Origin of the sequence: Mycobacterium aquaticum (assembly GCF_002086485.1) — a bacterium.
In the GTDB taxonomy this organism is placed as follows: domain Bacteria; phylum Actinomycetota; class Actinomycetes; order Mycobacteriales; family Mycobacteriaceae; genus Mycobacterium; species Mycobacterium aquaticum.
Genome location: NZ_MVHF01000034.1, coordinates 1 through 56,562 on the forward strand (window position 1 = coordinate 1; position 56,562 = coordinate 56,562).

Consider the following 56,562-nt stretch of genomic DNA (forward strand, 5'->3'; position numbering starts at 1 on the left):
GTTGCCCCGCAGACCTATTCGCGGCGCTGTTAGCCTCCAGTGGTCCGCCGTTGTTGCGACGTTGACTAGAACTCACCGGAACCTCAGCGGTCTACTTTTCAGGAACCTGCGACACCGCTGCAACGGCGAGGCACCCGCCGGAATGGCCTGGTTTGCCGCGAAGTTTCTCTAGCGCTGCTCGCCGGTAGGTCTCGCTACGGTCATGGGCCTACCCAGTCGGATCGTCCCACCATCTCGCGATAGGTAGGGCCTCCCAGGTGTCACATCATCGTCGAGCATCTGCCTGTCTGGATCTCGACGTGGACCGGCGAGCTTCTGACGCATAGCACCTGCCCGCTGACCTTCAGTTGGGTATGGCGCATGAACGCGCCTCTCACACAAGGGATGCGGTGGCCGGTAGTGGGTGGGTGGTGGTGTCGTTGATGCCGAAGAGCTTGACGGTGCGCTCGGCGATTCCGTTGCGGCGGGTGACTATGCCCCCGGTGATGGCCGCGGCGAACAAGATGGTGGGTATCCAACCAAGAAGGTGCACAAGGAGTCCCGTGGTCAGCGCAGCCGCCAGGGTAACGATCATGGTGGTTGCCCACAGTCCGAGCGCCACCAGAGGGCGTGGGCCGAGGCGTCCGGTGAGGCGTAGCCCGTCAGCGTGCCAGCGTCCCATAATGAACAGCATCACTACGACGAGCATCCCGAGTAACGCGTAGAGCGTCAATGCCACTGGGGAGGTGGCCCACGCCCGAATGTTCTGGGATGCAGGAGCGTCAGTCCAGTGCGCGAATGTGGTGGCATCGGCGGAGAAGAAGCGTTGGTAGCCGGTGCCGTTCCAGCCGTAGCTAAGGATGAAGAACAGCGCGAAGTAGCCGGCCACCATCTGCATGAAGGCCCACTGCATGTGGCCGCGGGTGATGAGCCATCGAGTCACCAGGTATCCCAGTACGCCTTGGGTGGTGTTGGTGGCGGCGAACACGGCGACCAGCCAGACCGGCAGAGCGTCATGGGTGGGTGCGGCGTGCATGGTTTCCCAGCTGGTGAAGCCCCACAGCAGCCATGCCCCGCTGGGGGCGAACAGGCCGGCACAAAACAACATGGTGGCGGTCAGGTAGGGGTCGGTCAACGCTGACTGCCATCGCGGCCGATCGATGGGTGTGTGCCGGGGGGCGCGGGCGGCGGATCGGAGTTGGTGGGTGGCCGACAGTGCGAGGCTGGCACCGATACTGTACGACCAGAACACATCAAGTTGCACCATTGCGATGTTTCTCCCTTGGGGCTCAACGGAATATGGGGCTGGGGGCTTGGCGCGGCAGTTGCGCGACGGGGCGGGGTTTTACTGCGACGCGGCGGTGTTCTCGGTTGGTGGGATCGGCTGGAAATTGTGGGGCCGGTTGCGGTACTGCGGTGGCGGGGCGTAGCGGGGCGGTGCTGTCAGCAGTGGTGCGTCGGCGGGCAGATCGCCGCGGACGCGAAGCCACCCTTGCCGTGCTCGCGGGTGCATGCGGGCCCGCTCGGGCAGTACCCGCCACACCAGCCGCAGCACGAGGTTGATGGCATCGAAAATCCGTTGGTGAGTGCGGGTCCATTTCAGCCCGGCGAGCCGACGCACCGGCCCGGGATACATCCCGGTCGCATACAGGCGGAAGATCGGCATCCCGATTCCGTTGAGGACGCCTCGGTACAGCGGTGCGGGGATCCAGCGCGGTGGCGTGTTGTGCACGCCGAATCGGTAGTAGAACAGATCCTTGAATGCCTGGGTCATCACCAGTTCGTGGCTGACCATGTGGTCCCAGTAGACCCAGAACGTGTCCAGGGTGTCTGGTTCGTCTCGGTACTTGATGCCGTACTGGCGCCAGATCACCTTGAACTCTTCGAACAGCTGCTCCTGTTGCCCCTTGGTGAATCCACCGTAGAAGTTCTCGGCCATCTCCAGGGCTGCGACGATGTAGGTGGCGTGTGCCCAATAGAACGTGTCCGGGCGCAGCGCAGGGGCGCGGCGTCCGGTGCTGTCGGTCGACACCAGCCCGCGGTGATACTGCACCAATTCCTGAGATGTCTGGTGGGCGCGCTCACCGTCGAAAGCGGTGCCCAAGATCGTGTACAGCGATCGCAGCAACCGCTGCATCGGTTCCTGTTTGACCGTGGAGTGTTCCTCCACGACTGCGGCCAACCCGGGATACAGGTTTTGAATCGTGCCGCCCCAGAACACATAGGGCACCACCCGCGAATCAGCGAACAACCGCCAGAACAGCGAATCGGGCCCAAGGGGGGTGATCGGTGTGTCCGGGTCTGCCGGAATGCTCACGCTCATGTTTGACGTCCTCCCATGTGTCATTTGGTGAACATACTCACCAAACCAGCATTTGGTGATACTGTTCACCAAAGGATGTGGGTTCGTCAAGCAGGCATGCCCGATCCCATATCGAGGCGAGGGGTTACCTAGGATCGATTCGACGATGAGGACACCGAACCGATACCGGTACACCGGATTGAGCGTTGCCGAGCGTAAGGAGCGCCGGCGGGTGGCGCTGCTAGAGGCGGCCCTGGATGTGCTGGCCGAGTCCGGTGTCGAAGCGATCACTGTGCGTGGCGTCTGCCGTCGGGCGGAACTCAACGACCGCTACTTCTACGAGCACTTCACGAGCTGTGATGAACTGCTCGGCGCGCTGGCCGACTACGGGCTGCATGCGCGGCTGCTGCCGGACCTAGGAGTCCGGCTGACTGACGCGGGATCAGATCCCGCCAAATGGGCTCGGGCAGCTACCGAGGCCACTCTGTCGATTGTCGATGACGACCCCCGCTGGCGACACCTCATCGTCAACATGACGGCCACCCCGGCCCTGCGAGAACGCCGTGACAACGCTGTCTCGCTGATCGCTCAACTCATGCAAAGTGCGGCCGAGGAACTTCTCGATCAAAACGATCGTCAAGCACAACTTACCTCAATTGTGTTGGCGTCGGGCATCTTCGAAGTCGTGGTGCGTTGGGCTCGCGGTGTTCTCGACATCGATCGCGCCCAGCTCGCCGACTACCTGGTCGACTTGCTCGTCGGTGTCGGGAACATCGCGAACCAGGAACGATAGGGCCCGCCTTAATACGACCCCAGGTAGCGGTCGGCGAGGGTGGAGGCGCAGTCCTCTGCCCGGCCGCGCTTGGCACTGGCAGCCAAACCATCCCGACGCCAGCGCAGAACTCATCGCCGAGGCCTACGACGCCTCAAACAGCTGACACAGCTAGCTCGCCGTCGAGTGCCGACGATCAGGCACGAGCATCGTCGGAGGCGGCGGGGTTGTGTTTTGATCGGGTCTGGGCCAGACGGAAGGAATCAGTTCCAGTTTCGATGATGTTGCCGCCGAAAGTAAGTCGGTCCACGATGGCCGCGCATAGCCGTGGGTCGGTGAATGTCTTGGTCCACCCAGAGAAACTCTCGTTAGACGCAATCGCCACCGAAGCCTTCTCCTCGCGTTCGGTGAGCACCTGAAACAGCAGTTCAGCGCCGCGCCGGTCGAGCTCCATGTAGCCCAGCTCATCGATGCAGAGCAGATCGACCCGGCCGTAGCGAGCGATGGTCTTGGACAGTTGCTTGTCGTCGGCGGCCTCGACGAGTTCGTTGACCAGCTTGGTGGCCAACGTGTACTTCACCCGGTACCCGGCCATCGCCGCCTCGGTGCCCAACGCGATCAGCAGATGGCTCTTACCGGTGCCCGAATCGCCGATCAAGCACAGCGGCAACCCTTTCTTGACCCATTCGCATTTGGCCAGCGTGTGCACCGCGGCCGCGTCAACTTGAGGGTTGGCGTCGAAATCCCACGCCCGCAACGACTTGTCGCGGGGGAAGCCGGCGGCTTTGATCCGCCGCGTAGCACGGCGCCGGGCCCGGTCATCGCATTCGGCCATCAAGAGTTCGGCCAGAAATCCGCGATAGGACATCTGCTCGGCGGCGGCCTCGTCGGCCAGCTCGGCGAAGTTGACGCGAATCGTCGGCAAGCGCAGCATCCGGCAGGCCTGCTCCACAGCAGCGTCAGCAGCTTGCTCGGTCAACCCGCGCCGGTGCGGCAAACCGGTGCTCGCAGAAGTCGTACTCATGAGGTGGCGGTGTCCTTCCTAGGATTGCGCAGCAGAGCGTCGTAGGCCGCCACCGAGGGCAGCGGCCGAGAATCAGTAGGCAGTGCGGCCAGTCGTCGCGCGGTCAGCGACGCCACGGCCTCGGCCTCGTCTGCGGTTTCATGGCGTACGCCCTGGTGTTCAGAAGTGTTGTCCTCAGCCGCCTTTCGCGCCTCTAAGACCACGGAGTCGGCAGTCAGCGCCCCGGCGCCCAGGGCGCGGACCAACCCTATGACCACCAGTTCATGCGGCAGATGCCGGTGCGCCAGCAAGACGGCGATCAGTTCGCGGGTGCCGGTAGCGTCGCCGTGAGTCTTGCGGGCCGCTGCCCACCAGGCGTCGTGCACCGGGGAACCGACGCGGCGATCCAGGTCATCGGCGTCCCATTTGTCGATCATGGCGTTCAGTTCGGCGATCGATTCGATCTGCGGAACCGGAACGAAGTGATTGCGGCGGAACCCAGCCGATCTGGCCTTCCACACCGCCCTTCTCATGGGCACCCTGCACTCCGGGTTGGCAGTAGAACGCCCTCGATCCCGTAGTGGGACCGGAACGCCACCCAACGGTCGTTTTCCACCCGATGCCGCGACAAACCCAACACCGCCGAAACCGCCGATTTCAAGTTGTCGTAACGGATCCGACTGAACGGCACACCGACGAGAACCTCGAAGGCGTGCACATGGCCCTCCAAGAACGCTTCCTGCCCAGCCGACAGGAACACCCTTCTCCGCACTACTGACCAGGTGGTTTGCATTGTCGTGCAATGGCTTTCATCCGAGCGATTCGGTTCCGTATTCACCTGTGCTATCGCGCTGGCGAAGCCGTTCCGCTTGGTCCTTCTTGTTCGCGATGTGCCGCAAGCTCTCTTCGAGTGCGGCGACTTCGCCGAGCCAGCGCATCCGGCGTGCTTCGACGAGGCGTTCGTGGGTGTTGGCCTCAATCTCGAGCAGCCGCGGCGGCTGTTTCAACGACATTCGCAGCATCGGGCAACGGACACAGGAATTTTCGTGCTGGCAGGGCGTCCCGTATGGCCGGTCGCAGCGGCCGAGGGCGACTTGTCGCAGGTTGAAGTGGTCGCGGAACTCGTCCCATTCGGCGTCGGTGGGTTCGCGGTATTCGTCGCTGGGGCAGCGCTCACGCCGTTGGTCGACGAAGTGCCGGTAGTGCTTGATCACTTCCTCGGGATAGACGGCGACATAGCCTTGCGTGGTGTTCAAGTCCAAGTGTCCCAGTACTTTTGCCGCAATGTGAATGGGTAGGCCGCCGTTGACGGTCTCGGTGGAGAAGACTCTTCGGAAATCGTGTGGAGTGAACACCAGCGGCTTGCCGTCGACATCGACGATCTCGGCGCGTTCGGCCAACTTGGCAAGGAGTTCGCGGACCCGGCCTGGGCTCAATACTTCCCGGCGGTGCCGCAACGCGTGCTGGAACAGGTGCGGCAGCGGGGGCCCGAAGGTTCGCTCGTAGATGTCGTAGCGGCTTAGCAGCGGCACTTTGCCGTTGTCGTTCTTGATGCGGCGAATGATGCGGGCGAGCACACCGACCACTTCCGGGTCCGCTGGTAGGACGCGTTCTCGGTCGGTCTTCGATGGGCTGGTCTGCAGCAGCGGCATCATCTCGCCGGTGGGTGTCTGGTATTGCCGGAAGCTGAGGTGAGTCAGTTCGAGCAGTTCCTCGATCCGAATACCGGTGCGGCGCAGGATCTCCACGATCGCCCATGTCCAGAACGCGTTTTCCTCCCGGCGTTCGGCGTCGAACCGGGTTTTGGGGTTGCCGTGCTCATCAAGCGGAACGACGAACAGCGCCGATGGCCGCCAGTTACTGGTTTCGCGTCCAGCACGACGGAACCGTACCTCGTCGACGGTGAATTCGTCGCCCGGTCGGGCCTTGCGGCCGACGCCGAGTAGTCGTTCGGCAACAGCGAGTTCGTTCTCTGCGGCGTGGACGAGTCGGGGCAGCACCGGGATGAGGGTGCGGGTGCGTTCCTGCATCCGCGCTTGACGGCGCCGGGTTTCCTTCCCGTAGCCAGCCACGTCGGTTTCCCGAATTGGGCAGGGCACCGCCCATTGTGCCCAGCGGGCTGGATCTTCGAGTGACCATTGGCGTAGGTCTAGGTAGAACGATCGCACGACCAGGACGACCGTGTGCGCGTTGCGACGGGGGCGGCCGTTGGGCAGCACCCGGATCCGCTGCTTCCATGCTGCGGCGACGTCGCTGGGCAAGTGCAGCGATGCGATGCCGGGATGGTGGCGTTCGAGATCACACCAGAACAAGTCGGTGAGGGCCTGCACCTGGTTGACCAGTGTGCCGTAGTCGATAAGCGCGGAACGCTCCACGAGGTAGTGGATCAGCACGGCACGAATCACGCCGTTGGCGATCGGGTATTTGTCGACCAGCTCAGCCACGCTCAACTGACCGCGATTGCGGGCCTCACGCAGCGTCGGAGGTAGTCCAGTGAGCCCGCCCGCTCCGTGCAGCAGCTCATAGGCCAGTGGCAGCGCAGGTACCTTTCGACTGCTGGCTCGGCGTGCGGCGACGTAATCGTCGAAGTCGTCGAGGTTCAGCGCGAGTAGATCCTTGCCGGTCACGATCACCATGCGGGTCAACAGGTTCAGCGCCTCGTCGGCGTATTCCTTGTAGGTATCTCGCGGCAGCAGCCGTCGTTGGATTTGAGCGAAGGTGGGCGCCTGGTTGTGTCGACGGAAGTCGGCGTAGAGGCCGAGGTTGCGGCTGCCAGACAGCCACGGGTAGCAAGGGCGGACCGCGCGGAAGACGATGAGCATCCGCATCCCTAACGTCAGGTTCTGCCGCTGTGCTGGGTCAAGTCGTCCGGTCCCCAACGTGTTCCCAATTCGTCCGAACCGCTGAGCAACCAGCGATCCTGCCAATCCTCACCGGGGAAGGTCTCCAGCCAGTTCAAGACGCGGTTCATGCCGCGCTCCAGCCGCCACCGCTGTTGATAGCGAGCATCAGGGTTAAACATCAAGGGCACCAGCCGCAGAAGCTCCACACGCGATGCCCGCTCGCGGCCCTCGGGCGTTACAGGTGATGGGACTTTGGCTGCCGGCGCCATCAGGACAGCGGGATCGCGCATGCTGACCGGGGTGCGGGCCAGACGCCCGTGTCGCATGGCCATCAGCTGGGCCCAAACACGTCGGCAAGATCCTGCGGATCGTAGGACCACCCGTCGAGCGGTTGTGGTGTCGGTCGTGGGCGGGTGTAGTGCTCGTGCACCTTCGCGATCACCTCGTCGGGTCTCGGTCGCAGATAATAACCGGTGGTGGTGATCTGACGGTGTCGCATCACCTGCTGCACATCGACGAGGCTGACCTGCGGATCGTCGACCAGCCGCAAGCACAGGGTATGTCTGAGGTCGTGCGCGCTGATGTTGGTGTCGAGCCTCTCGTTGATCCGACGCAGGACTGCTCGCAACGCCGTATAGGTCAACGGACGAAACGGTCTCCTTCGGGTCCACCACAACGCCTCGTGTGTTCCCGGGCGCACACCTTCGTCGGCGAGCTCACCCAGATACAGGGCCAACCAGGAGAACGCTTCTGGGGACGCTGGACACGCCTGCTTTGCCCCGCCCAAACCCTTGCCGCGCACAAAGATTCGACCATCACCAGGATGCGCATCCGACACGGTCATGCCGAGCAATTCCCCAGCACGGGCCCCGCTAGACAACAACATGGCGAACAGGGCGCGGTCGCGGTGGCAATCGAGTTCCCCGAACAACTCGTCGAGCACGTCGTCGGGCACCGCCCGCGGGTCTCGGTCCGGCTGTTTCTGCCGGTAGGTGGCGCGCCGATGCAGCGCGAAGGGCTCCAGTGGGTTGTGATGCGCATTCAGTCGGCGGCCGTGGCCGGACTGTGGCGGCACCGGCGACACCACCGGCCCCTCGCCGGTCCTCTGATGGAAGTCGTAAAACGCCGCCAACACCGACAGGGCGTGGTTAATCGTCGCCGGGGCATATCCCGGTGCCAGGTACTGCTTGCCGGTGCGCGGGTTCACCGAACCCGATACCGCTTGCTCTGTGCGGCGCCGCTCCCGAGCGGGGTTGTGGGCGGTGCGCAGCCACAACACGAAATCGCGTACCTCGGAGCGTTGCGCTCGATCCCACGCGACGTCGACCGTCGCAAGAAACCGCCACCATCGCAGTAAGTCGAAGGCATAAGAGCGGCATGAGGAGGCGCTGTTCCCGCAGGCAACGAAGTCTTGCAAGAAGTCGCTGATCGCCGCGAGCGGCTCCTGGGCTGCATCGGTCACCACCCAGGGCAACGCCGCCTTACCGGTCGCGCACACCCCGCCGATCCGGGTGACAGTCTTCGGCAACTCTGCGCCCGATCGCTGCTCCATGAACCCATCCCGTCGTCGATCTGTGTCACTGGATCGACAGAGTTCTCGGCCTCGCGCGCAGTTGGTCGTCGGACACGCCGCATTAGGTCGATGCACCGCGCGACCCGAAAACGACAACCGCAACGAGAACAACGTGCACGTCACCGGCTGACCGCGCAGCTCGACGACCACATCACCGAAGTCGACCTCGGCTTCCTCCCCGGGCCTGTGCGACTGCGGCACGAACACCTCGATCGGGGCCCGGCCGGATTCGGCGAGAATCTCCGCGCGGCGCATCGACACATACGCGCGCACCCGCGAATACGACAATTCGGCCTGATGCTCCTCGCGCAGCCGATCGAAGATCCGCTTAGCCGTATGACGCTGTTTGCGCGGGGCGGTCAGATCTGTCCGCAGCCAACTGTCGATGACCTCGCGGTAACCGTCGATCTTGCTGCCCCGGTTCGGATAGTGCTTTCGTTCCGAAGGCCAGGCCGACCCCAAGGCCTTGTGCACCGTTGTCCACGACACCCGGTACTCACGCTGAATCGCCCGCGCCGACTTCCCAGCGCGAGCATCCCGGCGGATCGCCGCGTACAGCTCCAACTTCGACCCCGAAGGCCGCACACAGACATCCAAGCCACGCCACATGGACAGCCGGTGACTCCCGAATTCACAGTCAACAACACATTCGCCACAACACCGACTCCGAAATTCGTGATCAAACGACTCCCGAATCGGCGGTCAGAATCACCGACGCGGCCGCTGCGGCGTTGGATGCGTTCGAGGCCGAATGGGGCAATCGATATCCGGCGGCAATTCGGTTGTGGCGCAACGCTTGGAGTCAATTCGTCCCGTTCCTGGACTACGACACCGAAATAACGAAGGTGATCTGCTCGACTGATGAAATTGTCAAGGTGAGCGGGGAGTGGTGGCGGGTTTGCGGGGTTGCCAGTGAGCCACGAGGACTTCGTAGGCCCGTTCGGCCTGTTCGACGATCGCGTTCTCCTCGTGGCGGCGGTGCTTGCTGTTGTCGGCCGCCGCGGGTTGGCGATGGTTCCCACGCCGCGACGGTGCCCCTGCGGCCAGCTCGAACGGCATTGCTGCACAAGACAAATGGACTTCGACACCGGCACATCGCGGTTGCTATCGATCGGCCCGTGTCCACGGTGCTGCGCTGGCTGCGCCGCCCTACCAGGGCATACCTGGAACGCATCTACCGAGGCGGCACCCGACAGCTACTGGCACTGGACCCTGACGTTCACCGCGCTGGGCAACACCGCAACCTGCTGCATCACGCGTTGTCGATCCTGTCGGCAGCCGCCTACTGTGAACGCCACCGATACGGCATCGACGACCCGCCCTGGACCCTGATCGGGCCCTACACCGCGGTCGCCTCTTTGCCGCCACCGGCCTAGCCTCATCATGGCCCCGCGAGCCATCGGGGGCGCCGTTCGGCACGCCCGCCGGCGCCCGTCACCACGACGACCAGCACGTCGCCGCGCCGACCAACCCGTCACTTTGCAGACCAACTCCCGAAATCACGTCCGCACCGACAGTGACGGCATCATCTGCATACTCAGCGACGGCCAACAGTGCGCAACGCCCGACGCTAACAGCATCACTTCGCCGGTGGAGGTACGCGTCCGCGCGTCCGGGTCAACAACGTGGTCACCGGGCTTCCGGGTTCGCCGCGGCGATGTTGCCGAGGTAGTAGTCCCGTTCGGTGCTGCCAGGCGCCATCGGGTGCGGCGGGGCCGCCATACCGGGCTGCAGTGGCGCCAGCAGCTGGTCCTTGCCGTAGATCAGGTCGGCGCGGTTGTCGTCGGCCATTTCGTAGTCGTTGATCATCGTCAGCGCTCGCGTCGGGCAAGCCTCGATGCAGAACCCGCAGCCGATGCAGCGCAGGTAATTAATCTGATACACCCGCCCGTAGCGCTCGCCCGGCGAAAAGCGTTCGGCCTCGGTGTTATCGGCGCCCTCCACGAAAATCGCGTCGGCCGGGCAGGCCCACGCGCACAGCTCACACCCGATGCACTTCTCCAACCCGTCGGGCCATCGGTTGAGCTGATGGCGGCCGTGATAGCGCGGCGCCACCGGGCCCGGCTTCTCCGGATACCCCTCGGTGACTGGCTTCTTGAACATCGCCGAAAACGTCACGCGAAAACCCGCGATGGGTTTGAGGAATGTAAACATGTGTGCCCTCCTGGGTCGCGCCGACTTCGAGTGCGCCGGGCCTCCTGCACTGCCTGCCCCGAGCTTGGCCACGTACACATGAACCTGAGACCCTAGACTAGGCCGTGTCATCAACCGGCATTCCTCGAAACAGCCCTGTCACGTCACCTCAGCGGGAACATCAAGATACACCCGAATCCCAGGGGTGTCGCTAGCTCCTCTGTCAAGCGGCGGCCAGAGTGGTCTGGGTCTAAGAGTAACGGTGGATCTGGTCTTGGTCTGACACGCCGGGCGTGAGCTTGGCGGGAAGGACAGATGATGTCCGAAACACCATCAGCATGATCCTGCGTCCTATCCGCTGTGCTGGACACTACGAAGATCATCTCAATTTGCCGAAACGAGGAGCAGATCAGTGCCTGATGATCGCTGCAGCGATCTTCGCGCCCCGACTTCCTCGACCGCGCCTTGGGAATCGTCGAATCAATCCGGATCTCGGTGCAGCGACGCCAGGAGGCTGCGCGCGATGTCGTACAGCTTGACGTTGCGGTGTTGGGATTCTTCGACGAGGAGCCGGAACGCTTCGTCGGCCGTGCATCCGCGGTCGGACATCAACGCCCCTTTGGCTTGGTCGATTTCGGCCCGCGACGTCAGGGCGCGTTCGAGCTGGGCGATGGTGTCCCTGCTCTGTTGCCATAGGCGGGCGTTGGTGATGGCTGCGCTGGCTGCGACGGTGTAAAGCCGCATCAGCCCTTCATCGAAAGGGTCGAACGCCGACACGGTGTAGCTGTAGACGTTCAAGGATCCGAGCAGTTCGACGTCGTCATCGCCAATCAACAGCGGCACCGACAATATCGCCTGAATACGGAGTTGCTCGGCGGCCTCGGAGAATTCCGGCCACCGGGTGTCACCGCTGATCTCCATCCGCACCGGGATCCTACGTTGGGCCGCCTCGACGCACGGTCCGCGGCCTGACTCTTGCTGAAGGTGGTCAAGCCCGATGATCCGTTCGTCGGTGCACACCGGAGTGCGACGAGTGTCGCCATTGAACACCGTGATGCTCACGGCGTCGGCATCGGGGATCGCTCGTGCCGCGGTCTGGGCCACTCGGGCCAAGACGTCATCAAGCGGCTCTTCCCCAGCGAGAATGCCGCGAAGGTCGGCGATCGCCTCCGAGGTTGCATCCAGGCGCCGCAAGGGATCCGGGCGATCGTTGCCTGTCATTGCCTCGCCGTCCTCCAGCCTGGCTCATCGTCACCAGCCGTGTCGGCACTGGCTCAACGGAATCGTAACGGCGTAAACGCGCCAAGCACCGTAGAACGGGCGCCGCTCAACCGGAAATCCCATGACGATGACGCGTGCAACACCTCAGCGGTGCCGCGGTTCTTGATCTCGGCGGTGCGCACCGACAGCCGGAACTTCACCAAAGGGGCACGGGTGCCTGCGAAGGCGTGCGAGGTGGCGCCTGCATCGTCAGGAGTTTTGCAATCGTGCGCCGTCGACGTGGTCGACGAAATGGGCGATGACGGCCTCACTGCGCATGCGCTCGGCCGGCGGCCAGTTTTGCGCATGCCGTGCCGACGAGGTCAACCAGACGGGTGAAACGCGGGATCGCAGGTTTGAATGCCGACTTCGCGCACGTGTTCTTGACGTAGCTGTCGGATGACGCGGCATGGCCTTGGCCTGCAGGGTGATCCGCCGGGAGCTGCCGTTGCCGCGGGGCGCCGGTCCAGATTTCCGTATTGGGCGCGGCGATCCGAGAGATCCAGGGCGTTTCGGCGTGGGCATCAGCCGGGGACCGGCGCCAGCTTTGCCGGAGCTGTTGTGCCCCCTTCCGATTCCCAGCGCTCTTGAGCAATGGACGCCTGGATGCGCCTGTCGCGATCTCGGGGGCTGATCATCAGGAGACTGTCGGTGGTGGCGGCGTTGCCGGGTTGGGCTGCGGTCATCATGATGGTATGGGCGTTGTCAGCGTCGGTATTTGGCGCAATCACCAGCAGCACAAGCCGGTCCCGGTCACCGTCGAGCCCGAGAACTTCAATGGTGTTGATCGCTTGGAGTCGGTATCCGTCCAGACGTACCGCACGGCCGCCGGTGACGAGCTTCCGTGGCGCTTTGTCCCATGTGTTGAGCTTGTACAGCACCCGGTCAATGCGGCCCAGCCGTTCCGAGAGCACCGCCAACAGGTCTGGCAACTCTGCGCTGAGATCATCGGTGTGCGGCCACCACGCCCCGTCGACGTATCCGCTATGCGGTGCCGTGGGTTTCAACCGCAACCGCGGAGTGCGAGCCGGCGCGGTGGCGTTCTGAGAGGTTGTGCGAGTCTGCTGTTGCGTCATGGCGACGCTCCCGTCCCGGCCGCGAATCGGCCATATTCTTGGAATCGACGATTGACACGCGTGGTTTGCGTATACGAAGTTGCGCCGACGTCTGTGAAAATTACGCCGCTCCCGCGTGATGGGCGGTTGCGGCCTCTTTGATTGTTTAAGTTGTTGCGCTTGTGTCGATTTGCGGTCCACGTCGAGGCTCCTCGACGCGTGCACGGTGTGTGCTTTGCTCTGTTGGCCGTGAGCTTTCTTTGGGGTCGGCGGTTCTGCGTGCTTGGGATGTAAGCGAAGCCGGCAACATCGTGTCCGCGCGGTCCCATTGGGTCGTGGCGCTGTTCGGAGGACGTCGCTGCCACACTGTCGTGGACGTCGGCGAGTCCGTGCCGACCGGCTCGGGACGCAATGCTGCCGGCTTTTGTCGGTGCAACTCCGCGTTGGCGGCGGCGTCGGCGGACCACGCCTCGCACTGTCCAAATGGTGCCGGCTCCTCGTTGGCGGCCACGCCGATCTTGCCATCCTTCGCGGGGTTGCGTTTGTTGTGTTTGTTGCCCGCCATCCACGCGAAGACAGCAACCGGCATCACCACCGCGAACACCACGAGGGAAGTGAAAACAATATTGCTGGTAGCCATATCGGCTCCTCGGGGGCTGGATGAAACGTGAGCAAAGCATGTAATCGGTTGCACCCCAGGTACTTCATCGCGCGGTTAGCGATATGAGCGAGCTTCACCTGCAGAGTGCCCAAGCTTCCCACTGCGGGAATGGTGTAGCCGATGGGTATGGTCGCGGCTCGAGTCGGCTCGGCAAGTGAGTCGGCGTTGACACTGTCGTCCGCTGCGCCGCTCAGTAATAGTGTCGGCGGCCGCCGACGGCGTGGCCCATCCGTCCCATGAGCATCAGGAGTAGACCGACGACGAGCAGTATGACTCCGATGACCAAGACGACATGCGCGAACGCGAACGTCGGGACCAGGCTGGGGAGCAGGAGCCCCAGGACGATGAGGATGATTCCGAAAACAATCATGGCACTTGCCTTAATTCTGTGTAGAGGTGACCGAGCACGGTGTGGGCCGGGTCAGTGTTTAAAGGCGTCTTTGACCTTGGCGCCTGCCTGTTTGGCGTTGCCCTTGAATTGATCGGCACGCCCTTCAGCACGCAGGCGCGTATTGCCGGTGGCGCGGCCGATGAGTTTTTTTACCGCACCCTTGGCGGCTTCGGCTTTGTGGGCGATCTTTTTACCGACGCTCATTGCGGACTCCTTGATCTTCGGTGTCGATGGCCCGCGAGCGCGGGCTCAGAGGGTCGGCCGGAGCTGGCCTACCGGCGACGGTGTCGAGGCCTGCGGTGCGAATCGGTTGCCGACCATGCCACCACCGGCCGAAGCGGGATGTCTCTCTCGCCGCAAGCGGGCCGCTGGGGGCCACGCCCGCACGTATGACTGCGTCGTCGTGGTCGTGTTCGATCCGCCGGTCGTGTTCCTCGTTGAGAAACGCCGTCTCACGTCGGGACTTGGCGAGGTCACGGCGGGCAGCTCGCCCGCGTCGGGCGGTGCGCCGGGCACCGGCGAGCAACACATTTAGTCCCTGCATCGCGACCGCGCCGACGGCGATCCCAAAAACGAACAGAGTGCCGGTCGACCCGGTGAGGTGATAGCCCAACGCATCGAAGTTCTCCGTCAACGGATGCGCGGGTCCCGCGTTCGCCAGAACCCCGGTGAACCCCACGACCACCGCGACGAGCAGAACAACCAATCCGATGACGAGGACCATGATCACGCTTCAATCTTGTGCTAGAAGTCCAGTACACGCCCTTTCAACGTCATTTGTCAACGGTATATGTCTACGGAATAGAACTACGTTGAAAACCGGATGGCGCGCTCGGCCCGGGAGGATCGCACAGAGGGCCGTGCCGGGCGCCGGGCTCCTCGCCGTTGCCATCTCTACGGCGTATGTCTACAGTGAAGATATCCACGGAGTTACGCAGTCGGAAGGGGTGCTTGGTCCATGGTTCAATCGCCAGCCGGTCCGTCAGGCGCGCAGGGCAACGCCCCGAGTACCGACCTCACCGTGAACGGCCAGAACGGGCCGATCACTCGCGCAGCGGTCCTGGCCGGCGCGTTGGACATCATTGACCGACATGGCGTTGACGCGCTGTCGATGCGCCGCCTCGGGCAGGCGGTGGGACGTGATCCGATGGCGATCTACAGGCACGTCCCGAACAAGGCGGCCGTCCTCGACGGGGTGGTCGAGATAGTCTTCGAACAACTCTGCGTGGACACCACAACGGCGGACTGGGTCGCCGCCTTGCGCCGACTGGGCCACGATTTCCGCGACCTGGCACGCGCGCACCCCCACGTGGTTCCGCTGCTGGTCACCCGCCCCCTGTCGACACCGCTGGGGATGCGCCCGCCCGGAATACTGCGGCATCTCGAAGAGGTTCTCGCACTGTTGACCCGGTGCGGCTTCACCGGCCGCGACGCACTGCGCGTCTATCGGGCGTTGTTTGGGTTTTTGTACGGCCATGTGCTCACCGAGCTGCAGGAGATCGTCGAGCGCCCCGAGGAAATCGATCACGTGTTGCGGCTCGGGCTGCACCGGTTGCCGATCGGCGAATTCCCGCACGTGCGTGACCTCGCACCGGACTGGGCCGCCTACGACGGGCGGGCCGAACTCGACCGCGGACTCGACATTCTGCTCAGCGGACTGGCCACCCGACTCGGCGTGCCCGACGCACCGTCCGTGCCCGCACCAGAACCGCCATAAGCGAAACCACCACGAACGGCCGTGACCACCATGGCGCACCCGAAATTCCCTGTCTTGTTGCCACTCCGGCGACTTCGACTGGCGGTCAGACGCCGATGGCAATAACAGACGTAGCCGAATACGCCCACCTCAGCGAGGCAGACCTGCACGCGCTCGGGGCGTCTCTGGACGCCATCCGGCGCGACACCGAGAATTCACGCGGCGCCCGCGACAGGGCATACATCCTGCGCGCCATCGCCCTTCAGCGGTGCCTGGAGGTCGCCGCACGGCTGATCATCGCCGCCAGCCGCAGCAAGACGGGCTGTGCACTGGGCACCGCGGCGCTTGCCACCGCCAAGAGCATCGAGAACATGGAACTCGGCCACAACATCTGCCACGGTCAATGGGATTGGATGAACGACCCCGAGATCCACTCCAGCACCTGGGAGTGGGACATGGCCGGCGTGTCCTCGCAGTGGCGCTACGCCCACAATTACCGCCACCACGTCTTCACCAACATCATCGGCATCGACGACGACCTCGGATACGGCATCATGCGGGTCACCCCCGACCAACAGTGGCGGGTGAGCAATCTGTTGCAGCCGCTACGAAACATCGTGCTGGCCCTCATGTTCGAATGGGGTATCGCACTGCAGGGCTGGGAGTCTCAGACCAGACACGCGGCCACCGATACCGACAAGAGCGCCCTCACCCGAGCACTGGCCACCAAGATCGCCCGCCAAGCCAGCAAGGACTATCTGATCTTTCCTGCACTGAGTCTTCGCCGATGGCGCCGCACCCTCGCCGCGAACACGGTCGCCAACCTGCTCCGCAACGTGTGGGCCTACGTGGCCATCTGCTGCGGGCACTTCGCCGACGGCACACAGAAATTCACTCCTACCGCCCTGAAGAACGAGACCAAACCCGAATGGTATCTACGACAAATGCTGGGCACCGCGAACTTCCGCGCCGGACCGGTACTGGCATTCCTCAGCGGCAACCTCTGCTACCAGATCGAGCACCACCTGTTCCCCGACCTTCCCAGCAACCGCTACGCCCAGATCGCCCCACAAATTCGGGCCCTGTGCGCACGCTTCAACATCCCTTACACCACCGGTCCCCTTACCCGCCAGTACCTCCGCACCCTACGCACCATCACCACGCTCGCACTCCCGAATCGCGTTCCCGCGCAACCGATTGCGAAACTGTCCGAACTCACCTATGGGTGTGACCCGCTTTGGTGGACACAGGGTAAGGCGGCTTGTGCCGTCTGAGTGATCCGGTTTTCGTATTCCACCGGGTGATCATGCCGATCGCTGAGTGGCGTCGGCGGCGGTTGTAGATCCGTTCGATTGTAGATCCGTTCGATCCAGTCGCCGACGGCGAGCTTAGCTTAGCCGCCGACTTAGTCGGCCACAAGTACCGGCCATAGAACTCGACTTTCAGTGTGGCCCAGAAGGATTCAGTCGCAGCGTTATCCCAGCACACCCGGTCCGCCCGACTAAGCGGACCAGGCTGTGGGTGCGGGCAACCCGAGCCATCTGCGCGCTGGTGTATGACAACCCCGATCGGCGTGCAACACCACCCGCTCGGGCAGATCCGTACGCAGTGCCACGGCCATCGCGACCGTGGCCTCGACCAGGTCGGTATGGAGGTGGTCCTCAATCGCCCAGCCGAGCGCCCGCCGGGACTGCCCATCACACACCGCGCACAGGTACAGCCAGCCTTCCCCGGTGCGCAAGTAGGTGATGTCGCTGGTCCACACCGCGTTCAGCGCCCCGGCATCGAAACGGCGTTTCACCGGATCAGGGATGGGTGGCGGCGTCCAGATCGACCACGGTCGTGGCCGGTGCGAAGGAACGCGGACTGATCCCCTGAAGGCCTTGGCGTACCAACGAGGCAGCCACTGTCTTGGGTGACACAGTGCGGCCCTTCTCACGTAAGTCGACCAGGATCCGCGGTGCCCCGTAAACCCGTCAGAAGCGCAGTGAGCGGCCGCGACAGCGGCATCGAGATCGGCACGCCGGACCGCAGCCCCGCTGGGACCGGTCTAGCCGACGATCTTGGCCGCCGTGAGCGCACCGCAGCCAACAAGGGTCAACAGCGACGGCGCAACGATGGCTACACCGCTCAGTGATCTGCGCGGTGAATTCATCGATCTCAGCGGTCAACGTTCGCAGATGTTCGACCAGGCGCAATGCCAACCGGCGCACCACGGCCGTATCATCGCATTCATGCAGGTGGGCCGCCACGGCGTCAAAGGCGCTGGTGCGCTCGATCGTTGTCGGCGCTGTCCATCCGGGGTCGAGTTCATGCAGATGCCAGCGCAGCCGGGGAATGATCCGCGCCCGATCGGCCACCAAGGTATTGGCGATGATCTACTAGCAGCCGCAGCTCGCCCTGCACACCGTCGAGACGGGCGACCGGCAGATCCGGTTGGCGCACCACCGCCCGAACCACTGCCAGGGCATCGATGGGATCAGACTTACCGCCCCAACACCGACGCCCACCGCACCATGATGACCGCGGCACAACCTCGCAACGCCGCGACCCTCGACGGATTGCTCATGATGAGTCAATTAGACAGGGACAGCCGCACCCAGGCTTCCACCGCTTAAGAACGCTGGGAATCAGAAGGCGGAACTACGGCTTCCCCACGGTTGGCGCAGCTCCCCGGCTGAACGCCGGAACCTTCGCCCGCGGCCCCGCATCCGCGGGAAGACATGCCGGGCACTATAAGCGGTGACGAAACAGCCCGTGCCGCTTCCGCTTCTCGTCACCGGCTACCTCGGTCCAGCCGCCCAGCGGATAGGTCACGGGCTGCATTGTTCCAGCACGGACAACCTCCAACGACCCGTCGGCGTGCTTGATGTAGCGGTCACCGAAGCGCGCAAACTCATCAGTGAGGCCGTCGTTGCGGGTTACTTGCACAGTCATGGTCAAATCCGATCCCTGGCGATATCGCCAGCATCCCATTCTTCAGAAGCCTTCGCCGGATGCGAATTCGGGAAAGCAACTGCGTGGTCTAGCACTCGGTCGATTCGGCCCAGGCGCACTGAGAGCACTGCCAACAGGTCTGGCAGCTCTGCGCTGAGGTCATCGCTGCGAGGCCACCAAGCCCCATCCACATAGCCGCTTTGGTGCGCTTTGGGTTTCAACCGCGACCTCGGAGTACGGAGCGGGCCTTGCATTCGTTGCGAATTCCCAACGACTTGTAGCGTCATATGAACGCTCCCATCTATGGTCGAGCCAATCGACCTATTGGATCGATGCTCCAAACCCCATGGGCAATCCGCATGACCGAACACCAACATGTTTAACGATACTCGCAGTCACCCGAAATGGCGACAGGCGAGGACACACATGACGGGTTGCGCGGAGGAACCGTGAAGGGCACCATTCAAATAGCTGTTGGCTCCACGTGGGCTTGACCCCGTCGACTGCCGCGACGCCATCGCCGTGGCAACCACCCCTTCACACCGGGTCGCGCTGGTGCCGGCCGCAGCGGACGCCGACCGACCAGCCGACACCCACTTTGGCGCACGGCAGCTCACCCATCAAAGGCCACGCTACGCCGACGCCGACCGCCGACTCCTCGACAACGGCCCGCCCTGACTGCGTCGCCGCAAGTGCCCAGAGAATTCAGATCACCCATTCACACCGGAGTCCGATGAAGAACGGTGTCGGAGAACACCTTCCGTTAGCACATCCAGACCGGCCGGCGGCAGATCACCGGTTCAGCACACGGACGCCCGACTGGCGTCGCCGCTGCCCGTCCCCTCAACGTCGGGTCCGGTCACCCGGGCATTAACACCGTAGGCCTCACCAAACTTCACTCCGAGAACGACCAGGCGCATCCACACCACCGGCGGATCGGTCTCCTGGCCCTCGACCCGTTTGCCGAACGCGGCACCGGTGAGAGTGAACCGGACGCGATCCTCGCCATCGTCAACCCCAGCCACCAATGTGGACGGCCCCTCAACCGATACGTGGACACGTTCGCGCTCGCCGTCCCGAACGCCCGAACTCGATGAGCCATCAACCGCATAACACACCCGACCAGTTCACCGATCACCGCAGGCAGCGCTGTACTCCACAGTTCCTCAACCGAGATCTTCGACCCTGAGGTCCCCACGCAAATGATGCAAATCATCGATCCGAGCACCTGCTCCACAGTAATGGTGGCCTCTCGTGCCGCTGGCTGCGAACCGCGCCGATAAATGCATCACTCGACGATAGGCGACGCAAACAGCTCCGACTGCACGTTGAACACACTGTCCAAGTTGTTGCCGTCGTCAGCCAACGCCCCAAATCTAGACGCCCAGCAAACTCCCTACTCGTCGACCAATCCCGGCCGCCCAACGTGAAACTGTGCGACATCGCGCGTAGTGTCCGGTTCTCTCTGAAGGAGATGTATTGCGAAGCAACGATTCCCAGCCATCGCCGGTACCATCCCAGGGCTCAGCCAGGCGCAACCAGTCAACCAACGGTCCGGCCCACCTGGGGCCGACTCTTCTGGCACCGGCACCGGTTGACTGACACGTTGTGCGACAGCGACCGCGACATCCAAGCGCGACGCCACAGAACCGCGCTGACTGCTTAACCCGAGGTCGCTTTTCTGTGACGCCTAACGGCGAACTTCGATTACGACCACTCATCCGCCGCTGCATCACGGGTTCCCGCCGACACCGGCCCCAAACCAATCCGTCGTGAGTTCACCGCTGATGACTGGCCGGTTGTTTTCCAGCTACTTCTATCGACGGGCAACTCAGTGGCCAGGCAATGAGGCTGTGGGGCAGTACTGCAAGGGCGCTGCGGACAGCGCTCAGCAACGCAACGCGTCGGATTCTCCTGGCATGTCGACGAATCGCCTAGCGGATCTTCTCAGGAATTGAGTCCAGCGCACGTAGCACCTGGACGGCGAGCTTGCCAGCACTATCGTCGTCGAGTATCGCCGATGTGATCAGTGTTTGTTTGACGAGTTCAACGCGCTTTTCGTAGGGCGTGCGAAAGGTCTTGGGGGCGTTCATGATTTTCCCATTCCGTCAAGCGTGTTCGTCAATGGAGATGCCGCTCAACAACCCTCCACAGTACTCTGTGCGCGCCTCGGAGCGGTGCGGCGAGAGACGACGATCCCGAGGCTGCACGTCGTCTGGACTGTCGGAATAGAGCCATCCGCTTAGGAGGAGGTAGCTGATAATGGGCCGCCTGCCTTGCGCAAGAGCCCCATTCCCGGGGACGAGGCCCAGTCCGTGGCTGCCTTGACATCGCGTCATCACGACTTGCGGCGGGCGACCTCGGCGGCGTAGCGGGGGCGAGTGTTGCCGGCTTCTTCGCTCCAGGTGACGGTGCGTTTGACGCTGAAGCCGAGGAGCTTGGCGAGCACGACAGCGTGCAATTCGCCGGCGAGGTCGATCAAGGCGGTGTTGCGGGCCAGCCGCGGGAAGATTCCAATTCGTTTGAGCCGCAAGCCCACCTGGTTGGCAGACAGGTGCCCACCGGAACGGCCTCCGGGGAACAACCATGGATTGGTGCCCACCGTGACAGCGGCGTATCCGCGGCGCTGCTGCACGATGTCGTCGAGCAGGCGGTCGACCGGGCTGGGCACGGTGAGCGGGACGGCGCCGAGGGCGAGGTGGACGGCGTCGTCGGTGATGGTGACATCGGCAACCTTGAGCGTGACCAGTCGCGTGGCGAGGATGGCTGTAGAGCAGCACCAGCAGCCCGGCGACCCGATCGCGCGTCTCCAGTCCGGGGTCTTCGATCAGATATTGGATCTGGCGCCATCGTTCGTCGTCGCCGGGTAGGGTGTGGCGGGTTTGCGGTACCGGAGCCGCGTCGCAGCACAACTGGGCGACCGAATCATCCTGAACTCAACCGTCACCGGCTTCGAGCAACACTCAGACGGCGTACACATCACCACCTCCTCGGGAACGCTCACCCGCCAACGAGTCATCGTCGCAACTTCTCGTCTTGCCTGCTACCGCTCGCCTGTGAGGTGCCCGCGCTCTTCTACCAGCCGTCCGCGCCCCGTCGCGATCCTCTCGCGTTCCTTTGGGTTGCGAATGACCAGCTCATTCATGCACTCATGAATCGCGGATCTCAGCCACAGCCGCTCAGTGCAATCGGTAAACCCTGCGACCTTGCGTCATCAACCTTGATCGTTGGCGGCGACGGACTCCGCGAGGATCACTTCATCGGACGCCCACGTGACCGATCCTGATCTGGAGCCGGCTACTGAGGCGCTGGTCGGTCGCGAACCTGAGTCGACGCTGAGACCCCTCGGCTGGTGCCAGCTATGCGCACGGTCACGGCGCAGGGCAACGATTCTGCTACGGGCCCTATTTCAGTTCCTGCGCCAATCGCCACCGGTACTCGCCGGCTTGCAGGCGCAATTCGGTTGCGGTGCTGCATAGTTGACGCACTCGGTCGATAACCGCTGCGGTGCGGCTCGGCGGGGCCAAACCACGCCGAGCTGACCACGCCGCGCATGCGCGCGCCAACGCAGCGACACGCTGCTGGCCGTGTATCGCGACGACGCACAAATCGCACGATGGCATTGGATGGTGAACCGTCATGGCTTACGGATTACCCCGGTGCTCGCCGCGTCAATCCCCCTCCGGTGGATCTGACCTGGTGCGCGGTGCTGGGCAGCGAACACGGTTACCCTGCCCGCCGGGTTCTACGCTCACCGTGGAAGTGCTGAGGTGTGCGCCGATGACCGATGTCGGGGGTGCGTCTCGTGCGGTGAGTTCGTGGATGATGCGGGCGTAGACACTGACCTGTTGGCGTAGTTTGCGGTTGTCGGCCCGCAACTCCGCGATGGTCTGCTGGGCGTCTTTGGCCTGGTGTTCCAGATGCGAGAAGGCGACCGGGATAGGGCCCAATGCCCGTGCTCGACACCGGAATTCATCGGCGAGGTCGATGTGCTTATGGGTCAGCACCCATCGCTTGACGTCGGCTTCGGCGGCGAGTTGCAGCACTGATAATGCGCCGGTGGAGCGTTGGGGTGTGCCGTCGAGAAGGCGTGTCATCGCGGCACGGATCGCGGCGCGCTCGGCCTCGGAGTCAGTCATGCGGTGCTGTTCTTCCGTTGTCGTGGTCAAGCACCATGGTGCGCAGGCGCCGCAATTCGTGACGGTCGCGCTGGGTGCGTGGCTCTGGGGCGAGCGGGTCGTCGACGAGTTGGGCGAGGCGTTGGACGTGCTCACGCAGGACGTCGATATCGCCGTCGGTGCGGGCGATGTTGGCGCAGTAGGGCTGGCAGTCGGACAAGTCGGGGGTTCGGCGGCTGTCGGTGTCGTCGCGGCTGAATCGGCACGCCGCCCGTTGTGGGTCGAACACGCATGTCATCCCGACGCCGGGGAAGATCTGCAGATCCGGGTTGGTGTACAGCTTGCGGGCATCGCGGTGCGTGGCCAGCACGTGGCCGGTGAACCGCTGGGCGTTATGAACACGATCACGGTAGAGCTCGGCGGCGGGACCCGACACGTGTTCGCCCGAGGTGAGGCGTTGGTGTGCCTCGGCGAGGTTGTCGAGCCGGGCCAGCAGAGCGTCCAACGAGACCGCCGACGACCGACCCAACACGTCGACGACCTCGATGCGCCGACCCCCAAGTTGCCGCCGCACAACCAACCGATCAGCCACACCGTCATAGCGTCCCACTGCTTGCGCGCGCCGAACCGCCGCAGCACGCTCGCCCTCACCATAGGACAACACCGCACTCAGAGCCGGATACGGCATCCAATACTTGCGCCGCACACCACCTTTCGCACAAGCCGCCGCCAACTGACCTGTCACAAAGGCACGATCTGACGCGTCGAACGGCAATTCCAGCACCAACATGCTGGCCCACTCAGTCAGCCGCAGACCCGTCCCATACAGGCCACCGACGAACGCGCAATCACGCTGCGGACTGCGCCCCCTCCACCACGAAAGCTCCCGCCCCGACAGATCCAACCCGCACAAACCGACATCCCGCCACCTCGTGAAACCTCCCGGATCCAGCCACTTCACGTCGCGATCACGCCCCACCCGCGGAGCTGCACGGTAACTGTCGACCTGACGCCGGCCGCCGGCCACAGGCACCGCAACACGCTCGACCGGATTCATCACCCCATAACGGCGCTCAGCCCACTCGTAGAACGCATTGATCGCCACCAAACCGCCACGGAACGTCCCACCCGTCACTCGACAAGGATTGCGCTCATCGTTGATCCGCCAGAACTTGAACGCGCCAACCTGATCGGCCGTCGCATCTGACCAGCAACACCCCACCGCATCAAGGAAACCCAGCCAAATCGACAACTGAATCGCATACTTGCGCCGAGTACCCTCCGCGCAACCTCGCATCCGCGCAGACGCCAAGAAGGCATTCACCGTAACCGGATACACCCCATCGGACCGCACCAAAAACGGCTGACCAGCACGAGTACCGTTCCGGCGCACCACCTCCGCCAGGCCCGGCACACCCTGCACAACAGGATCAGCGGCGAAATTACCCCACCAACAACCAGATTCGGCCCAAAATACCTGCCACCACGCCTCCCCTGACACCAGCGGACAATAACGCCACAAACCCCGATGCACCGTGTCGTCCAGCTGGAAAACACAACAACAACAGTTGAACCGCTAGAGACCTTCGGCCTTGATCTCGACGAGCACTTCACCGTCAGCCGGAACAGGGCGCGGCACGTCACGAACCTGCAGAACGTCGACCCCGCCGTATTCATCGAATTGGACTGCTCTACTCATCTTCCCTACGACCAGCCGGCGCCCCGAAACATTCCCCACGGGGCCTGCCCTGGCGTCAGTGCGTCGGGGTGCCGCCTGCTGGGCTCGGCCGAGCCGCGGTGAAAAACGCCGCGACCACGGCTATGACGCTGATCATCGCGGCCACCGTGAACGCCGAGTGCACACCGGGCAGATCCGGCGCCCCGCCCGACTGCGACGCCTTGGTCATGACCGTGACGAACAACGCGGTCCCCGCCGCACCCGCGACCTGCTGCAGTGTCGTGAGGATGGCGCTGCCGTGCGAGTAGAACCGGTCGGGCAGCACCCCGAGTGCGTCGGTCATCAGCGGCGTGAACATCATCGAAAGCCCGACCATCATGACTGTTTGCAGGGCGACCAGCTGCCAGACCGGTGATACCGCCGACAACGTGGTGAACCCCCACAACGACGCACTCAGCATCAGCGATCCCGGCACCACGAGCACCCGCGCACCATGGCGGTCGTAGGCCCGGCCCACAAGCGGGCCGGCCAGGCCCATCAGCAACCCGCCCGGCAGTGTCGCCAAGCCGGCCACCAACGCGCTCTGTCGCAACACGTCCTGCACGTAGAGCGGCACCATGATGATCGCGCCGAACAACCCCATGAAGCCGAGGATCACCAGACCCAGCGAAACCGAGAACCGCCGATAGGTGAACGGCCGCAAGTCCAGAAATGCGCGGTCGCGGCGCTGGAGCTGGACCTGCCGGGCACCGAAGAGCACCATCGCCACTGCGCCGACCGTCATCGGCAACCAGGCCGGTACCGCTTGGCGACCGTGCGCGGCTTCACCGAGCAGGGAGAGGCCGAACACCAAGCCCGCGAACGCGATCGCGGACAACGGCACGGAGATGACGTCGATCGGGGTCGGGTCTTGACGCTCGTCGTCGACCCGCAGCCACGCGAGCCCGGCAGCGAGCGCGACCAACGCGATGGGCAGCACGATCCAGAACATCCAGCGCCAGTCGAGCGAGCCCAGGATGAATCCCGACAAGGTTGGCCCGATCGCTGGCGCGACCGCGATGACGATCGAGATGGTGCCCATCATCTGACCGCGCCGGTCAGCGGGAATCAAGGTCATGACCGTCGTCATCAGCAACGGCATCATCACGGCGGTACCGCAGGCCTGCACGATCCGCCCTGCGAGCAGGACGGCGAAACCGGGCGCCAGGGCGGCCACAAGCGTGCCGGTGCAGAACAGCGTCATCGACACCAGGTAGATCCGGCGCACCGGGAATCGCTGCAGCAGCGATCCCGACATGGGAATGACGACGGCCATGGTCAGCAGAAAGCCGCTGGTGAGCCATTGCGCCGTGCTGGCCGCGATGTTCAGGTCGACGATCAGGGCGGGCAGCGCGACGCTCATGATCGTCTCGTTGAGGATCATCACGAACGCCGAGCCGACCAGCAGCCCGATGATGACGTTCGCGCTCGACTGGGCACGCGGCCGCGTCGTGATCGCCCCGGTGCTCGGGCCCGTCGTCATGTCCCTCCCCTGTACTTGGTTTGTGCGGCTAACCAGAGTAGGTGTGACCACCACGCGCAGGGAAACGAGTTTTGCGCCGGAATGCGCCGCGCGCACCGCACGCACTCACATCCCGAAGTGCGCCCGACCTACTGCCGCGACGACCTCCGCAGGCCCGGTCACCTCAACCCGCGCGCAGTCTCGGCGGCCGAACAGATATAGGAGCAGTTCACCCGGCTGCCCGCTGAGTCGTGCGGTCAGGTCCCCGGGGCGCACCACAGCCTGACCGCCCGGGCCCGGCCACACCAGCTGCAACCCGAACCCATCCAACCGGCGGCTCAGGTACCGGCCGCTGCGGCAGGCGTTTCGCCACAACGCGAGCTGCAGTTCCGGCGGCAGGGCGTCACGAGGCTGAAAACCGTTGGCTCTGCGCAGATCCTCGTGGTGGACGAAGAACTCGTTCAGATTGGCTAAAGACCGGACCCATCCGAGGCGGAACACCCCGCGGGGCGGACCTGACCGCAGGCGATGGACAAGCCACCCAAAATCCCGCTCTCGCGCCAACCGCTTCATGCGCCGCTCGGCGAACCCATGAAACGGCCCCGGCAGCACCATGCATGGTCCGGCAAGAGGATCGCGCTCACGGACCAGGAGATGAGCCGTGAGGTCCTTGGCGCTCCAGCCCTCGATCAGCGTGGGTGCGTCGGGCCCCAGAGCGTCGAGAAGATGGCACAGTGCGCGACGTTCCTGCTCGTCAAGCGGACTGTCCGGCATATCGGCCCGACCGCTACGCCTCGCCGGTAATCCATCGTTGCGCTTCTACGACATCACCAGCATGGAACTTGCGGATCTCGGCTGACACGAAGTGCGCTGCCAGATGCTCCGCGAAGTCCCCGAGGCGCGAATCGGTCACCACCGCAATCTTCTTCACGTGCTTGTGATGCTCATGAATGAATCGGATGTGCGTGACCAGCGCGCCGAAACTATCCCAGCCGGGAAACCTGGCCGCATCGATGATCAGGCCCGCCAGATCACCGCCCGCCTCGATCTGGGGGTCCACCAGCTTGCCGAGTTCGACGAAGTCGTTCCGGTCGAGCGGCGACTCCGGACGTACGACGACGATCGCGTTCTCTTTGTCCAATGTGCAGTCGAGCATCTTGCGCTCCTCACCTCGCCCCTACCAATCGCCATCGTCCTGCCAACTGCCCGACCGGGAAAGAGCACAAGGTCCCATGCGAGCATCGCCGCACGCAAAACTCAGCGTTCTCACAGCGAGTCCTTGTCACCCTGATGGGCACCGATTTCTTCAGGGGATCGCCAACCGGCCCTGCAACGGAAAGCCACGGGTATGAAGGTCCTTATCGTCGAGGACGAGCAACGGCTCGCCGGTGCCTTGTGCAGAGGCCTGCAAGCCGAGGGTTACGTCGTGGTTCACGCGAGCACCGGGACCGACGGGATGAGGCAGGCGACGGCCCACGAATACGATGCCATCCTCCTCGACATCATGCTGCCCGGCCTCGACGGCTACGAGATGCTGCGACGAATGCGCGCGCAGCAGGTGTGGACGCCGGTTTTGGTACTGACGGCCAAGGATGAGGACGACGCTCAGGTCAAGGCCTTCGACCTGGGTGCCGACGACTACCTGACAAAGCCGTTCTCATTCACCATTCTGGTGGCGCGACTGCGGGCACTGATCCGTCGTGGTGCGCCACGCCGACCGGTGGTCCTGACCGCGGGCAACCTGTCGCTGGATCCGGCGCGACGAATCGTCGAACGCGAGTCCACGGCGATCGACCTGACGCCCCGCGAATACGGTCTCCTCGAGTTCCTGATGCGCAACAAGGATGCCGTCGTCACCAAATCGGAGATCCGGGAGAACGTCTGGGCCAACCAGACCGGCGGTGACAACACCGTCGAGATCTACATCGGATACCTGCGCCGCAAGATCGACCTTCCGTTCGGCACCAACACGATTCAGACGGTCCGCGGCTTCGGTTACCGCATCAACTCTCCGGCCTCGGCACACAGCGGTTCACCGATGGTCGACGCAGTGCTGTGACCCGAGCCGGCCATACCGCGTCGAGCGTCAGTTGTCATCGCGGATGCGATCGCGGATACACCACCAGTTCCAGTCGCACCCGGCGAACCGGCCCTCGTTGAACTCGGCGGGCGGCGGACCGTCACCGCCCCAACCGACGTCGCCGGCGTGCGCGTTCCATGGGAAGTTCGCGCAGATGTCGGCGGGATAGCCGCCGCAGTCCCACAGGGGATGGTCGGCGTGGGCCGTGGGGCTGCCGACCATCACGGCACCCGAACCCAATGTGCCTGCGACGGCGGCGGCAGCCACGAGATCTCGTAGTTTCACGGCAGACTCCTCATATGCGAGCCCCGACTGACGGTTCTGGCGGGCGAAAGCTAACACGTGACCGAGGCTGTTTGCTGCCTGTTCGCAAAGTCAGCAACAGATTGCCAGGAGAAGCGCTTTTATTAACGGCAGCAACGATTTTAGGTTTTTCGTTGGCACCGGCTCGAGGTTGCTGCATGCTTGTTTAGCTATGGGCGATCTTGGTGTGATCGGAGCGTGGCTGGTGTTGGCCGGCGTCGTCGCTGTTGCCATCGGTGTCGCAGTCGGCAGCGTTCTGCTGGCCCGCCGGGTCACAGACAACGGCCCAGAGCACAACTCGATATTGTCGCCATTCCTCACCGTTGTAGGGCTCGTGTACGGGGCCCTGCTCGGCTTCACCGTCGTCGTCGGGTGGCAGCAGTACCTCACCGCTGAGACCAATGTCTCCAACGAAGCCGCGACATTGACCACGCTGTACCGCCAGACCGTGGCGATGCCGCAGCTCGAGCAATCTCAAGTTCGCGAGCAGTTGCGCAGATACGCCGCCGCGACACAGGGTCCGGAATGGGGCAAGGCGGAATTCGGTGACATCACCAACAACGGCCGGGCCGCCCTGACCCAGCTGTACCGCATCGTCGGCACTCAACCTCCCGGTGCCGCTGCGCCCCCGATCAACCAACAGTTCCTCAGCGAGCTGACCACGCTGGCGTCGGACCGCAGCGCACGCATCTTGGACTCCCAGCGACGCGTTCCACGACTCCTGTGGTGCGCCTTGATCTTCGGCGGGCTCGTCCTGATCACGCTGACCAGCTTCATGCGGCTGGCGAATGACCGGTTCCACATGCTCCTGGTCAGCACTGTCACCGTGCTCCTGGCCCTGTTGCTGTACGTCATCCTGGTGCTCGACCACCCCTTCGGTCCGGCAGGGGTGACCCCGCAACCGTTTTCCCATGCGGTCGAGGTGTTCGACCTCGTCGATCGCGGAAGCTGAAATTTTCCTGTGTATCAATAGCTTTCGCTGATTCGGCGAAGCCCGTTCTGCTGTTGCCCACCCCGCCTCGGGGTTACGATGCGACGCGTCGACCAGTTGCGACACCCAGCTACCGAGGGATTCCTGCGATGACGGACGATGCCTCCCGGTTCGGCAATCCCCGTATACCGGCCGAACTCGACAACACCGCTTCCCACCTGTTCCACCTCAGCGCGGCAGATCCGTTGGTATTCGACGGCGGAACGTTGCGCCAGGCCCATGAAGACAACTTCCCGATACTGCGCGGCCAAGAGGCCAGCCTGGCGTTGCTGAAGCTGCAGCCCGGTGGAATCCGCGAACCCCATTGGCATCCCAGCGCGTGGGAGCTCAACATCGTCACCTCCGGTGTCGCCACCTGGACGCTTCTGGACGTCATGGGACACAGCGAGTCGTTCGACCAACACCCGGGCGACGTCGTCTTCGCACCGCAGGGTTCGTTCCACTACTTCGAGAACAAGGGCGATGTCGACATGGACATCGTCATCATCTTCAACGCCAGCACGCCGGAAGCCAAGGACGACATCGGAATTGGCGCCACCATCAGCGCGCTGCCGCCGGCAGTCCTTGGCGCCGTGTTCGGCGTGCCCGCCGACACCTTCGCCAACTTCAAGAAGATCAACCACTCACTGCTGCTACTCAAACGACCGTCGTCGTGACGACGAAACCCGCGTGTTGCGATAGGCGGTGGGCGTCATGCCGAACCAGCGTCTGCACGACCGGGTCAACACACTCTGCTCGGCGTAGCCCAGCTGCCGGCACAACTGATCGAGACCGAGATCGGTATCGAGCAGCAGACGCTGGGCGGTATCGCGGCGCGTCTGGTCGACCAACTCGCCGAACGTCGCCTGCTCGGCGGCCAGCCGCCGCTGCAGGGTTTTGGGATGGACACCGACATGGCGAGCGATGTCGGCCAACCCGACCGCGCCGGTCGGCAGGAGTTGCCGCACCAGGGTGCGCACCAACTGACTGGTGGCCGGGCCGAACTCGCCGATCACCTGGGCCAGATAGTCGACCGCGGTCTGGTGGGCCACCTGATCGGTCGGCAGCGGACGTTGCAGGTCGGACGTGCGCAGCGTGAACCCCGCAACCGGTTCGGAAAAGCTCGGCGGGCAACCGAAATAGCTCTGGTAGTCGTCGGCAGGCGTCAGTGCGGGATGCGGCAGATGTACCGCGACGGGCCGGTAGTCCAGGCCGAGGAACAGGCGCAGGACTTTCAAGGTGACTCCCAACGAGAGTTCGATGGCCTGCGCTTGCGGTGGGGCTGGGTCGAGGAGGTACTCGAATTCGAATCGCCGTAGCTCCGGATCGAGGTGCGTGGTCATCCGCGCGGCGATCGACGGGCTGTAGGCGGCCATGAACTTGTCGAAAATCAAGAACGCCTCGGCCACGGTCCCGGCGTTGCGCCCCGCGAGCCCGACCGGCCCGAGGATTTCGATGCCTTGGCGGAGCGCCAGACGCCGCCCGAAATCAGGGGTGTCGAGGGCGGCGGCAGCGTCTTCGAGCATCCCGGCCCCATTGGGCAGCGAGATGAACCGGTCGTGGCGACCGACGTCGTCGTAGGGAATGTGTGCGGCTGCTACGAGAGTGCGGCTGTTTCCGCCCAATTCGGTAACAAGCTGATGAAAGTTCGTGAGCGCGGTCCCGCGAATCACAGCCATGTCCCAGACTGTCAAAGATTTGTCCTGGACTGTCAAGACGGCAGCCTGTGGTTTGCTGCACAGTAGATGCCCGGGTCGGGATGAGTCGGCTGCGCGGCTTGCCCAGTCAGTGGCCGGCTGCACAGGCCAAGGTTCCTATCGAGGAGAGGGGCACGGTGTCTGACGTGCAGGGTGATCAGTTGGTGGCGCCGGTTCTACCCGGAGGCGGGGTCTTGCCGTTCCCGCCCGTCGGATCCGGCAGCATCGCCGGCCGCACGTTGCAGGAGTCGACCTACAGTCCACGGCAGGCGCCCAAGCGCCTGCACGCGAACTCCCCCAACATCGTCATCGTCCTCATCGACGACGCAGGCCCCGGTTTGCCGTCGACGTTCGGGGGTGAGGTGACCACGGCGACGCTCGACCGGATCTGCGGAGAAGGCGTCTCTTACAACCGCTTTCACACCACGGCGATGTGCTCACCGACGCGGGCCTCGTTGCTGACCGGCCGCAACCATCACGAGATCGGCAACGGTCAGATCGCCGAGCTGGCCAATGACTGGGACGGGTACGCCGGCAAGATCCCGCGGTCCTCCGCGACGGTTGCCGAAGTGCTCAAGCAGTACGGCTACACAACCTCTGCGTTCGGGAAGTGGCACAACACCCCGGCGGAGGAGACCACGGCTGCCGGCCCGTTCGACAACTGGCCCACCGGCCTGGGTTTCGAGTATTTCTACGGCTTCCTCGCCGGTGAGGCCTCGCAGTACGAGCCGAACCTGGTGCGCAACACGACCGTCGTCGCCCCGCCCAAGACGCCGGAAGAGGGTTACCACCTGTCCGAGGATCTCGCCGACGACGCGATCTCCTGGCTGCACCGGCACAAGGCATTCAACGCCGACAAGCCGTTCTTCATGTATTGGGCCAGCGGCTGCCTGCACGGGCCGCACCACATCATGAAGGAATGGGCCGACAAGTACGCGGGCAAGTTCGACGACGGCTGGGATGCCTACCGGCAGCGCGTGTTCGAACGCGCCAAGGACAAGGGGTGGATCCCCCAGGACTGCGAGCTGACCCCCCGCGACGAGGCCATGGCGGCCTGGGATGACATCCCCGAGGATGAGAAGCCGTTCCAGCGCCGCCTGATGGAGGTCGCTGCCGGGTATGCCGAGCACGTCGACGTCCAGGTCGGCCGGATCGCCGATGAGCTCGAAGCGCTGGGCTACGCCGACAACACCCTGTTCTTCTACATCTGGGGCGACAACGGTTCGTCGGGCGAAGGCCAGAACGGCACCATCGCCGAACTGTTGGCGCAGAACGGGATTCCCACCACCGTACGTCAGCACATCGATGCGCTCGAAGAACTCGGTGGCCTGGACGTCCTCGGCTCGCCGCTGGTCGACAACCAGTACCACGCGGCGTGGGCGTGGGCAGGCAGCACCCCGTACAAGGGGATGAAGCTGCTCGCGTCGCACCTGGGTGGTACCCGCAATCCGATGGCGGTGCGGTGGCCGGCCAAGGTCACCGCCGAGGCTGCGCCGCGCGATGTGTTCCTGCATTGCAACGATGTGGTGCCGACCATCTATGACGTCGTCGGCATCGAGCCGCCCCGGGTGGTCAACGGCGAACCGCAGATGCCGCTCGCGGGTGCGAGTTTCGCGCGAACCCTCGCCGACCGAAATGCCGCTGGCGGCAAGAAGACCCAGTATTTCGAAGTCATGGGCAGTCGAGGCATCTACCACGACGGGTGGATGGCCTCGGCTCGCGGGCCCCGGTTGCCGTGGGTGCCCGGCCAGCCGCCGGGTATCGCCACCTGGACCCCTGACAACGACACGTGGGAGTTGTACCACCTCGACGAAGACTGGTCACAGGCGCACGATCTCGCCGACCAGATGCCCGAGAAGCTGGCGCAGATGCGGGAGATGTTCATGGTCGAAGCAGCCCGTAATGCGGTGCTGCCCGTCGGCGGTGGCCTGTGGGTGCCGGTCTACCACCCCGAGTTGCGCATCGCACCGCCGTACCGGGAATGGGAGTTCTCGGGCGACACCGTGCGCATGCCTGAGTTCTGCGCTCCCGCACTTGGCAACAAGAACAACGTCGTCACCATCGACGCGGACATTCCCGCCAACGCCAACGGCGTGCTGTACGCGCTCGGCGCCGCGGCGGGCGGGTTGACCCTCTATCTGGACGAGGGCTACCTCTGCTACGAGTACAACCTGTTCATCTTGTCACGCACCAAGATCCGCACGGCGGAGAAGGTGCCGCCGGGCCGCGCCACCATCACGGTCACCACCCAGTACGCCGAACTACGCCCGGCCGGCCCACTCGACGTCACCGTCGCGCGCAACGGTGAAACAGTCGCCGCCGGACAGGTCCCGATCAGCGCACCATTGCTGTTCACCGCCAACGACTGCCTCGACATCGGCACCTGCCTTGGCTCACCGGTGTCGCTGGACTACCGCGAACGTGCGCCGTTCCCGTTCGAAGGACGCATCCACCGCGTGCACGTCGCCTACACCTAGAGTCGCCGAACCCGCCGATCCCGCTGCCGCCACCGGCGACAGCGGGGTCGTCAATTGTGCCGTGCTGCAAACAGGTTGCCGGCAGCTGCCCAGTCCCCAAATATCCACAGTCACAAGGAGATAACCGATGAAGAAACGCACAGCGACGCTACTGGCGGCCGCTGCCGTCACTGGCGCGACTCTTGCGGGCACCCCACTGGTGGTCGCCCCGAGTGCAAGCGCGGACGTCTGCGCAGGCGCCGGGGGTCGGCACTTCTCTGCCGGTGGCTGCACCGACATCGCCGGTGACGTAGCCACCGGCGCGGCCATCGCCGCAGCCCACGTTCCGTACGTGCCAGGCGAAATCCCGTGCTACACAGTCGAAGGCGTCCCCTATTTCACGCCGCCGGGAGACCCCTGCTAACCGTCGGATGAGTGCTCGGCCGGGACAGGCATGCCTGTCCCGGCCGAATGCGTCTGCGGGTCGACCAGCACCCACAGGTCGTTCACAGGAAATGGCCATATCTTCACGGTGGTGAGCCAAGATCACTCACTGCGCCCCGTCATGCGGGGCATCCTGCTCGATGTCGCCCCGCCCCTGCTCGCCTACTACGGGCTGCGCGCGGCGGGGGTGTCGGAATACGTGGCACTGCTGACGGCCACCGTGCTCGCGGGGATCAAGGTTTCCTACGACGCGATCAAGGCCCGTCGCCTCGATCCGTTCGCGGGGTACCTGATGCTGAATTTCGGCCTGAGCCTCGCGGTCGGCCTGGCAACCTCGGACGCCCGGATGCTGATGGTGGGCAACACCCTCGTCGGAGGCATCGGCGCGGTCGTGTTCCTGGGCAGCTGCTTCATCGGCACACCGCTGACCCAGATCGTCGCCGAGCGGGTAGGGGTGATCTCCGACGCGAATCCCGAGCCCGGCGAGGCCGAGTTCAAACGGCGGGTCAATGTTTCGCTCTCAGCGATGTGGGGCATCGGATTGCTGGTCGGGACGCTGATCAGTTTGGCGATCATTTTTTCGCTGTCCGTCGACGTCGCGAACGGTGTGAACACGGTCGTTTCGCTGGCGTTCACCGCGCTGCTGATGGTCGTGACGATCGTGATGGCCAAGCGGGCCAGGGCCAGATGGGATGACTTGCGGGAACAAACCGCCGCCTGAGAGAGTTGAGCGCATCAGACTGAACTTTGGAGGTTTGATGTCCGAACAAATATCTGTGCCGGTGCTGTTCGTCCAAGAACCGATCCTGCTGCCGGGCATGGTAGTGCCGATCGGGCTCGACGACGCTGCCCGCGCGGCTGTCGATGCAGCTCAAGCGAGCGAATCCGGCAAACTGCTGATCGCGCCACGCCTGGACGACCGCTACCCGACCCACGGCGTGATCGCGTCGATCGTGCAGGTGGGTCGCGTGCCCGGGGGCGGCGCAGCCGCCGTCGTCCGCGGTGAACGTCGCGCCCACATCGGATCCGGCACCACCGGCCCCGGCGCCGCACTGTGGGTCTTCGTCGAGGAGGTCGGTGAAGACCCGGCGAACGACTCCGTCAAGGCGCTGGCCGCCGAATACAAGAAACTGCTGCTGGCGATGCTGCAGCGCCGCGAGGCGTGGCAGATCGTCGACGTGGTCAACAAGATCACCGACCCCTCGGCGCTGGCCGACACCGCCGGCTACGCGTCGTACCTGACCGACGTGCAGAAGCGTCAGCTGCTGGAAACCGCCGACGTGGCGGAGCGGCTTCAGGCCCTGATCGAGTGGACCGGCGAGCACCTGGCCGAGGTCGAGGTCAACGACAAGATCGCCGAGGATGTGCGCTCGGGCATGGACAAGCAGCAGAAGGAATTCCTGCTGCGCCAGCAGTTGGCCGCCATCCGCAAGGAACTTGGTGAAGGCGAACCCGAAGGGTCCGATGATTACCGGGCCCGCGTCGAAGCCGCCGACCTGCCCGAGAAGGTGCGCGAAGCCGCGCTGCGCGAGGTCGGCAAGCTGGAGCGCTCCAGCGACCAGAGCCCTGAGGGCGGCTGGATCCGCACTTGGCTCGACACCGTGCTGGACCTGCCGTGGAACGTCAAGACCGAGGATTCGACGGACCTCAAGGGGGCCCGCGAGATCCTGGACGCCGACCACCACGGGCTCGACGACGTCAAAGACCGCATCGTGGAGTACCTGGCCGTACGGGCCCGTCGCGCTCAGCGTGGCATGGCCGTCGTCGGAGGCCGTGGTTCGGGTGCCGTGATGGTGCTGGCCGGCCCGCCCGGGGTCGGCAAGACCTCGCTCGGTGAGTCCGTCGCCCGCGCGCTGGGCCGCAAGTTCGTGCGTGTCGCCCTGGGCGGCGTGCGTGACGAAGCCGAGATCCGTGGCCATCGGCGCACCTACGTCGGTGCGCTGCCCGGTCGTATCGTGCGGGCCATCGGCGAGGCGGGTTCGATGAATCCCGTTGTGCTGCTGGACGAGATCGACAAGGTGGGCTCCGACTACCGGGGCGATCCATCGGCCGCGCTGCTCGAGGTGCTGGACCCGGCGCAGAACCACACGTTCCGCGACCACTACCTGGAGTTGGATCTGGATCTGTCCGACGTGGTGTTTCTGGCGACGGCCAACGTCATCGAGAACATCCCGTCCGCCCTGCTGGACCGCATGGAGTTGATCCAGCTCGACGGCTACACCGAGGACGACAAGGTCGCCATCGCGCGCGACTACCTGCTCCCCCGGCAGGCCGAACGCGCGGCCCTGACGGCCGACGAGGTGTCGGTGACCGACGCCGCCCTGCGCAAGATCGCCGCGGACTACACCCGCGAGCCGGGCGTGCGGCAGTTCGAGCGGTTGCTGGCCAAGGCGCTGCGCAAGGTCACAACGAAGCTCGACTCGACCGACGCGCCGATCGTGATCGAAGAGCCGGATCTCGTTGACTACCTGGGCCGTCCGCGGTTCACGCCGGAATCCAGCGAGCGCACTGCGGTGCCCGGAGTGGCGACCGGCCTGGCCGTCACTGGCCTGGGCGGCGACGTGCTCTACATCGAGGCCAACGCCAACGATGGGGAGCCGGGGCTGAAGCTGACGGGTCAGCTGGGCGACGTGATGAAGGAGTCCGCGCAGATCGCGCTGTCCTACGTGCGGGCCCACGCTTCGGAATTGGGTGTGGATCCCAAGGCACTGGACCGCCAGATCCACGTGCACGTGCCCGCCGGCGCGGTGCCCAAGGACGGCCCGTCGGCCGGTGTCACGATGGTCACGGCTCTGGTGTCGATGGCAACCGGGCGCCAGGTGCGCGGCGACGTCGGCATGACCGGCGAGGTCACGCTGAACGGCCGGGTGCTGCCGATCGGTGGCGTGAAGCAGAAACTGCTTGCGGCGCAACGGGCCGGGCTCAAGACGGTCTTCATCCCGATCCGCAACGAGCCCGATCTCGACGACGTGCCCGCGGAAGTGTTGGAGGCGTTGGAGGTCAAGCCGATGACCGACGTGGCCGACATAGCCGCGCAGGCGCTGGAGCCGGCCGAGCAGGTCGCGACGGCCGCCGCCTGATGACGAGTGTGCGGGTTTGTTGCTGCTGACACGGCGTGTCGGCCAACAGACCCGCACGCTGGGCGTGACCTGGATGTGACGGTCGACAGCGAGCCTGGAATCCTCGGGTTGTGACGTCAGATACGACCACGGGCGAGCGGCATCTCTCCCGTCAGCTGTCCAACCGGCACATCCAGCTCATTGCGATCGGCGGGGCGATCGGCACCGGGTTGTTCATGGGCTCGGGCAAGACCGTCTCGCTGGCGGGCCCGTCGGTGATCTTCGTGTACATGATCATCGGCTTCATGCTCTTCTTCGTCATGCGGGCGATGGGCGAATTGTTGCTCTCCAACCTGCATTACAAGTCGTTCGCGGACTTCGCGGCTGACCTGCTGGGCCCGTGGGCCGGGTTCTTCACCGGCTGGACGTACTGGTTCTGCTGGATCGTCACCGGCGTCGCCGACGTCGTCGCGATCTCCGGCTATGTCACCTACTGGTGGCCGCACCTGCCGCTGTGGATCCCTGCCCTGGTGACCGTCGGCGTGCTGATCGGGCTGAACCTGCCCACGGTGCGGGCCTTCGGGGAAACCGAATTCTGGTTCGCCCTGATCAAGATCATCGCGATCGGGGCGTTGATCATCGTGGGTCTGGTGATGGTGTTCACGAGCTTCCAGGCACCCGGTGGCGCGCACGCGAGCTTCGCCAACCTGTGGAACGACGGCGGATTCTTCCCCACGGGCCCAATGGGATTCGTGGCCGGCTTCCAGATCGCCACGTTCGCGTTCGTCGGCATCGAACTGGTCGGCACCACCGCGGCCGAGGCCAAGAACCCCGAGAAAAACCTCCCCAAGGCCATCAACTCGATCCCAGTGCGCGTGATGCTGTTCTACGTCGCCGCGCTGGCCGTCATCATCTCGGTCACCCCGTGGCGCGAAATCAGCGCCGACCGCAGTCCCTTCGTCGCCATGTTCAGCCTCGCCGGGCTCGGCATCGCCGCGTCGGTGGTCAACTTCGTGGTGCTCACCTCGGCGACCTCGTCGGCCAACTCCGGCATCTACTCCACCTCACGCATGGTCTACGGCCTCGCCCAGGAGGGCGACGCGCCGTCGGCGTTCGGGAAACTCACGTCGCGCCACGTGCCTGCCAACGCCCTGTTCCTGTCCGGGGTGTTCCTGCTGTCGGGCGTGGTGATGGTGGCCGTCGGCGGCTCGATCATCGAGGCGTTCACCATCGTCACCACCATCTCGTCGCTGTGCTTCATGTTCGTCTGGACGATCATCCTGGCCAGCTACCTGGTGTACCGCCGCACCCGCCCACAGCTGCACGAGGAATCGAAGTTCAAGATGCCCGGCGGCATCGCGATGTGCTACGTGGTGCTGGCCTTTTTCGTGTTCCTCGTCTGGGCGTTCACCCAGAAGCCCGACACGCTGCACGCGCTGCTGGTCACGCCGCTGTGGTTCATCGTGCTCGGCATCGCCTGGTCCGTGCTGCGGAGCAGGCCCCGGCACCTGGCACGGGAGGTCGCGTTCCGTGCCGAGCTGGAATCCCAGGACACCACGGACGAGTGAGCCCGAGCCATGGCCTTCGACCCCGACCTCGCTGACCGGATCCGCGAACTCGTCTCCGCCGAACGCGGGGTCGAGGAGAAACGCATGTTCGGCGGGCTGGCGTTCCTGATCAACGGCAACATGGCGATCGCGGCCAACCGCGGTGGCGGCCTGCTGGTGCGGGTACCGCCGGAGGACACCGAGCAGTTGCTGGGTCGCGAGCACGTCGAGCTGATGGTGATGGGCGGACGCGAGATGCGCGGCTGGCTACGCGTCGACGCGGCCGGGGTGCGCACCAAGCGGCAACTGCAGGGCTGGGTTTCGCGCGGCGTCGGTTTCGCCAGGGGCCTGCCACCCAAGTGACCCCGGTTTCCGCGACGCAGCAGCGGGTACGCGGATGGCATGGCCAAAGACGATCTGGTCCGGCGCCTGCTTGACACCGCCGGGACGACATACGCCGAACAAGCCGGTATTCACCTGCGGGACAAGCCCATGCCGCTGTTCGAACTACTCGTGATGTGCATGCTCGCGAGCAAGCCGATCGACGCCGGGATCGCGACACAGGCCGCCCGCGAATTGTTCGACTGCGGGTTGCGCACGCCGCGGGCGGTGCTCGAGGCCGACCGGCACACGATGATCGAGGCCTTCGGCAGAGCCCACTACGCCCGATACGACGAGAGCTCCGCGACCCGGATGTCGGCGATCGCGACGGCGGTGCGCGACGAGTACGGCGGAGACCTGCGGCGGCTCGCCGACAAGAGTGAGCACGAAACAGGGGCGGCCAAGCGATTGCTGATGCGGTTCAAGGGAATCGGCGCCACGGGCGCGGACATCTACCTGCGCGAGGTGCAGGACACCTGGCCGTGGGTGCGTCCGTACTTCGACGATCGTGCGCTGGCCGCCGCGGCAGAGCTCGGACTGCCCGACAGCCCTGCCGCCCTGGGACGGATCGCGCCGCACGACACCGCGAAACTGGCCGCGGCCCTGATCCGGGTTTCGCTGGATTCCGGTCTGCAAGCCGCGCTGACCGACGGCTCAACGTCCAGAGCATGACGTAGCCAATCTCGCCGAACCACACCGCCGCCGTCAGAATGGCCATTAACATAGGCCGCGACGACAGGGGTAACGCTTCATGCTGACCGCAGTACGCAAGATCTTGGGCTTTGAGATGACGATCGCCGAGTGGATCGGCACCGCGGTCATTCTTGCCGTCCCCTACCTGGTCGTCGGCGTGGCGTGGTCGGTGACCCACATGGCGCACCTGCACGGTATGGACCGCACCGATGCCGTGGTGTCGTTTCTCGGTTCCATCGTGTCGTGGCCGGTGTTGTTGTTCGCCAACGTCTGCATGAGCTGAAGGGATCCGCATCCATGCCTGTTGGCAACGACGTTCTCGCCACCCGGATCTCGGTGAAACGCCGCACCTCCCGGTGGGATGACTACCCGGTCAGTGTCGCCGACGCCATGGACTTCTGGGCATTCGCCGCGGGCGCGGCCAACGTCATCATGCAACTGGCCCGCCCGTCCGTCGGGTACGGAGTGGTGGAAAGCCGGGTCGACTCGGGCAATCTGCTCAAACATCCGTGGAAGCGGGCCCGCACCACGTTCAGTTATCTGGCCGTCGCGATCCTCGGCAGCCCCGAGGATCGAAAGGCGTTCCGCGCCGCCGTCGACGTCGCACACCGGCAGGTGCGATCAGGGCCGGCAAGCCCGGTGGCCTACAACGCCTTCGACCGCGACCTGCAGCTGTGGGTGGCGGCCTGCCTGTACGTCGGTTTGGAGGACACCTACCAACTGTTGCGTGGCGAGATGTCCGCCGACCAGGCCGAGCAGTTCTACCAGTCCGCGGCCACGCTGGGCACCACACTGCAGGTCACGCAGGACCAGTGGCCTGCCACTCGCGTCGAGTTCGACCACTACTGGGACACCGCGTGCCGGCAGGTGGCCATCGACGACGTCGTGGGCGCCTACCTGCACGACCTGGTCGCGCTGAAGATGGTGAATCCGCTGTTGCGGGTGCCGTTCCGGCCGTTGCTGCGGTTTCTCACCGCGGGCTTTCTGGCCCCGGTGTTCCGTGACGCCCTGGGTGTCGGCTGGGGACCGACCCGCCAGGCGCTGTTCGAGTGGCTGTTCCTGCTGGTGGCGTTCGGCAACCGGTTCCTGCCCGTGTTTCTCCGGCAGGGCGGCAGCTACCTGCTGCTGGCCGACGTTCGCCGGCGGGCCCGCGCCGGCCGCCCGCTGATCTGATGTTCCGCCGGGTACTGGGCCGCCGCGTCAGTGTCGACCAGCTGCTCGAAACCGTGATGTGGCTGGCCATCCCCTATCTGCTGGTCGGCCTCGGCTGGAGCTTTGTTCACGCCGAGCAGGTCGCGGCGATCGAGAAGGCGCTGCTGACACGGCTTCCCGCGGGTGCGAACCTGGTGGCGTTCGGCGTGGAGACCGTCCTGTGGCCGCTGCTGCCGTTCGCCGGCGACGTCTGCATGACGCCGTGACACGGCCGCCGGGCTATGGTTGCGCGTCGTGAGACGTTGTGCGGTCTTGATTGCGGCAGCTGCGGCCCTGGCAGGGTGTTCGCCCGGCACAGTCGTCAACACCGGCGAGGCACCACCGCAAACCGCCACGAGCACGTCGACGGCCGTTCCGCAGTACGGCACCGCGAACCTGGTCGACGGCTCGGCTTATGCCACCGAGGTCAACGGCCGCACCGGCTACTACTTCAGCACGCCCAGCGGGCGCTGGCGGTGCGCGATCCTGCCTCGCGACAAGGCGGGCTGCCAGTCGGCCGGCGGGTTGTCGGTCATCTCGGTCCCCGGCGCGCCGACCGCCGTGCCCGACGGCAGCGGCGGAACCAGCGCCCCCAACGCGGTTGCCGTCGACCGTGACCACGATGCCGGATTCATCGCGCTGACCGAGCCCGAGTTCTCGGTCGACGGCGCCAAGCCGCTGCCGTTCGGCAAAGTGCTTGCGGTGGCAGGTTTTCGGTGCAACGTGCAGCAATCGTCCGGCGTGTCGTGTGTGCGGGAGCTGACGGGCAAAGGATTCACGTTCTCGGGTGACACGTTCACTTCGCAGTACACCGACGTCCCGTGACTACCGTGGAGACCGCGGACTCGAGGAGCGGGAATGGCCATGATCCGGATCGGCACGTCGGGCTGGTCGTACGACCACTGGACCGACGTGCTGTACCCGACCGGGACGCCGGTCGCGGCCCGGCTGGCCCGCTACACCGAGGAATTCGACACGGTCGAACTCAACGCCAGCTTCTACCGCTGGCCCCGCGACACCACGTTCGCCGGATGGAATCAGCGGCTGCCCGCCGGATTCACCATGTCGGTCAAAGCGCACCGGGGCCTGACCCATTTCCGGCGGCTGCGCTCCCCTGAACCGTGGATCGAGCGGTTCGACCGCTGCTGGACAGCGCTGGGCGACCGTGCGGAAGCCCTGCTGGTGCAGACCCATCCGGCACTCGAACGTGACGACGACCTGCTCGCCGGATTCCTCGCCCAACTGCCCCCGCGCATCCCTGCCGCAATGGAATTACGGCACCCGTCGTGGCATGAACCCGCCGTCTACGAGCTGCTTGAGCGATTCGGCGCGGCGTATGTGGTGATGAGCGGACCGGGTTTGCGGTGCGAACCCCGCGCCACCAGCCACCTGGTCTACGTCCGGCTGCACGGGCCCGCCGACACCACGATGTACGCAGGCTCCTATCCGGACGACGAACTACAGCAATGGGCCGAGAGGATCCGCACGTGGGAGGCCGAGGGCCATCGCGTCGTCGTGTACTTCAACAACGACCTCGGCGGTCACGCGGTGCGCAATGCCCGAACCCTCAAGCGGTTACTCGCGGCACGAGTACGCTGAGTTGGCATGACTCAGTCTGCGTCACAGTCATCCACCTTCGTGATCATCGGCGGCGGCCTGGCCGGCGCCAAAGCCGCTGAAGCACTGCGGGACAACGACTTTGGCGGACATGTCGTACTGTTCGCCGCCGAGGACCAGCTGCCCTACGAACGCCCGCCGCTGTCCAAGGAGTTCCTGGCCGGCAAAAAAGCCCTCCCGGATTTCACCGTCCACGACGGCGACTGGTACCGCGACCACAACATCGACCTGCGGCCCGGCACCACGGTCACCGCCGTCAACCCCGCCGACCACACCGTCACCCTCCCCGACGACAGCACCGTCGCCTACGACAAGCTGCTGCTGGCCACCGGATCGGCGGCGAGACGCCCGCCCATCCCCGGCAGCGACGCGGCAGGCGTGCACTACCTGCGCACCATCGACAACGCCACGGCGTTGCGCGGCATCCTGACCGAGGGGGCGTCCCTGGCCATCGTCGGCGCAGGCTGGATCGGCCTGGAGGTCGCCGCGGGCGCTCGGGAACGTGGCGTCAACGTCACCGTCGTCGAGTCGGCCCGGCTGCCGCTGCTGGGTTCCCTCGGCGCAGAGGTCGGCGAGGTCTTCGCGCAACTGCACCGCGACCACGGTGTCGACCTGCGGCTGAACGAATCGGTCCAGGAGATCACCGTTTCCGACGGGCACGCGACCGGTCTGCGGCTGGGTGACGGGTCGACCGTGGCAGCCGACGCGGTGCTGGTGGCGGTCGGCGCCGCGCCCAACATCACGCTGGCCGAGCAGGCGGGGCTGACGATCACCGACGGCGGCGTGCAGGTCGACGCGACACTGCGCACCAGCGATCCCGACATCTACGCCGTCGGCGACATCGCCGCCGCCGAACATCCCCTGCTGGACACCCGCATCCGGACCGAACACTGGGCCAACGCCCTCAAGCAGCCCGCCACCGCGGTGGCGGGCATGCTCGGCAAGCCTGCCGAATACACCGAACTGCCGTACTTCTTCACCGATCAGTACAACCTCGGGATGGAGTACGTCGGACACGCCCCCGAGTACCACCAGGTGGTGTTCCGTGGCGACGTCGCCAAGCTCGAGTTCGTGGCCTTCTGGCTGTCGGCGGAGAACCGGGTGCTGGCCGGCATGAACGTCAACGTGTGGGACGTGCTCGACGACATCAAAACCTTGATCCGGTCACGGGCCCAGGTCGACCCGCAACACCTGGCCGATCCGCAACGGTCACTGGCATCCGGTTAACTGGTCCCCGAGACCATTTCGACGGCTGGGCCCGAACTCGGCGCACGGCGCGGTGATCCGCGCGGGCCCGGGCCCCGGCGCGAGCCGATCATGCAGGAAGGTGACACCCCTGGTGAGTGTGAGCCCCGACGAGCTGAGCGGCACCGAGCAGGCAGTTCTGCTGGTGCTGATGGCCGAGTCCCGCCCGGTGACCAATCCGGAACTGGAACGGCTCGGCCCGAAACTCGACAAGCCGGGCCGGGATCGGCTCAACCGCCTCGGTCTGATCGAGACCACTGCCGGGCGGCCTTTGGTGCACGAGCTGACCGACGCGGGCTGGGCGGTGGCCCGCGAGCTGTTCGGCGCCGACGCCCCGCCCCGATCGCTGGGCCAGGGCCGCGCCCTCTACACGCTGCTGCGCGCTCTGCGGCGCTACTTCGACCACGCCGACCTGGTGCCCGCCGAGGTGTTCCTGCCGCCCGACGAGGCGGCAGCCTCCGTCCCTGACGGCGCCGAGCCCGACGGTGTCGAAGGCCGGCTCCGCGCGGCATACACACGGCTGGCCGCGCGGCCCGGCAGCTGGGTCAGCCTGCTGCGGCTGCGCGAAGAGGTTCCCGACGTCACCCGCGCCACCGTCGATGCCGCGCTCATCAGCCTCTATCAACAACCCGGCGTCAGCCTGATCCCGGAGGAGAACCAGAAGGTGCTCACCCCCGCCGACCGCACCGCCGCCGTGACCATCGGCGATCAGCACAAGCATCTGATCGCGATCGAGTCCTGATGGAGTTGCAACACCGCGAAGCACTCAGCGCCCTGCGCCTGACCTGGGCCCCCACCGCCGACGATCTGTGGCACTCACAAGGTGCGCTGCACGTTGGCGGACTGCACGACCGGCCGATGGCCGACGTGATGGCGGCGTTCGGCGATGCCCAGCGCGAAGCCGATTCCAGCCCGCTCGGAGTGGTGGTGCGCGGCCCCGCCGGGTCGGGCAAAACCCACTTGCTCGGCCAGGTGCGCGAACAGGTGCAGCTGGCCGGCGGGTACTTCTTCCTCGTCGAACTGCTCGATGCGGCCGGCTTCTGGCAGTCCGCCCGGTCGGGCATCTTGGAGAGCCTGGGCCGTCCCGGCGGCGAGCGCGACACCCAGCTCAAGGATCTGCTGTGGGAGCTGTCGTCGGTCGCCCACATCTCGCGGGCCAATCGCCGGGCCATCATCGGCGACGACGAGCTGACGCCCGAGATCCTCAGTGACTTCGTCAACGCCCTACACAAGGCGCGGCGCGAGACCGTGCGCCGCACCCACCACACGGTGCGGGCGTTGGTGCTGCTGGCCGCCGCCGACCTGGAGCTGCAGGACATGGGCGAGGCGTATCTCACCGGCAACGACAGCTCCGGGCGCGACGAACGCGCCGTCTGGGGCCTGCCCGCGCCGACGCTGACCGCGCAGGAATCCGTGCGTGACATCTCCCGGATCGTCGCGCTGGCCGGGCCCGCTGTGCTGGCGCTGGACCAGATCGACACGCTGCTCGCACAGACCGTCGAGCGCACCGACACCGATGGCGAGGTGCCGTCTCCCCAGCAGCGCAAGGCCGCCGAAGCAGGCAACCGCGACCTCGAGCACGTCGCGCACGGCCTGATGGCGATCCGCCAGACCATGCGCCGCACGGTGTCGGTGGTCGCCTGCCTGCCCGCGGCGTGGGAGGCCATCCAGGACCGCGCCACCGCGACAGTGCACGACCGCTTCCGCACCACCGCGCTGCTGCAGGGCCTGCCCACCCCCGACGTCGGTCGCGCCATCCTGGAACGGCGCTTCACCGCCAGTTACCGGGCCGTGGGATTCACCCCGCCGTATCCGAGCTGGCCGATCCTGCCGTCGGCGTTCGACGACGCCACCCAGTACACGCCGCGGCAGTTGCTCAAGCGCGCCGACGCGCACATACGGCGCTGCCTTGAGCGCGACACCGTCGAGGAGCTGGCCCGGCTGACCGGTGAGGTGGCCGAGGAGCATCAACCTTCCGGCGGGGACGCGCCGCGGGGCGACACCGGCGAACTCGATCGCCGGTTCGCGGAGTACCGCAGGCGCGCGGTGCCCGCGGCCGCGCTCGATCCCGACGGTGAGGACACCACGATGCCGGGCCTGCTGACCGCGGCACTGGAGGCGTGGATCACCGAACGCGGCGAGGCCGAGCAGTCGTTCCGGCCCGACCCACCGCCCGGATCGCGGGTTGTGCTGCACGCCCGGTTGCGCCAGAGCCTGGATGCCAGCACCGACGACGAACGGCACTGGGCGTTTCGTGCCATCTCATCGGGCAATGCCGTCGCGGTGCTCAACAGAATCCGGAAAGCCTGTGAGGCAACAGGTTTGAGCAGCGAGCGGGCCGACCGGCGCCGGTTGTTCCTGCTGCGCAACACCGCTTGGCCCAATGGAGCCAAGACCGCTGCCATGCTCGACGAGTTCGAGGCGGCAGGCGGCAAGGTGCTGCCGCTCAGCGACGATGACCTGCGTACCATGACCGCACTTCGCGACCTGATCGACGACAACCACCCCGATCTGCCGGAGTGGCTGCGCCAGCGCAGACCCGGGCACGGTATCGCGGTGTTGCGCACCGCGCTCGGCGACCAGGCGGGTGAGGCGCCAGCGCCGATCCCGGAACCCGAGGCCGCACCGGCCCCGCCGATCACCGCATCCGTCGAGGCACCGCCGGTCCCCGTCGAGCACTCCCCCACGGCCATCACGCTCGGCGTGGATGCCGTTTCGGGACAAGCGGTTTCGGTTGACCTGGCGGCGCTGCGCAAGCACACCGCCATCTTCGCCGGCTCGGGATCGGGCAAAACGGTCCTGATCCGCCGACTGGTCGAGGAATGCGCGCTGCGTGGCGTGTCGTCGATCGTGCTCGACCCCAACAACGATCTGTCTCGGCTGGGCAGCCGCTGGCCCGAACCGCCACCGGGCTGGAACCCCGCCGACGACGAGCGCGCCGAAGACTACTTCGACAACACCGAGGTGGTGGTCTGGACGCCCCGCCGGGCGAACGGCCGGCCACTGAGCTTCCAGCCGCTGCCCGACTTCGCCAGCGTCCTCGACGACGAGGACGAGTTCGGCGACGCTGTCGAATCGGCTGTCGCCGCGCTCGAACCACGGGCGCTGATCTCCGGCAACACCGCCAAGGCCACGCAGTCGCGGGCAGTGCTGCGGGAAGCGTTGCGGTACTACGGCGCCCAGCACTCCGTGACGCTGAGCGGCTTTCTCGACCTGCTGAGCAACCTGCCCCTTGAGGTCAGCAAGCTGGGCGAAGCCCGCAAACTGGCTGCCGCCCTGAGCCAGAACCTGCGGGCCGCGATCGTCAACGACCCGCTGTTCGGTGGCGCCGGGACGGCTGTCGAGCCGGGCGCCCTGCTGACGCCGTCGCCCGGCTATCGCGCCCGGGTGTCGGTGATCAGCATGGTGGGTCTGACCAGTGAGCAGCAGCGAGAAGGCTTCGTCAACCAGCTGCAGATGGCGTTGTTCGCGTGGATCAAACGCAACCCTGCCGGCGACCGGCCGCTGGGCGGACTTCTGGTGATGGACGAGGCGCAGAACTTCGCGCCGTCCAGCCACACCACGGCGTGCACCCACAGCACGCTGGCGTTGTCGTCGCAGGCCCGCAAGTACGGGCTGGGCCTGGTGTTCGCCACCCAGGCACCGCGGGGCCTGCACAATCACATCCCCGGCAACGCCACCACGCAGTTCTACGGCCTCCTGAACTCGCCGGCCCAGATCGCCGTGGCGCGTGAAATGGCCAGGGTGAAGGGCGGTTTGGTGCCCGACATCAGCAAGCTGCGGTCAGGGAATTTCTATCTGGCCCTCGAAGGCGACGCGTTCCACAAGATCCGCACGCCGTGGTGCCTGTCGTATCACCCGCAGAGTCCGCCGACCGCCGACGAGGTACTCGAGCTGGCCCAGCGGGAGCTGGCCGACCGCTGACGCGTGCGGGGCCGGTCCACCGCAGACCGGCCCCGCCGCACATCAGGGCTGTTTCTGGCCGGGGATGCCTTCGTAGGCGATGTCGCCGGTCTGCAGATTCTTGTTGGTGAGTTCGACGAGCCCGTCGAGGAACTTCTGCCGGTCGGTCACCACATGCGCCAGTGCGACATCGACGTTGTCCTTGGTGATCGCGGGCATCACGTAGACCGGGTCGGTCTTCACGTTCTCCTTCTTGACCAACGCGTTGGCGACCGCGAGGCCCGCCGACAGCTCGACGGTGCCGTTCTGCAGTGAGGTGCCGATGAATTCACCGGACTTCACGGCGTTCAGGCCGTCCTCGATGCCGTCGATCCCGACGATCGGGACCCCGCTGCGGCCGGCCTCCTTGAGCGCCTGCAGGGCACCCAGGCCCATGTCGTCGTTCTCCGACACCACGCCGTCGATCTGGTTGCCGAAGCTGGAGATCCAGTTCTTCATCTTGTTGACGGCCTGATCGCGCTTCCAGTTGGCGGTGTCCTTGGCCAGGACCTTGATGCCCGGGTACTTGGCGAGCACCTGGTCGATCCCCTTGCCGCGGTTGATCTCACCGGATCCGCCGAGCGGCCCCTGCAGGATGACGATGTTGCCCTTGCCCCCGAGACGATCGGCCATCATCTGCATCTCCTGGGCACCGGCCGCGACGTCGTCGGGCTGCACGTTGCCTGCCAGGTCGGGACTCTGCAGCTCGGCGTTGACCGCCAGCAGCGGGATCCCCTTGGCCTTGGCCGCGGCCACCTGCGGTGCCAGTGAATCCGCTTGCACCGGAACGACAATGATGGCCTCGACGCCCTGGTTGATCAGCGAGTCGACCTGACTGGCCTGGGTCGACACATCGTCGTTGGCCGAGTTCCACACCAGCTCGATGTCGTTGGCCTTGGCGTAGGTGTCCATCCCCTCTTTGCCCGCGGTGATGAACGAGCTCATGTCGTACACCGTCACGCCGATGCGATGGGTGGACTTGTTGGCGTTCGGGTCACCCGCACCGCATGCGGTCATGCCGAACCCGAGTATGCCGGCCGACGCGATCGCGCCCAGCTGCCTCGCCAGTCTCATCTGGTTGTCTCACTCTCTACTCGATGGGTTGATCTGCTGAGTCCGGATGGGGCGGTCATGTTCGGCGCCGCGACGACCACACGTCGACCGCGACGGCCGCCACGATCAACACACCCTTGATCACGTCCTGCCAGTACGCGGGCACGACGAGGATGTCCAGGCCGTTGTTGAGCGTCTGGATCATCAACAGGCCCAACGCTGTTCCCCAGATCGTGCCGCGGCCGCCCATCAGGCTGGCGCCACCGATCACCACCGCGGCGATCGCGTCGAGCTCGTAGCCGCGACCCAGGTTGGGCGGACCAGATATGACCCGAGAGGCGAGCATGACGCCGGACAGCCCGGCCAGCACACCGGAGAAGGCGTACACGCTGAACAGCACATTGCGAGCGTTGATGCCGGCGATCTCGGCGGCGTTGCGGTTGCCGCCCACGGCGTACACCCGCATGCCGTAGGTGGTGCGCTTCATGATCACGGCCAGCGCGATGATGCCGACGATCATCAGCAACACCGGGATCTGCAGGCCCAGGATCTTGGTGTTGGCGATCTTGCCGAACTCGGCGGGCAGCCCGTTGATCGGGGCGCCGCCGCCGATCACGTACGCCATACCCGACCCGGCGGTCAGAGTGCCGAGGGTGGCGATGAATGGCGGGACATTCAAGCGGGACACCAGCAGTCCGTTGACGCAGCCGACCGCCAGCCCGACCAGGATGGCCACCAGCACGGTCAGCCAGACCTGGCCGGGATTGGCCTTGGCCGTCGCGGCCGCGGCCATCGCCGAGACCGCGATGACGCTGCCGACCGACAGGTCGATACCGCCGGTGAGGATCACCAGCGTCTGGCCCAGTGCGATCAGCGCGAACGGTGCCGCGGCCACCAGGATGGTGACCAGATTGTCCGGCGTGGCGAATCGCGCACTGCGGTAACTGAAGTACGCGATGACCAAGAGCATCACGATCACCATGGCGTAGCGCACGGCGATCCCGCCGAACCACTGCGGGGAGAACAGCCGCACGGGCTCGCCGGTGGTCGGCGAGGCCACCGTGGCGGCGGGCTCTTCGGATGTGGTCGTCACGATGCTTCCTCCTGATCGGCGTGGTCTTCCCGGGCGGCGAGGGCGGTGGCCATCCGGAACACCGATTCCTGCACCTCGGGGTGGTCGAGGGCGTCGCGGTCGAGTTCGCCGACCAGCGCGCCGCCGCGCATGACGAACGCGCGGTGGGACAGGCCGACGACCTCGGGCATGTCCGACGACGCCATCAGCACGGCCATCCCCTGGGCCGCGAATTCGGTGATGATGCGGTAGATCTCGCTGCGGGCGCCGACATCCACACCACGGGTGGGTTCGTCGAGCAGCAGCACGTTGACCTGGCCGGTGAGCCAGCGCGCCAGCACCACCTTCTGCTGGTTGCCGCCGGAGAGGGTGCCGACTTCCTGTCCCAGTCCGCGGCTGCGCAGCCGTACCGAGGACATCACCTCCGAGACGGCCGTGGTGCGGGTCTTGCCGCGCAGCCAGCCCGCCACGCTGAACGACGACATCCGCGGCAGTGTGCCGTTGTCCAGCACGCTCATCGACAGCACCGCACCGGAGAGTTTGCGGTCCTCGGGCACCATGGCCATCCCTGCGGTGATGGCCGCGGCAGGCTGATTGCGCTTGACGGCCTTGCCGCGCACGGTGACCTGCCCGGTGCTGCGCCGGGCCCCGAAGATGCCTTCCAGCAATTCGGTTCGGCCTGCGCCGACAAGTCCTGCGAGCCCGACGATCTCACCGGCCTTGACGCTGAACGACACCGGCTCGGAAGCGCCCTCGACGTGCAGGTCGCGAACCTCGAGCACGGTATCGGCGCCGGGTTCGCCGCGATCGGGGAACAGCGTGTCGAGCTCGCGGCCGATCATCGCGGTGACGATGTCGTCGTCGGAGACGTCGGCGATCGCCTTGTCGAGGATGAGCCCGCCGTCACGCAGCACCACCACGCGATCGGCGATGGCCCGGATCTCGGCCATCTTGTGGGTGGTGTAGACCATGGCGACGCCCCGGTCGCGGAGTTGACGCACGATCTTGTACAGCCCCTCGACCTCACGCTCGGAGATGGCCGAGGTGGGCTCGTCGAGCATCACCACCTGGGCGCCCGTGCGGGCGGCCTTGACGATCTCCACGATCTGGCGCAACCCGACCGGCAGGCTGCCCATCCGGGCGGTGGGTGAGATCGCCACATCGAAGACCGCGAGGGTCTCACGGGCCTCGGCGATCATGGCGCGCCGGTTGAGGAATGGTCCGCGCTTGATTTCCCTTCCCACGAACAGGTTTTCGTAGACCGTCATGTCTTCGATGGACGCCAGTTCCTGCGGCACGATGGCCACGCCGTTCTTCACCGCGTCGCGCGTGCTGCCCGCCGTGAGGTGATTGCCCTGCACCGACACGGTGCCGTGGTCGGCGCTGTACTGGCCGGAGACGATCTTCATCAACGTCGACTTGCCCGCGCCGTTCTCACCGGAGAGGGCCGTCACGGTGCCGGGTTCGAGCCGCAGGGTGATGCCCTTGAGCACGGGGACCCCGCCGAAGCTTTTCCGGATGTCCGTGCATTCCAGCAGTGCCTGGCTCACGACGCGTCGCCTGCGCCGACGGTGACGAGCACCTTGACGTACTCGGCGTCGGCCGAGGCGGTGAATGCCGCTGCGGCATCGGCCAACTCGAATTCAGCACTGATGATCTCGTCGACCGGGACGGCTCCGGAGGCCAACAGGTCGACCGCGGCCAGGAAATCCTCCCGCACGTACATGAGGTTGCCGATCAGCGCGAGCTCGCGATCCTGGATCAGCCCCAGCGGCACCGGCGTCGCGCCCTCGGCCACCCCGACGATCATCACGGCGCCACCCTTGTCCACCAGGTCGACCGCTTGGGCCACTGAACTCTCCCGCGACACACAGTCGATCACCACCGCGGCGGGCCCACCCATGAGGGCCAGTGCGGTGTCAACCGCATCGACTGCGGTCGGATCGAAAGAGCCTGCCGCGCCGAGTCTTTCGGCCCTGGCCCGCTTGGATTCCAGCAGGTCCGCGACGATCACGCGGGCACCGGCGTGGCGGGCGGCCAGCAGCGCGAACAGACCGATGGGGCCCGCGCCGAGCACTACCACGGGCCGGTCGGCCAGATCACCGACCGCCTCCGCGGCCCGGCGCACGGTGTGCACCGGGGTGGCCAGCGGTTCGATGAGGATGGCGTGCCGATCGTCGAGCCCGTCGGGCAGCGCGACCAGCCGGTCGGCGGCGATGGTGAACGAATCGGCCAGTGCGCCAGGGGTTTGGCAGCCGAACACCAGCAGTTCCCGGCAGATGTTGTACCGGCCCTCGGCACACTGCGGGCACTTGCCGCAGGCCAGGTTCGGTTCGACCGCCACCCGGGTGCCGACCCAGTCGCCCTCGACACCGGTGCCCACCGCGTCGACCACCCCGACGGCTTCGTGACCGGGCCGGTAGGGCAGGTCGATGAAGGGATGGCGGCCGCAGGCGGCGTGCAGATCCGACCCGCAGATGCCGACCACGGTGGTGCGGACCCTCACTTCGCCGGGACCGGGTACCGGCTCGGGGGTGATCTCCAGGGTCACGTCGTCGAGCGCGTTGACGACGACCCTCCGGTTGCCTGCGGCAGGTTCTACCATGTGGTGTAGCCCCCGTCGGCAACCAGCACCGAGCCGGTGATGAACGAGGCCGCGTCGCTGGCGAGGAACACCACGCTGGGCGCGATCTCCTCGGGCAGGGCGTAGCGCTGTTGGGGGGTGTCGTCGATCCAGTGCCGCTTGAACTCCGGCCGGTCGACGGGCGCCATGTCGGTCTTGACGTAGCCGGGCGCCAGCGCGTTGACCCGGATCCCGAGCGGCGCCCATTCGGCGGCAAGCGATTTCGTCAGATGATGCACGGCCGCTTTGGATGCGTTGTAGGCCGGCTGCATCTGCGGCCGGTTGACGATGATGCCCGACATCGAGCCGATGTTGACGATCGAACCGGAGCCCCGCTCGCGCATGTGGGCGCCCACCGCGAGCGAACACGCCCACAGCGCTTTGACGTTCAGGTCGAACACGTCGTCCCACTGCTGCTCGGTGACGTCCCACGATTCGGCGTGGTAGCAGGTTCCGGCATTGTTGACCAGGATGTCGATGTGCCCGAGGGCGGCAATGGCCTCGGCGGTCATGCGCTCGACGTCGGCGGCGTTGGTGATGTCGGCGGTGATGGCGTGCAGCTCGTGGCCTGCGGAGCCGGCCTCGGCGACGACCTTCTCGTTGCGTTCGGTGTTGCGGCCGGAGAACGCAACGCGCGCACCGGCTTCGGCGAGCCCGACGGCAAATGCCTTGCCGAGGCCCTGGTTGCCGCCGGTCACCAGGGCGGTGCGGCCGGTCAGGTCGAACGGGGATGTCTTGCTCATGGCGGGTTTCTCACTCACTGCGGGTGGACGATGGACTTGAGGCTGGCCGGGTCGGTGTCGCTGTCAAGGGCCTCGCCGACGTGTTCGAGGTCGTAGCGGCCGGTCACCATGGCGTCGAGGTCGACGGCGCCGCTGGCCGCCAGATGGATTGCGGCGGGCCAGGTGTCGGTGTAGCGGAAGACCCCGGTGACGTTGATCTCGAGGTTCTGGATGTGGCTGACCGGTAGCGCGTACTCGTCGGCACCCATGCCGACCAGCACCACGTGACCGGCCGGGCCGACAGCCTTGATACCGCTCACGACAGCCACCGGGACACCGGTGGCGTCAACGAACGCGTCCACCGGTTCGATGGCCGACACGTCGACGGCAGTGGGGTCGAGCACCTCGGTGGCGCCGAACTGCAACGCCTTCTCGCGGCGCGAGGCCACCAGGTCGGTGACCACGATGCGGGCGGCGCCGAATGCGCGTGCGGCTTGAGCGCAGATCACGCCGATGGGCCCCGCTCCGGCGATCAGGATCGACGAGCCGGGGACGACGTGTGCCTTGCGCATCGTGGCGATGGCGACCGACAGCGGCTCGAGCAGCGCGGCGGCCTCGTCGGACACTGAATCCGGTACGGCGTGGGCCATGTCGTCGTCGATGGTGACGTAGCGGCAGAACGCGCCGTCGACGGGCGGGGTGGCGTAGAACTTCATCTCCGGGCACAGGTTGTACCGCCCGGCCAGGCATTGCTTGCAGCGTCGGCACGGATGCTGCGGTTCGACGGCGACGCGCTGGCCGACCCGGCCGGGGTCGACGCCGTCGCCCACCGCGACGATGCGCCCGGACAGCTCGTGGCCGAGGATCATCGGTTCCTCGACGACGAAATCGCCGATGCGGCCGTGCCGGTAGTAGTGCACGTCGGAGCCGCACACGCCGACGGCGGCCACCTCGACCAACACCTCGTGGGCTGCGGGTGACGGCACCGGCCGGTCTTCGATCTGCAGGGTGCCGACGCCGGTCATCACGCTCGCACGCATCGTTGTGGTCATCTGACTGTCTCCTCTCGGTGGTCCTGGGTGTGGGTCAGTAGCGCGTACCCGCCGGAGTCGAGCAGCGACGAACGGGCCACCTCGGCCCACCGGGCTCGAAGGGCGGTGAGGTCACGGCGGTGGCGGCGGGGTGCGACGCGGGTCCGCACCGGGGGTTGCCAGCGTTTGGCCAGGTCGACCAGTCCCGCGACGTCCATCTCCTCCGCTATGGCGGCGGCTTGGACGCATGCGCCGCGGGCCGTCGCCTCGTCGGCGTCGAGCACGGTCACCTCGTCATCGAGCAGATCGGCCAGCAACTGCAGAGTCGCCGCCGACCGGGTGCCGCCACCTACCGCGACGGCAGCACCGCCGAGGTCGACGTTGCACTCGCGCAGGTGATCTCGTGCGTTCATCAGCGAGAGCAACGGACCCTCGACGAAGGCTCTGGCGAGCTCTTCGCGGGTGGTGTGACTGGTGACGTCGACGAGACCGCCGCGCGCGTCCGGGCGGTCGGGTTTGCGCTCGCCGTCGAGGAACGGGACCAACACCGGGCCCGGCCGCTCGCCTGCGGCCAGCGCGAGGTCGGCCAACCCGGTCAGGTCGGTGCCGAGCAGTCGGGCCGCGACCTCGCCGACACGGGCAGCATTGAGCGTGCTGACCAACGGGAGGTAGCCGCCGGTCAGATCGGCAACGCCGTCGACCATCCCGGTTGGATCGAAAACCGGTGCGCGCCGCGACGTTGCGACCACGCCGGAGGTCCCGATACCGATGTACTGGTCACCGTCGTCGAGACCGAGACCCAGATACGCCGCGTGCTGGTCACCGCCGCCGGGCGCCACGGTGATCCCGGCGGCGAGACCCAGTGCCGTCGCGGCTGCCGTGGTGAGGGTGCCCGCCGGCTGGCACGGCGCGAGGACCGTCGGCAGCATCGCCGACCAGTCCCGCGATCCGCCCGCCAGATCCAGATATCCCGGGATCCATTGCCCGGCATCGGTGTTGAAGTAGCCGGTACCCGAAGCGTCAGAGCGGTCGGTGACCCGCACACCGGTCAGCCAGTAGGTCAGGTAGTCGTGCGGCAGCAGCAGCGTGGCGGCGCGATCGAGCGTGGCGGGTTCGTGCGCGGCCAACCACGCCAGCTTGGCGATGGTGAACGCCGCGGTCGGCAGTGAGCCGACGCTGCGGATCCAGCGTCCGGACCCGATGCGTTCCACGAGGGCCGCGAGGTTCGGCGCTGCGGTGGTGTCGTTCCAGAGCTTGGCCGCCCGCAACGGTTCGCCGTGCGCATCGAGCAGCACGAGACCGTGACACTGGGCGGCCACGGAGATGGACCGGATGGCCGGCGCGACCGGGCATGCGGCGAGCGCGGCACGGGCGGCTTCGATGAACGCGCTGACCCAGTCCCGCGGGTGCTGTTCGCTGCAGGGCGGGAACGCAGGCGGGTGCGCGGCCGAACCGGACCCGAGCAGCCGACCGGTGGCCAGCTCACGGATCTCGACCTTGCAGGACTGCGTGGACGAATCCACGCCCAGCACAGCATCTTCGGTCATGCCCGTGCCAACGGAGCCGCGGATTCGTGCGACAACACCGCACCGGTCGGGGCGACCGGACCGGTCTCGTCCTCGACGGTCATCCGCTGGTCGCCTCCGCTCATCTGATATTCATGACCCTCATCTGATCGACTGTGACTCGGATCATGCAGTGCTCTATGCTCATATGTCAATGCGGCTGCACATATGTGCATCGTGTCGGCCGCGCGAGTCCGGAAGGGGGCAAGCGTGGGGCCGGACGAGTTGTTCCAGCGGGCGATGATCGCCCGGCGCTACTACCTGGAGGGGCGCACCCGCATCCAGATCGCCGACGAACTCGGCATCTCGAGGTTCAAAGTCGCGCGCGAGCTCGACGAGGCGGTCGCGTCGGGGATGGTGGAGATCAAGATCCACGACCCCGGCTCCATCGACGTCGCGCTGTCCTCGGCGCTGCAGGCCCGGTTCGGGCTGCAGCACGCCTACGCCGTCACCTCCGCCGAATCGGGCGACCGGGTCGACGCCGTCACCCGGGCGACCGCCGAACTGCTGCAATCGGTTCTGCGCGACGGGGACGTGATCGGCGTCGATTGCGGTCGCACCCTGGCCCGCATCGCCGATCACCTCACCGCACTGCCGCCCTGCGACGTCGTCCAGCTCACCGGCATGGCCGGGGCGATCACCCACAACGGCGCCGATCTGGTCCGCCGCATCAGCGAGGTCAGCAACGGGACGCCGTGGCCGTTGTACGCGCCGCTGGTGGTCTCCGATGCCCGCACAGCCGCCAGCCTGGCGGGCAACCAGCAGATCCAGGAGACCTTCTCCCGCTACCCGCAGGTCAGCTGCGCGCTGGTGTCGGTCGGCGCCTGGAGCCCGGGCGCATCCCAGGTCTACGCATCGCTGACCGACGAAGAGGTCCGCGAGTTCACCGCGGGCGGCGTGTGCGCCGAGACATGTGCGCTGCTCCTCGACGCCGACGGCCACCGCCTGCCCGGCCTCGACGACCGGCGC

At 65.7% G+C, this 56,562-nt stretch carries 58 protein-coding genes and 4 pseudogenes (1 of these 62 only partly in view); 25 read left to right on the forward strand and 37 right to left on the reverse strand.

Annotated features, from left to right (window positions below; genetic code table 11):
- Positions 1-373 precede the first annotated feature (373 nt).
- Positions 374-1,246, reverse strand: coding sequence for a hypothetical protein (locus BST13_RS26480; RefSeq protein WP_083167262.1), 873 nt, complete (start codon positions 1,244-1,246; stop codon positions 374-376).
- Positions 1,247-1,324: 78 nt separating this feature from the next.
- Positions 1,325-2,302 (reverse strand): oxygenase MpaB family protein, encoded by a 978-nt coding sequence (locus tag BST13_RS26485; protein WP_158087198.1) that lies wholly within the window; start codon positions 2,300-2,302, stop codon positions 1,325-1,327.
- Positions 2,303-2,447: 145 nt separating this feature from the next.
- Between BST13_RS26485 and BST13_RS26490 the strand changes: the two genes are divergently transcribed.
- Positions 2,448-3,074 (forward strand): TetR/AcrR family transcriptional regulator, encoded by a 627-nt coding sequence (locus BST13_RS26490; protein WP_083167268.1) that lies wholly within the window; start codon positions 2,448-2,450, stop codon positions 3,072-3,074.
- 175 nt (positions 3,075-3,249) lie between these two features.
- Here the strand turns inward: BST13_RS26490 and istB are convergent, their stop codons facing one another.
- From istB to BST13_RS26520, 5 genes are all read right to left on the reverse strand, one after another.
- Positions 3,250-4,077 (reverse strand): IS21-like element helper ATPase IstB, encoded by an 828-nt coding sequence (gene istB, locus BST13_RS26495; protein WP_083167270.1) that lies wholly within the window; start codon positions 4,075-4,077, stop codon positions 3,250-3,252.
- Positions 4,074-4,589 carry a hypothetical protein gene (locus tag BST13_RS26500; RefSeq protein ID WP_142282840.1) on the reverse strand — a complete coding sequence of 172 codons (516 nt, stop codon included), beginning with the start codon at positions 4,587-4,589 and terminating at the stop codon, positions 4,074-4,076. The genes istB and BST13_RS26500 overlap by 4 nt, the downstream gene beginning before the upstream one ends.
- Before the next feature lie 276 nt (positions 4,590-4,865).
- The gene (locus BST13_RS26510; protein WP_158087199.1) at positions 4,866-6,878 is read right to left on the reverse strand and encodes a tyrosine-type recombinase/integrase; all 2,013 of its coding nucleotides are present in this window, start codon (positions 6,876-6,878) and stop codon (positions 4,866-4,868) included.
- 14 nt (positions 6,879-6,892) lie between these two features.
- Complete coding sequence (locus BST13_RS26515; RefSeq protein WP_142282841.1) at positions 6,893-7,189, reverse strand: hypothetical protein; 297 nt, start codon at positions 7,187-7,189, stop codon at positions 6,893-6,895.
- 41 nt (positions 7,190-7,230) lie between these two features.
- Positions 7,231-9,057, reverse strand: a complete 1,827-nt coding sequence (locus BST13_RS26520; RefSeq protein ID WP_142282842.1) for a tyrosine-type recombinase/integrase — start codon at positions 9,055-9,057, stop codon at positions 7,231-7,233.
- A gap of 128 nt (positions 9,058-9,185) precedes the next feature.
- Between BST13_RS26520 and BST13_RS26525 the strand changes: the two are divergent.
- Positions 9,186-9,368 (forward strand): annotated as a pseudogene (locus tag BST13_RS26525) (transposase); the annotation flags it as partial.
- On the opposite strand, the gene BST13_RS26530 reads toward BST13_RS26525, so the two are convergent.
- Complete coding sequence (locus BST13_RS26530; protein WP_198344620.1) at positions 9,343-9,531, reverse strand: hypothetical protein; 189 nt, start codon at positions 9,529-9,531, stop codon at positions 9,343-9,345. The pseudogene BST13_RS26525 and the gene BST13_RS26530 sit on opposite strands and share 26 nt — an antisense overlap.
- Before the next feature lie 59 nt (positions 9,532-9,590).
- On the opposite strand from BST13_RS26530, the gene BST13_RS39335 reads away from it, so the two are divergent.
- Positions 9,591-9,848 carry a hypothetical protein gene (locus BST13_RS39335; protein ID WP_170064340.1) on the forward strand — a complete coding sequence of 86 codons (258 nt, stop codon included), beginning with the start codon at positions 9,591-9,593 and terminating at the stop codon, positions 9,846-9,848.
- A 253-nt stretch (positions 9,849-10,101) separates the two neighbouring features.
- On the opposite strand, the gene nuoI is transcribed toward BST13_RS39335, so the two are convergent.
- The 7 genes from nuoI to BST13_RS26565 all read right to left on the reverse strand — a co-directional run bounded on the left by nuoI (position 10,102) and on the right by BST13_RS26565 (position 14,696).
- Positions 10,102-10,626 (reverse strand): NADH-quinone oxidoreductase subunit NuoI, encoded by a 525-nt coding sequence (gene nuoI / locus BST13_RS26535; RefSeq protein WP_083167283.1) that lies wholly within the window; start codon positions 10,624-10,626, stop codon positions 10,102-10,104.
- Positions 10,627-11,085: 459 nt separating this feature from the next.
- A complete protein-coding gene (locus BST13_RS26540) occupies positions 11,086-11,826 on the reverse strand; it encodes a GAF and ANTAR domain-containing protein (RefSeq protein ID WP_083167286.1) in 741 nt (246 codons plus the stop codon).
- 563 nt (positions 11,827-12,389) lie between these two features.
- Positions 12,390-12,941: a DUF5994 family protein gene (locus tag BST13_RS26545; RefSeq protein ID WP_083167289.1), complete on the reverse strand. Its 552-nt coding sequence runs from the start codon at positions 12,939-12,941 to the stop codon at positions 12,390-12,392.
- Positions 12,942-13,086: 145 nt separating this feature from the next.
- Complete coding sequence (locus BST13_RS26550; protein ID WP_142282843.1) at positions 13,087-13,560, reverse strand: hypothetical protein; 474 nt, start codon at positions 13,558-13,560, stop codon at positions 13,087-13,089.
- A gap of 211 nt (positions 13,561-13,771) precedes the next feature.
- Complete coding sequence (locus BST13_RS26555) at positions 13,772-13,951, reverse strand: DUF6131 family protein (RefSeq protein ID WP_083167294.1); 180 nt, start codon at positions 13,949-13,951, stop codon at positions 13,772-13,774.
- Positions 13,952-14,002: 51 nt separating this feature from the next.
- Positions 14,003-14,176, reverse strand: coding sequence for a CsbD family protein (locus BST13_RS26560; RefSeq protein WP_083167296.1), 174 nt, complete (start codon positions 14,174-14,176; stop codon positions 14,003-14,005).
- A complete protein-coding gene (locus tag BST13_RS26565; RefSeq protein WP_083167439.1) occupies positions 14,163-14,696 on the reverse strand; it encodes a hypothetical protein in 534 nt (177 codons plus the stop codon). Before BST13_RS26565 ends, BST13_RS26560 begins: the two co-directional genes overlap by 14 nt.
- Before the next feature lie 234 nt (positions 14,697-14,930).
- Here BST13_RS26565 and BST13_RS26570 point away from each other — a divergent pair, with 234 nt between their 5' ends.
- Together BST13_RS26570 and BST13_RS26575 are read left to right on the forward strand one after the other, a co-directional pair.
- Positions 14,931-15,689 carry a TetR/AcrR family transcriptional regulator gene (locus BST13_RS26570; protein ID WP_083167299.1) on the forward strand — a complete coding sequence of 253 codons (759 nt, stop codon included), beginning with the start codon at positions 14,931-14,933 and terminating at the stop codon, positions 15,687-15,689.
- Between the two features lie 95 nt (positions 15,690-15,784).
- Positions 15,785-16,942 (forward strand): fatty acid desaturase family protein, encoded by a 1,158-nt coding sequence (locus BST13_RS26575; protein WP_083167301.1) that lies wholly within the window; start codon positions 15,785-15,787, stop codon positions 16,940-16,942.
- A gap of 227 nt (positions 16,943-17,169) precedes the next feature.
- Here the strand turns inward: BST13_RS26575 and BST13_RS26580 are convergent, their stop codons facing one another.
- From BST13_RS26580 to BST13_RS39840, 4 genes and pseudogenes are all read right to left on the reverse strand, one after another.
- Positions 17,170-17,469 carry a DDE-type integrase/transposase/recombinase gene (locus tag BST13_RS26580; RefSeq protein ID WP_158087201.1) on the reverse strand — a complete coding sequence of 100 codons (300 nt, stop codon included), beginning with the start codon at positions 17,467-17,469 and terminating at the stop codon, positions 17,170-17,172.
- A gap of 252 nt (positions 17,470-17,721) precedes the next feature.
- Positions 17,722-18,158 (reverse strand): annotated as a pseudogene (locus BST13_RS40455) (transposase); the annotation flags it as partial.
- Positions 18,159-18,401: 243 nt separating this feature from the next.
- Positions 18,402-18,605 carry a hypothetical protein gene (locus tag BST13_RS26590; protein ID WP_083167306.1) on the reverse strand — a complete coding sequence of 68 codons (204 nt, stop codon included), beginning with the start codon at positions 18,603-18,605 and terminating at the stop codon, positions 18,402-18,404.
- Between the two features lie 71 nt (positions 18,606-18,676).
- A pseudogene (locus tag BST13_RS39840) lies at positions 18,677-18,892 on the reverse strand (DUF5994 family protein); the annotation flags it as partial.
- Between the two features lie 235 nt (positions 18,893-19,127).
- On the opposite strand from BST13_RS39840, the gene BST13_RS39090 reads away from it, so the two are divergent.
- Complete coding sequence (locus tag BST13_RS39090; RefSeq protein WP_157680225.1) at positions 19,128-19,283, forward strand: hypothetical protein; 156 nt, start codon at positions 19,128-19,130, stop codon at positions 19,281-19,283.
- Positions 19,284-19,405: 122 nt separating this feature from the next.
- On the opposite strand, the gene BST13_RS26600 is transcribed toward BST13_RS39090, so the two are convergent.
- The 9 genes and pseudogenes from BST13_RS26600 to BST13_RS26630 all read right to left on the reverse strand — a co-directional run bounded on the left by BST13_RS26600 (position 19,406) and on the right by BST13_RS26630 (position 27,058).
- A complete protein-coding gene (locus BST13_RS26600; RefSeq protein WP_232491155.1) occupies positions 19,406-19,630 on the reverse strand; it encodes a hypothetical protein in 225 nt (74 codons plus the stop codon).
- Positions 19,631-20,539: 909 nt separating this feature from the next.
- Positions 20,540-20,698, reverse strand: a complete 159-nt coding sequence (locus BST13_RS39340) for a DUF6307 family protein (RefSeq protein WP_170064341.1) — start codon at positions 20,696-20,698, stop codon at positions 20,540-20,542.
- A gap of 245 nt (positions 20,699-20,943) precedes the next feature.
- Entirely contained in the window at positions 20,944-21,276 is a 333-nt protein-coding gene (locus BST13_RS39845) for a hypothetical protein (protein WP_245839810.1), read from the reverse strand.
- 1,000 nt (positions 21,277-22,276) lie between these two features.
- Positions 22,277-22,744, reverse strand: coding sequence for a hypothetical protein (locus BST13_RS26610; protein ID WP_083167311.1), 468 nt, complete (start codon positions 22,742-22,744; stop codon positions 22,277-22,279).
- A complete protein-coding gene (locus BST13_RS26615) occupies positions 22,737-23,858 on the reverse strand; it encodes a hypothetical protein (protein ID WP_142282845.1) in 1,122 nt (373 codons plus the stop codon). Before BST13_RS26615 ends, BST13_RS26610 begins: the two co-directional genes overlap by 8 nt.
- A 444-nt stretch (positions 23,859-24,302) precedes the next feature.
- Positions 24,303-24,422: pseudogene (locus BST13_RS38370) on the reverse strand (NADP-dependent oxidoreductase); the annotation flags it as partial.
- 55 nt (positions 24,423-24,477) lie between these two features.
- Entirely contained in the window at positions 24,478-25,923 is a 1,446-nt protein-coding gene (locus BST13_RS26620; RefSeq protein ID WP_083167316.1) for a DHA2 family efflux MFS transporter permease subunit, read from the reverse strand.
- Positions 25,924-26,028: 105 nt separating this feature from the next.
- Positions 26,029-26,676 (reverse strand): TIGR03085 family metal-binding protein, encoded by a 648-nt coding sequence (locus tag BST13_RS26625; protein ID WP_083167319.1) that lies wholly within the window; start codon positions 26,674-26,676, stop codon positions 26,029-26,031.
- Positions 26,677-26,689: 13 nt separating this feature from the next.
- The gene (locus BST13_RS26630) at positions 26,690-27,058 is read right to left on the reverse strand and encodes a SpoIIAA family protein (RefSeq protein WP_083167321.1); all 369 of its coding nucleotides are present in this window, start codon (positions 27,056-27,058) and stop codon (positions 26,690-26,692) included.
- A gap of 192 nt (positions 27,059-27,250) precedes the next feature.
- On the opposite strand from BST13_RS26630, the gene BST13_RS26635 reads away from it, so the two are divergent.
- Positions 27,251-27,961 (forward strand): response regulator transcription factor, encoded by a 711-nt coding sequence (locus BST13_RS26635; RefSeq protein ID WP_083167324.1) that lies wholly within the window; start codon positions 27,251-27,253, stop codon positions 27,959-27,961.
- Between the two features lie 27 nt (positions 27,962-27,988).
- Here the strand turns inward: BST13_RS26635 and BST13_RS26640 are convergent, their stop codons facing one another.
- Positions 27,989-28,267, reverse strand: coding sequence for a hypothetical protein (locus BST13_RS26640; RefSeq protein WP_083167326.1), 279 nt, complete (start codon positions 28,265-28,267; stop codon positions 27,989-27,991).
- A 190-nt stretch (positions 28,268-28,457) separates the two neighbouring features.
- On the opposite strand from BST13_RS26640, the gene BST13_RS26645 reads away from it, so the two are divergent.
- Together BST13_RS26645 and BST13_RS26650 are read left to right on the forward strand one after the other, a co-directional pair.
- Positions 28,458-29,237, forward strand: coding sequence for a bestrophin-like domain (locus tag BST13_RS26645; RefSeq protein WP_083167329.1), 780 nt, complete (start codon positions 28,458-28,460; stop codon positions 29,235-29,237).
- A 128-nt stretch (positions 29,238-29,365) separates the two neighbouring features.
- Positions 29,366-29,932: a cupin domain-containing protein gene (locus tag BST13_RS26650; protein WP_083167331.1), complete on the forward strand. Its 567-nt coding sequence runs from the start codon at positions 29,366-29,368 to the stop codon at positions 29,930-29,932.
- On the opposite strand, the gene BST13_RS26655 is transcribed toward BST13_RS26650, so the two are convergent.
- Complete coding sequence (locus tag BST13_RS26655) at positions 29,909-30,934, reverse strand: AraC family transcriptional regulator (protein ID WP_083167334.1); 1,026 nt, start codon at positions 30,932-30,934, stop codon at positions 29,909-29,911. The genes BST13_RS26650 and BST13_RS26655 overlap by 24 nt on opposite strands.
- A 155-nt stretch (positions 30,935-31,089) precedes the next feature.
- Between BST13_RS26655 and BST13_RS26660 the strand changes: the two genes are divergently transcribed.
- The 15 genes from BST13_RS26660 to BST13_RS26730 all read left to right on the forward strand — a co-directional run bounded on the left by BST13_RS26660 (position 31,090) and on the right by BST13_RS26730 (position 47,509).
- Positions 31,090-33,429, forward strand: coding sequence for an arylsulfatase (locus BST13_RS26660; protein ID WP_211296189.1), 2,340 nt, complete (start codon positions 31,090-31,092; stop codon positions 33,427-33,429).
- A gap of 127 nt (positions 33,430-33,556) precedes the next feature.
- Positions 33,557-33,832 (forward strand): hypothetical protein, encoded by a 276-nt coding sequence (locus BST13_RS26665; protein WP_083167336.1) that lies wholly within the window; start codon positions 33,557-33,559, stop codon positions 33,830-33,832.
- 111 nt (positions 33,833-33,943) lie between these two features.
- Positions 33,944-34,573 (forward strand): VC0807 family protein, encoded by a 630-nt coding sequence (locus BST13_RS26670; protein ID WP_245839811.1) that lies wholly within the window; start codon positions 33,944-33,946, stop codon positions 34,571-34,573.
- Positions 34,574-34,610: 37 nt separating this feature from the next.
- The gene (gene lon, locus BST13_RS26675) at positions 34,611-36,932 is read left to right on the forward strand and encodes an endopeptidase La (protein ID WP_083167339.1); all 2,322 of its coding nucleotides are present in this window, start codon (positions 34,611-34,613) and stop codon (positions 36,930-36,932) included.
- 110 nt (positions 36,933-37,042) lie between these two features.
- Positions 37,043-38,479, forward strand: a complete 1,437-nt coding sequence (gene cycA, locus BST13_RS26680) for a D-serine/D-alanine/glycine transporter (RefSeq protein ID WP_083167341.1) — start codon at positions 37,043-37,045, stop codon at positions 38,477-38,479.
- A gap of 9 nt (positions 38,480-38,488) precedes the next feature.
- Entirely contained in the window at positions 38,489-38,821 is a 333-nt protein-coding gene (locus BST13_RS26685) for a TfoX/Sxy family protein (RefSeq protein WP_083167344.1), read from the forward strand.
- Between the two features lie 39 nt (positions 38,822-38,860).
- Positions 38,861-39,511: an endonuclease gene (locus tag BST13_RS26690; protein WP_083167346.1), complete on the forward strand. Its 651-nt coding sequence runs from the start codon at positions 38,861-38,863 to the stop codon at positions 39,509-39,511.
- Positions 39,512-39,590: 79 nt separating this feature from the next.
- Positions 39,591-39,815 carry a hypothetical protein gene (locus tag BST13_RS26695; protein ID WP_083167348.1) on the forward strand — a complete coding sequence of 75 codons (225 nt, stop codon included), beginning with the start codon at positions 39,591-39,593 and terminating at the stop codon, positions 39,813-39,815.
- Between the two features lie 14 nt (positions 39,816-39,829).
- A complete protein-coding gene (locus BST13_RS26700) occupies positions 39,830-40,705 on the forward strand; it encodes an oxygenase MpaB family protein (RefSeq protein WP_083167351.1) in 876 nt (291 codons plus the stop codon).
- Positions 40,705-40,950 carry a hypothetical protein gene (locus tag BST13_RS26705; protein ID WP_211296190.1) on the forward strand — a complete coding sequence of 82 codons (246 nt, stop codon included), beginning with the start codon at positions 40,705-40,707 and terminating at the stop codon, positions 40,948-40,950. Before BST13_RS26700 ends, BST13_RS26705 begins: the two co-directional genes overlap by 1 nt.
- A 28-nt stretch (positions 40,951-40,978) precedes the next feature.
- The gene (locus tag BST13_RS26710; protein WP_245839812.1) at positions 40,979-41,548 is read left to right on the forward strand and encodes a hypothetical protein; all 570 of its coding nucleotides are present in this window, start codon (positions 40,979-40,981) and stop codon (positions 41,546-41,548) included.
- A gap of 39 nt (positions 41,549-41,587) precedes the next feature.
- Positions 41,588-42,322: a DUF72 domain-containing protein gene (locus BST13_RS26715; RefSeq protein WP_083167450.1), complete on the forward strand. Its 735-nt coding sequence runs from the start codon at positions 41,588-41,590 to the stop codon at positions 42,320-42,322.
- A 6-nt stretch (positions 42,323-42,328) separates the two neighbouring features.
- Entirely contained in the window at positions 42,329-43,567 is a 1,239-nt protein-coding gene (locus BST13_RS26720) for an NAD(P)/FAD-dependent oxidoreductase (RefSeq protein ID WP_083167356.1), read from the forward strand.
- A 112-nt stretch (positions 43,568-43,679) separates the two neighbouring features.
- Positions 43,680-44,327, forward strand: a complete 648-nt coding sequence (locus tag BST13_RS26725; protein WP_083167359.1) for a hypothetical protein — start codon at positions 43,680-43,682, stop codon at positions 44,325-44,327.
- Positions 44,327-47,509, forward strand: coding sequence for a helicase HerA domain-containing protein (locus BST13_RS26730; RefSeq protein ID WP_083167361.1), 3,183 nt, complete (start codon positions 44,327-44,329; stop codon positions 47,507-47,509). The genes BST13_RS26725 and BST13_RS26730 overlap by 1 nt, the downstream gene beginning before the upstream one ends.
- 42 nt (positions 47,510-47,551) lie before the next feature.
- Here BST13_RS26730 and BST13_RS26735 read toward each other — a convergent pair whose 3' ends face one another.
- From BST13_RS26735 to BST13_RS26765, 7 genes are read right to left on the reverse strand one after another with little or no spacing between them, the layout of a single operon-like run.
- Positions 47,552-48,601 carry a substrate-binding domain-containing protein gene (locus BST13_RS26735; protein WP_083167364.1) on the reverse strand — a complete coding sequence of 350 codons (1,050 nt, stop codon included), beginning with the start codon at positions 48,599-48,601 and terminating at the stop codon, positions 47,552-47,554.
- Positions 48,602-48,656: 55 nt separating this feature from the next.
- Positions 48,657-49,673 carry an ABC transporter permease gene (locus tag BST13_RS26740; protein WP_245839813.1) on the reverse strand — a complete coding sequence of 339 codons (1,017 nt, stop codon included), beginning with the start codon at positions 49,671-49,673 and terminating at the stop codon, positions 48,657-48,659.
- Entirely contained in the window at positions 49,670-51,202 is a 1,533-nt protein-coding gene (locus BST13_RS26745) for a sugar ABC transporter ATP-binding protein (RefSeq protein WP_083167369.1), read from the reverse strand. The genes BST13_RS26740 and BST13_RS26745 overlap by 4 nt, the downstream gene beginning before the upstream one ends.
- Positions 51,199-52,257: a zinc-dependent alcohol dehydrogenase gene (locus tag BST13_RS26750; RefSeq protein WP_083167371.1), complete on the reverse strand. Its 1,059-nt coding sequence runs from the start codon at positions 52,255-52,257 to the stop codon at positions 51,199-51,201. The genes BST13_RS26745 and BST13_RS26750 overlap by 4 nt, the downstream gene beginning before the upstream one ends.
- Positions 52,251-53,018 carry an SDR family NAD(P)-dependent oxidoreductase gene (locus tag BST13_RS26755; protein WP_083167374.1) on the reverse strand — a complete coding sequence of 256 codons (768 nt, stop codon included), beginning with the start codon at positions 53,016-53,018 and terminating at the stop codon, positions 52,251-52,253. Before BST13_RS26755 ends, BST13_RS26750 begins: the two co-directional genes overlap by 7 nt.
- Positions 53,019-53,032: 14 nt before the next feature.
- A complete protein-coding gene (locus tag BST13_RS26760) occupies positions 53,033-54,049 on the reverse strand; it encodes an NAD(P)-dependent alcohol dehydrogenase (RefSeq protein ID WP_083167376.1) in 1,017 nt (338 codons plus the stop codon).
- Positions 54,046-55,575 carry an FGGY family carbohydrate kinase gene (locus BST13_RS26765; protein ID WP_083167379.1) on the reverse strand — a complete coding sequence of 510 codons (1,530 nt, stop codon included), beginning with the start codon at positions 55,573-55,575 and terminating at the stop codon, positions 54,046-54,048. Before BST13_RS26765 ends, BST13_RS26760 begins: the two co-directional genes overlap by 4 nt.
- Before the next feature lie 228 nt (positions 55,576-55,803).
- Here BST13_RS26765 and BST13_RS26770 point away from each other — a divergent pair, with 228 nt between their 5' ends.
- A protein-coding gene (locus BST13_RS26770) for a sugar-binding transcriptional regulator (protein WP_083167380.1) crosses the window boundary here: on the forward strand, positions 55,804-56,562 show its 5' portion. It continues 156 nt past the right edge of the window; 759 of the gene's 915 nt are visible here — the first part of the coding sequence; it begins with the start codon at positions 55,804-55,806; the stop codon falls past the right edge of the window.

Bases quoted from the DNA above. Each gene is read 5' to 3' on its own strand.
- BST13_RS26655 (WP_083167334.1), bottom strand. From the start codon at position 30,934: ATGGCTGTGATTCGCGGGACCGCGCTCACGAACTTTCATCAGCTTGTT.
- BST13_RS26760 (WP_083167376.1), bottom strand. From the start codon at position 54,049: ATGACCACAACGATGCGTGCGAGCGTGATGACCGGCGTCGGCACCCTG.
- BST13_RS26610 (WP_083167311.1), bottom strand. From the start codon at position 22,744: ATGACTGACTCCGAGGCCGAGCGCGCCGCGATCCGTGCCGCGATGACA.
- BST13_RS26540 (WP_083167286.1), bottom strand. From the start codon at position 11,826: ATGACAGGCAACGATCGCCCGGATCCCTTGCGGCGCCTGGATGCAACC.
- BST13_RS26545 (WP_083167289.1), bottom strand. From the start codon at position 12,941: ATGACGCAACAGCAGACTCGCACAACCTCTCAGAACGCCACCGCGCCG.
- BST13_RS26625 (WP_083167319.1), bottom strand. From the start codon at position 26,676: ATGCCGGACAGTCCGCTTGACGAGCAGGAACGTCGCGCACTGTGCCAT.
- BST13_RS26575 (WP_083167301.1), top strand. From the start codon at position 15,785: ATGGCAATAACAGACGTAGCCGAATACGCCCACCTCAGCGAGGCAGAC.
- BST13_RS26515 (WP_142282841.1), bottom strand. From the start codon at position 7,189: ATGCGCGATCCCGCTGTCCTGATGGCGCCGGCAGCCAAAGTCCCATCA.
- BST13_RS26480 (WP_083167262.1), bottom strand. From the start codon at position 1,246: ATGGTGCAACTTGATGTGTTCTGGTCGTACAGTATCGGTGCCAGCCTC.
- BST13_RS26590 (WP_083167306.1), bottom strand. From the start codon at position 18,605: ATGACTGTGCAAGTAACCCGCAACGACGGCCTCACTGATGAGTTTGCG.
- BST13_RS26490 (WP_083167268.1), top strand. From the start codon at position 2,448: ATGAGGACACCGAACCGATACCGGTACACCGGATTGAGCGTTGCCGAG.
- BST13_RS26500 (WP_142282840.1), bottom strand. From the start codon at position 4,589: ATGAGAAGGGCGGTGTGGAAGGCCAGATCGGCTGGGTTCCGCCGCAAT.
- BST13_RS26700 (WP_083167351.1), top strand. From the start codon at position 39,830: ATGCCTGTTGGCAACGACGTTCTCGCCACCCGGATCTCGGTGAAACGC.
- BST13_RS26645 (WP_083167329.1), top strand. From the start codon at position 28,458: ATGGGCGATCTTGGTGTGATCGGAGCGTGGCTGGTGTTGGCCGGCGTC.
- BST13_RS26750 (WP_083167371.1), bottom strand. From the start codon at position 52,257: ATGGTAGAACCTGCCGCAGGCAACCGGAGGGTCGTCGTCAACGCGCTC.
- BST13_RS26530 (WP_198344620.1), bottom strand. From the start codon at position 9,531: ATGCCGTTCGAGCTGGCCGCAGGGGCACCGTCGCGGCGTGGGAACCAT.
- BST13_RS26485 (WP_158087198.1), bottom strand. From the start codon at position 2,302: ATGAGCGTGAGCATTCCGGCAGACCCGGACACACCGATCACCCCCCTT.
- BST13_RS26620 (WP_083167316.1), bottom strand. From the start codon at position 25,923: ATGACGACGGGCCCGAGCACCGGGGCGATCACGACGCGGCCGCGTGCC.
- BST13_RS26510 (WP_158087199.1), bottom strand. From the start codon at position 6,878: ATGCTCATCGTCTTCCGCGCGGTCCGCCCTTGCTACCCGTGGCTGTCT.
- BST13_RS26560 (WP_083167296.1), bottom strand. From the start codon at position 14,176: ATGAGCGTCGGTAAAAAGATCGCCCACAAAGCCGAAGCCGCCAAGGGT.
- BST13_RS26705 (WP_211296190.1), top strand. From the start codon at position 40,705: ATGTTCCGCCGGGTACTGGGCCGCCGCGTCAGTGTCGACCAGCTGCTC.
- BST13_RS26555 (WP_083167294.1), bottom strand. From the start codon at position 13,951: ATGATTGTTTTCGGAATCATCCTCATCGTCCTGGGGCTCCTGCTCCCC.
- BST13_RS26730 (WP_083167361.1), top strand. From the start codon at position 44,327: ATGGAGTTGCAACACCGCGAAGCACTCAGCGCCCTGCGCCTGACCTGG.
- BST13_RS26690 (WP_083167346.1), top strand. From the start codon at position 38,861: ATGGCCAAAGACGATCTGGTCCGGCGCCTGCTTGACACCGCCGGGACG.
- BST13_RS26735 (WP_083167364.1), bottom strand. From the start codon at position 48,601: ATGAGACTGGCGAGGCAGCTGGGCGCGATCGCGTCGGCCGGCATACTC.
- BST13_RS26665 (WP_083167336.1), top strand. From the start codon at position 33,557: ATGAAGAAACGCACAGCGACGCTACTGGCGGCCGCTGCCGTCACTGGC.
- BST13_RS26650 (WP_083167331.1), top strand. From the start codon at position 29,366: ATGACGGACGATGCCTCCCGGTTCGGCAATCCCCGTATACCGGCCGAA.
- BST13_RS26685 (WP_083167344.1), top strand. From the start codon at position 38,489: ATGGCCTTCGACCCCGACCTCGCTGACCGGATCCGCGAACTCGTCTCC.
- BST13_RS26635 (WP_083167324.1), top strand. From the start codon at position 27,251: ATGAAGGTCCTTATCGTCGAGGACGAGCAACGGCTCGCCGGTGCCTTG.
- BST13_RS26715 (WP_083167450.1), top strand. From the start codon at position 41,588: ATGATCCGGATCGGCACGTCGGGCTGGTCGTACGACCACTGGACCGAC.
- nuoI (WP_083167283.1), bottom strand. From the start codon at position 10,626: ATGTTTACATTCCTCAAACCCATCGCGGGTTTTCGCGTGACGTTTTCG.
- BST13_RS26570 (WP_083167299.1), top strand. From the start codon at position 14,931: ATGGTTCAATCGCCAGCCGGTCCGTCAGGCGCGCAGGGCAACGCCCCG.
- BST13_RS26550 (WP_142282843.1), bottom strand. From the start codon at position 13,560: ATGGCTACCAGCAATATTGTTTTCACTTCCCTCGTGGTGTTCGCGGTG.
- BST13_RS39340 (WP_170064341.1), bottom strand. From the start codon at position 20,698: ATGAACGCCCCCAAGACCTTTCGCACGCCCTACGAAAAGCGCGTTGAA.
- BST13_RS26630 (WP_083167321.1), bottom strand. From the start codon at position 27,058: ATGCTCGACTGCACATTGGACAAAGAGAACGCGATCGTCGTCGTACGT.
- lon (WP_083167339.1), top strand. From the start codon at position 34,611: ATGTCCGAACAAATATCTGTGCCGGTGCTGTTCGTCCAAGAACCGATC.
- BST13_RS26720 (WP_083167356.1), top strand. From the start codon at position 42,329: ATGACTCAGTCTGCGTCACAGTCATCCACCTTCGTGATCATCGGCGGC.
- BST13_RS26765 (WP_083167379.1), bottom strand. From the start codon at position 55,575: ATGACCGAAGATGCTGTGCTGGGCGTGGATTCGTCCACGCAGTCCTGC.
- BST13_RS26755 (WP_083167374.1), bottom strand. From the start codon at position 53,018: ATGAGCAAGACATCCCCGTTCGACCTGACCGGCCGCACCGCCCTGGTG.
- BST13_RS26695 (WP_083167348.1), top strand. From the start codon at position 39,591: ATGCTGACCGCAGTACGCAAGATCTTGGGCTTTGAGATGACGATCGCC.
- istB (WP_083167270.1), bottom strand. From the start codon at position 4,077: ATGAGTACGACTTCTGCGAGCACCGGTTTGCCGCACCGGCGCGGGTTG.
- BST13_RS26565 (WP_083167439.1), bottom strand. From the start codon at position 14,696: ATGGTCCTCGTCATCGGATTGGTTGTTCTGCTCGTCGCGGTGGTCGTG.